The 57671-nt window shown below is 65.1% G+C and carries 49 protein-coding genes and 1 other RNA gene (1 of these 50 cut by a window edge); 39 read left to right on the forward strand and 11 right to left on the reverse strand.

All coding sequences use genetic code 11. The annotated features are described in order from the left end of the window. Positions 1-266 precede the first annotated feature (266 nt). Entirely contained in the window at positions 267-1931 is a 1665-nt protein-coding gene (locus AC0L3U_RS02795) for an aminotransferase class III-fold pyridoxal phosphate-dependent enzyme (protein WP_473360597.1), read from the reverse strand. 35 nt (positions 1932-1966) lie between these two features. On the opposite strand from AC0L3U_RS02795, the gene asd reads away from it, so the two are divergent. Beyond that, entirely contained in the window at positions 1967-2830 is an 864-nt protein-coding gene (asd, locus tag AC0L3U_RS02800; protein ID WP_473360598.1) for an archaetidylserine decarboxylase, read from the forward strand. Positions 2831-2897: 67 nt separating this feature from the next. Next, positions 2898-3461 carry an NUDIX hydrolase gene (locus AC0L3U_RS02805; protein ID WP_473360599.1) on the forward strand — a complete coding sequence of 188 codons (564 nt, stop codon included), beginning with the start codon at positions 2898-2900 and terminating at the stop codon, positions 3459-3461. A 192-nt stretch (positions 3462-3653) separates the two neighbouring features. On the opposite strand, the gene AC0L3U_RS02810 is transcribed toward AC0L3U_RS02805, so the two are convergent. Together AC0L3U_RS02810 and AC0L3U_RS02815 are read right to left on the reverse strand one after the other, a co-directional pair. After that, positions 3654-5171: a FecR family protein gene (locus tag AC0L3U_RS02810; protein ID WP_473360822.1), complete on the reverse strand. Its 1518-nt coding sequence runs from the start codon at positions 5169-5171 to the stop codon at positions 3654-3656. 203 nt (positions 5172-5374) lie between these two features. After that, positions 5375-6151 carry a DUF2147 domain-containing protein gene (locus AC0L3U_RS02815; RefSeq protein WP_473360600.1) on the reverse strand — a complete coding sequence of 259 codons (777 nt, stop codon included), beginning with the start codon at positions 6149-6151 and terminating at the stop codon, positions 5375-5377. A 195-nt stretch (positions 6152-6346) separates the two neighbouring features. Between AC0L3U_RS02815 and AC0L3U_RS02820 the strand changes: the two genes are divergently transcribed. Then, positions 6347-7192, forward strand: a complete 846-nt coding sequence (locus AC0L3U_RS02820) for a DUF2147 domain-containing protein (RefSeq protein ID WP_473360601.1) — start codon at positions 6347-6349, stop codon at positions 7190-7192. 31 nt (positions 7193-7223) lie between these two features. On the opposite strand, the gene AC0L3U_RS02825 is transcribed toward AC0L3U_RS02820, so the two are convergent. Further along, positions 7224-7460, reverse strand: a complete 237-nt coding sequence (locus tag AC0L3U_RS02825; protein WP_473360602.1) for a hypothetical protein — start codon at positions 7458-7460, stop codon at positions 7224-7226. Positions 7461-7499: 39 nt separating this feature from the next. Here AC0L3U_RS02825 and AC0L3U_RS02830 point away from each other — a divergent pair, with 39 nt between their 5' ends. The 7 genes from AC0L3U_RS02830 to AC0L3U_RS02860 all read left to right on the forward strand — a co-directional run bounded on the left by AC0L3U_RS02830 (position 7500) and on the right by AC0L3U_RS02860 (position 15198). Further along, the gene (locus AC0L3U_RS02830) at positions 7500-8690 is read left to right on the forward strand and encodes an extensin-like domain-containing protein (RefSeq protein ID WP_473288574.1); all 1191 of its coding nucleotides are present in this window, start codon (positions 7500-7502) and stop codon (positions 8688-8690) included. Positions 8691-9006: 316 nt separating this feature from the next. After that, the gene (locus tag AC0L3U_RS02835) at positions 9007-10305 is read left to right on the forward strand and encodes a M20 family metallopeptidase (RefSeq protein WP_473360603.1); all 1299 of its coding nucleotides are present in this window, start codon (positions 9007-9009) and stop codon (positions 10303-10305) included. Beyond that, entirely contained in the window at positions 10302-11141 is an 840-nt protein-coding gene (locus AC0L3U_RS02840; protein WP_473360604.1) for an ABC transporter permease, read from the forward strand. The genes AC0L3U_RS02835 and AC0L3U_RS02840 overlap by 4 nt, the downstream gene beginning before the upstream one ends. A 29-nt stretch (positions 11142-11170) precedes the next feature. Beyond that, a complete protein-coding gene (locus tag AC0L3U_RS02845) occupies positions 11171-12181 on the forward strand; it encodes a taurine ABC transporter substrate-binding protein (protein ID WP_473360605.1) in 1011 nt (336 codons plus the stop codon). A 62-nt stretch (positions 12182-12243) separates the two neighbouring features. Then, the gene (locus AC0L3U_RS02850) at positions 12244-13623 is read left to right on the forward strand and encodes an amidase family protein (protein WP_473360606.1); all 1380 of its coding nucleotides are present in this window, start codon (positions 12244-12246) and stop codon (positions 13621-13623) included. A gap of 47 nt (positions 13624-13670) precedes the next feature. Next, entirely contained in the window at positions 13671-14399 is a 729-nt protein-coding gene (locus AC0L3U_RS02855; protein WP_354170833.1) for a Crp/Fnr family transcriptional regulator, read from the forward strand. A gap of 250 nt (positions 14400-14649) precedes the next feature. Continuing rightward, positions 14650-15198 carry an NUDIX hydrolase gene (locus tag AC0L3U_RS02860; protein WP_473288579.1) on the forward strand — a complete coding sequence of 183 codons (549 nt, stop codon included), beginning with the start codon at positions 14650-14652 and terminating at the stop codon, positions 15196-15198. A 110-nt stretch (positions 15199-15308) separates the two neighbouring features. On the opposite strand, the gene AC0L3U_RS02865 is transcribed toward AC0L3U_RS02860, so the two are convergent. Both AC0L3U_RS02865 and AC0L3U_RS02870 read right to left on the reverse strand, forming a co-directional pair. After that, on the reverse strand, positions 15309-15644 hold the full coding sequence (locus AC0L3U_RS02865; RefSeq protein ID WP_473360607.1) for a DUF6665 family protein: 336 nt from the start codon (positions 15642-15644) through the stop codon (positions 15309-15311). Positions 15645-15697: 53 nt separating this feature from the next. Then, positions 15698-16333, reverse strand: a complete 636-nt coding sequence (locus tag AC0L3U_RS02870; protein ID WP_247401820.1) for a TetR/AcrR family transcriptional regulator — start codon at positions 16331-16333, stop codon at positions 15698-15700. 194 nt (positions 16334-16527) lie between these two features. Here AC0L3U_RS02870 and AC0L3U_RS02875 point away from each other — a divergent pair, with 194 nt between their 5' ends. From AC0L3U_RS02875 to AC0L3U_RS02890, 4 genes are all read left to right on the forward strand, one after another. After that, positions 16528-17847 (forward strand): HlyD family secretion protein, encoded by a 1320-nt coding sequence (locus AC0L3U_RS02875; RefSeq protein ID WP_473360608.1) that lies wholly within the window; start codon positions 16528-16530, stop codon positions 17845-17847. Between the two features lie 25 nt (positions 17848-17872). Beyond that, positions 17873-19459 carry a DHA2 family efflux MFS transporter permease subunit gene (locus AC0L3U_RS02880; RefSeq protein ID WP_473360609.1) on the forward strand — a complete coding sequence of 529 codons (1587 nt, stop codon included), beginning with the start codon at positions 17873-17875 and terminating at the stop codon, positions 19457-19459. A 467-nt stretch (positions 19460-19926) separates the two neighbouring features. Further along, positions 19927-21726, forward strand: coding sequence for an ABC transporter ATP-binding protein (locus AC0L3U_RS02885; RefSeq protein WP_473360610.1), 1800 nt, complete (start codon positions 19927-19929; stop codon positions 21724-21726). A gap of 50 nt (positions 21727-21776) precedes the next feature. Then, positions 21777-23183 carry an MATE family efflux transporter gene (locus AC0L3U_RS02890; protein WP_473360611.1) on the forward strand — a complete coding sequence of 469 codons (1407 nt, stop codon included), beginning with the start codon at positions 21777-21779 and terminating at the stop codon, positions 23181-23183. 72 nt (positions 23184-23255) lie between these two features. On the opposite strand, the gene AC0L3U_RS02895 is transcribed toward AC0L3U_RS02890, so the two are convergent. After that, positions 23256-23999, reverse strand: a complete 744-nt coding sequence (locus AC0L3U_RS02895; RefSeq protein WP_456768403.1) for a sulfite exporter TauE/SafE family protein — start codon at positions 23997-23999, stop codon at positions 23256-23258. Positions 24000-24229: 230 nt separating this feature from the next. Here AC0L3U_RS02895 and AC0L3U_RS02900 point away from each other — a divergent pair, with 230 nt between their 5' ends. Next, on the forward strand, positions 24230-24490 hold the full coding sequence (locus AC0L3U_RS02900) for a hypothetical protein (RefSeq protein ID WP_473360612.1): 261 nt from the start codon (positions 24230-24232) through the stop codon (positions 24488-24490). Positions 24491-24497: 7 nt separating this feature from the next. Here AC0L3U_RS02900 and AC0L3U_RS02905 read toward each other — a convergent pair whose 3' ends face one another. Continuing rightward, positions 24498-25868, reverse strand: a complete 1371-nt coding sequence (locus tag AC0L3U_RS02905; protein WP_473360613.1) for an aminotransferase-like domain-containing protein — start codon at positions 25866-25868, stop codon at positions 24498-24500. A 49-nt stretch (positions 25869-25917) separates the two neighbouring features. Between AC0L3U_RS02905 and AC0L3U_RS02910 the strand changes: the two genes are divergently transcribed. Together AC0L3U_RS02910 and AC0L3U_RS02915 are read left to right on the forward strand one after the other, a co-directional pair. Beyond that, positions 25918-26382 carry a DUF983 domain-containing protein gene (locus tag AC0L3U_RS02910; protein ID WP_473360614.1) on the forward strand — a complete coding sequence of 155 codons (465 nt, stop codon included), beginning with the start codon at positions 25918-25920 and terminating at the stop codon, positions 26380-26382. A 72-nt stretch (positions 26383-26454) separates the two neighbouring features. Further along, positions 26455-27168 carry an alpha/beta fold hydrolase gene (locus AC0L3U_RS02915; RefSeq protein ID WP_473360615.1) on the forward strand — a complete coding sequence of 238 codons (714 nt, stop codon included), beginning with the start codon at positions 26455-26457 and terminating at the stop codon, positions 27166-27168. 116 nt (positions 27169-27284) lie between these two features. Here AC0L3U_RS02915 and rnpB read toward each other — a convergent pair. Next, positions 27285-27765: RNase P RNA component class A (gene rnpB / locus AC0L3U_RS02920), an RNA gene on the reverse strand. A gap of 148 nt (positions 27766-27913) precedes the next feature. Here rnpB and AC0L3U_RS02925 point away from each other — a divergent pair. After that, on the forward strand, positions 27914-28267 hold the full coding sequence (locus tag AC0L3U_RS02925; RefSeq protein WP_007600836.1) for a YciI family protein: 354 nt from the start codon (positions 27914-27916) through the stop codon (positions 28265-28267). A 22-nt stretch (positions 28268-28289) separates the two neighbouring features. Next, positions 28290-29522 (forward strand): RNA polymerase sigma factor, encoded by a 1233-nt coding sequence (locus AC0L3U_RS02930; RefSeq protein WP_473360616.1) that lies wholly within the window; start codon positions 28290-28292, stop codon positions 29520-29522. A gap of 121 nt (positions 29523-29643) precedes the next feature. Here the strand turns inward: AC0L3U_RS02930 and AC0L3U_RS02935 are convergent, their stop codons facing one another. Further along, positions 29644-30426, reverse strand: a complete 783-nt coding sequence (locus AC0L3U_RS02935) for an N-acetylmuramoyl-L-alanine amidase (RefSeq protein WP_473360617.1) — start codon at positions 30424-30426, stop codon at positions 29644-29646. 523 nt (positions 30427-30949) lie between these two features. Here AC0L3U_RS02935 and rsmH point away from each other — a divergent pair. The 20 genes from rsmH (at position 30950) to ligA (ending at position 57324) form a co-directional block, all read left to right on the forward strand. After that, entirely contained in the window at positions 30950-31939 is a 990-nt protein-coding gene (rsmH, locus tag AC0L3U_RS02940; protein ID WP_473360618.1) for a 16S rRNA (cytosine(1402)-N(4))-methyltransferase RsmH, read from the forward strand. Positions 31940-31942: 3 nt separating this feature from the next. Next, positions 31943-32335 carry a cell division protein FtsL gene (gene ftsL, locus AC0L3U_RS02945; protein WP_007600843.1) on the forward strand — a complete coding sequence of 131 codons (393 nt, stop codon included), beginning with the start codon at positions 31943-31945 and terminating at the stop codon, positions 32333-32335. Next, a complete protein-coding gene (locus tag AC0L3U_RS02950; protein WP_473360619.1) occupies positions 32332-34086 on the forward strand; it encodes a peptidoglycan D,D-transpeptidase FtsI family protein in 1755 nt (584 codons plus the stop codon). The genes ftsL and AC0L3U_RS02950 overlap by 4 nt, the downstream gene beginning before the upstream one ends. 84 nt (positions 34087-34170) lie before the next feature. Then, positions 34171-35643 carry a UDP-N-acetylmuramoyl-L-alanyl-D-glutamate--2,6-diaminopimelate ligase gene (locus AC0L3U_RS02955; RefSeq protein WP_473360620.1) on the forward strand — a complete coding sequence of 491 codons (1473 nt, stop codon included), beginning with the start codon at positions 34171-34173 and terminating at the stop codon, positions 35641-35643. Beyond that, positions 35640-37019 (forward strand): UDP-N-acetylmuramoyl-tripeptide--D-alanyl-D-alanine ligase, encoded by a 1380-nt coding sequence (locus tag AC0L3U_RS02960; RefSeq protein WP_473360621.1) that lies wholly within the window; start codon positions 35640-35642, stop codon positions 37017-37019. Before AC0L3U_RS02955 ends, AC0L3U_RS02960 begins: the two co-directional genes overlap by 4 nt. Before the next feature lie 163 nt (positions 37020-37182). Then, on the forward strand, positions 37183-38286 hold the full coding sequence (gene mraY, locus AC0L3U_RS02965) for a phospho-N-acetylmuramoyl-pentapeptide-transferase (protein ID WP_007600847.1): 1104 nt from the start codon (positions 37183-37185) through the stop codon (positions 38284-38286). 7 nt (positions 38287-38293) lie between these two features. Continuing rightward, a complete protein-coding gene (murD, locus tag AC0L3U_RS02970; protein WP_473360622.1) occupies positions 38294-39694 on the forward strand; it encodes a UDP-N-acetylmuramoyl-L-alanine--D-glutamate ligase in 1401 nt (466 codons plus the stop codon). Between the two features lie 126 nt (positions 39695-39820). After that, the gene (locus AC0L3U_RS02975) at positions 39821-40372 is read left to right on the forward strand and encodes a hypothetical protein (RefSeq protein WP_473360623.1); all 552 of its coding nucleotides are present in this window, start codon (positions 39821-39823) and stop codon (positions 40370-40372) included. 58 nt (positions 40373-40430) lie between these two features. Continuing rightward, entirely contained in the window at positions 40431-41582 is a 1152-nt protein-coding gene (gene ftsW, locus AC0L3U_RS02980) for a putative lipid II flippase FtsW (protein ID WP_473360624.1), read from the forward strand. 111 nt (positions 41583-41693) lie between these two features. Next, a complete protein-coding gene (gene murG, locus AC0L3U_RS02985) occupies positions 41694-42794 on the forward strand; it encodes an undecaprenyldiphospho-muramoylpentapeptide beta-N-acetylglucosaminyltransferase (protein ID WP_473360625.1) in 1101 nt (366 codons plus the stop codon). 137 nt (positions 42795-42931) lie between these two features. Then, positions 42932-44335: a UDP-N-acetylmuramate--L-alanine ligase gene (murC, locus tag AC0L3U_RS02990; RefSeq protein ID WP_473360626.1), complete on the forward strand. Its 1404-nt coding sequence runs from the start codon at positions 42932-42934 to the stop codon at positions 44333-44335. A gap of 4 nt (positions 44336-44339) precedes the next feature. Then, positions 44340-45260, forward strand: coding sequence for a UDP-N-acetylmuramate dehydrogenase (gene murB, locus AC0L3U_RS02995; RefSeq protein ID WP_473360627.1), 921 nt, complete (start codon positions 44340-44342; stop codon positions 45258-45260). A 22-nt stretch (positions 45261-45282) separates the two neighbouring features. Then, positions 45283-46269 (forward strand): D-alanine--D-alanine ligase family protein, encoded by a 987-nt coding sequence (locus AC0L3U_RS03000; RefSeq protein WP_473360628.1) that lies wholly within the window; start codon positions 45283-45285, stop codon positions 46267-46269. A gap of 350 nt (positions 46270-46619) precedes the next feature. Further along, positions 46620-47648, forward strand: a complete 1029-nt coding sequence (locus AC0L3U_RS03005) for a cell division protein FtsQ/DivIB (RefSeq protein WP_473360629.1) — start codon at positions 46620-46622, stop codon at positions 47646-47648. Then, positions 47645-48967: a cell division protein FtsA gene (ftsA, locus tag AC0L3U_RS03010; protein ID WP_007613530.1), complete on the forward strand. Its 1323-nt coding sequence runs from the start codon at positions 47645-47647 to the stop codon at positions 48965-48967. The genes AC0L3U_RS03005 and ftsA overlap by 4 nt, the downstream gene beginning before the upstream one ends. An 87-nt stretch (positions 48968-49054) precedes the next feature. Then, on the forward strand, positions 49055-50851 hold the full coding sequence (gene ftsZ, locus AC0L3U_RS03015) for a cell division protein FtsZ (RefSeq protein ID WP_473360630.1): 1797 nt from the start codon (positions 49055-49057) through the stop codon (positions 50849-50851). A gap of 361 nt (positions 50852-51212) precedes the next feature. Continuing rightward, positions 51213-52175 (forward strand): UDP-3-O-acyl-N-acetylglucosamine deacetylase, encoded by a 963-nt coding sequence (gene lpxC / locus AC0L3U_RS03020; protein ID WP_026232696.1) that lies wholly within the window; start codon positions 51213-51215, stop codon positions 52173-52175. Positions 52176-52470: 295 nt separating this feature from the next. Further along, positions 52471-53376, forward strand: coding sequence for an outer membrane protein assembly factor BamD (locus AC0L3U_RS03025; RefSeq protein WP_473347908.1), 906 nt, complete (start codon positions 52471-52473; stop codon positions 53374-53376). 13 nt (positions 53377-53389) lie between these two features. After that, positions 53390-55063: a DNA repair protein RecN gene (gene recN / locus AC0L3U_RS03030; RefSeq protein ID WP_473360631.1), complete on the forward strand. Its 1674-nt coding sequence runs from the start codon at positions 53390-53392 to the stop codon at positions 55061-55063. Positions 55064-55170: 107 nt separating this feature from the next. After that, on the forward strand, positions 55171-57324 hold the full coding sequence (gene ligA / locus AC0L3U_RS03035; RefSeq protein ID WP_473360632.1) for an NAD-dependent DNA ligase LigA: 2154 nt from the start codon (positions 55171-55173) through the stop codon (positions 57322-57324). A gap of 175 nt (positions 57325-57499) precedes the next feature. Here the strand turns inward: ligA and AC0L3U_RS03040 are convergent, their stop codons facing one another. After that, positions 57500-57671: the end of a multidrug effflux MFS transporter gene (locus tag AC0L3U_RS03040; protein WP_473360633.1), read on the reverse strand. Its footprint extends 1106 nt past the window's final position; the window shows 172 of its 1278 coding nt (coding positions 1107-1278); its start codon lies beyond the right edge, outside the window; its stop codon occupies positions 57500-57502.

The following is a 57671-nucleotide window of genomic DNA, read 5'->3' on the forward strand; positions in this document are numbered from 1 at the left end:
TGTCGATTGGCTACGTCATGCCCGGGCTCGTCCCGGGCATCCACGTCTTGGGAGCCGCGAACGCGGTGCTTCCTTCACCTCTCCCCGCGTGCGGGGAGAGGTCGAATTTGCGCGTCGCGCAAATTCGGGTGAGGGGGGCCCTTCGCGAGTCGAGCTCGCACCGTGATTGCGGAAGCAGCCCCTCACCCCGACCCTCTCCCCGCGAAGAGCGGGGAGAGGGACAGGAGAGGCTGTGCCCCGGACTGACCGTGGTGGAAGGAAGAACCTCAGCGCCCGAGGCGCTTGGCGAGCATCTCTTTCAGGATCTGCCGCTTGATGGTCTTGTTGGTGAGCACGCCGTCGTGCCACCAGAAGCCGTCGGCCTTCATCTTCTCGGCGGCGCGGACGAAGCGCTCGGCGACTTCGGTGAAGTCGGCGTCGGTGTAGTTGAGGCTGAAGATCAGCCGTCCGGTGCCGACCCAGCTCAGCGCCAGGCCCTCGGCGCGCAGATAATATTGCAGCATCCAGTTGTAGCGGGACGGGGTGGTGTATTTCACCGTCCAGATCGAGGAGAAGTTGGCGAACCGCACCGGCAGGTCAGCGCCCTCCATCATCTGGTTGAGCTTCTGCGCGCGGCCGTTCCAGGTGGCGTCCAGTCCGTCATAGATGGCGCGGAAGTTCGGGCTGGCGAGCCGGCTCAAGAACTCGTCCATCGCCGTCATGACGTAGGGATGCGAGTTGAAGGTGCCGCGGGCAAAGCAGATGTCGGCGGGGCGATCGTCGTTGAAGCGGCGCATCAGCTCGCGTCTGCCGCAGACCACGCCAACCGGCAGGCCGCCGGCGAGGCTCTTGCCGTAGGTCACCATGTCGGCCTTGATGCCGAAATACTCCTGGGCGCCGCCGGCGGCGAGACGGAAGCCGACGAACACCTCGTCGAAGATCAGCACGATGCCGCGCTCAGTGCACACCTCGCGCAGCTGCTTGAGCCATTCGGTGTAGGCCGCGCGGTCGAAACTGCCGCCGCGGGAGCTGTCGACCAGCGAGGAATCGCCGGGCGCGTTGCCGTTCGGATGCAGGCCCTGCAGCGGGTTGACCAGCACGCAGGCGATGTCCTTGCGCGTCCGCAGCACGTGCAGCGTCTTCTCCGACATCTCGGCGAGGGTGTAGGTCTCGTGCGCGGGAATCGGATTGCCGACGCCGGGCTGCACGTCGCCCCACCAGCCGTGATAGGCGCCGGCGAAACGAACCAGATGGGTGCGCTTGGTGTGGTAGCGCGCAAGCCGCACCGCCTGCATCACGGCTTCGGTGCCGGACATGTGGAAGGACACTTCGTCGAGGCCCGAGATCTGGCACAGCCGCGCCACGTTCTCGAGGATGACGGGATGGTAGGGGCCGAGCACCGGTCCGAGCGCGTGCGCGCGCTTCTCGGAGCCTTCGATGCACTCCTTGTAGAAGTCGTTGCCGAAGATGTTGACGCCGTAGGACCCGGTGAGATCGTAGGAGGTGTTGCCGTCGACATCCGTGACGGTGACGCCGCGCGACGACTCCACGAAGGTCGAGGTGCCCAAATGCTCGCGAACGAGACGCGAGAACTGGAACGGCACGCGGTAGGTCTCGGTGAAATGCAGATCGGAAATCTTCTCCGCCGCCTCCTTCGTCATCGCGCGGCCCTTGGGGTAGCGCTCGGCATAGAGGCTTGCGAGACGGAAGAAGGCGTCCTTGCGCTGGGTTGCGACATTCGCCGGCGCGCCGTCGCAGGCGAAGTACGCATCGCCTTCGAATTCGTAGAACGGAAGCAGCTTGGCCACGCGGCGGGACATCTTGGAATGTCCGGCGAGCGAGCGGTGCTTGGCGCGGGACAATTCGATCCGCGCCTTGATTTTCGGGAAGGCGGCGGCAGCGGACGCTGCGGCGGCCACGGACAAAGAAAGAATCGGGAGTGTCGTTTCCATGACAACAAGCGCTAATACTGCGAGCTGACAGATTCATGACAGTCAAAGCCCTCATCGCCTCTTTCACCCAGCAGGAACACCTCAACTTCCTGTTGACCAACCGCATCCCCCGCGCCGCGCTGACCCGCTTCATGGGCTGGTTCTCCAAGATCGAGAACCCGCTGGTGCGGGACGGCTCCATCGCGCTGTGGAAGCTGTTCTCCGACCTCGATCTCACGGAGGCGCGCAAGACCCATTTCAGGAGTCTGCACGACTGCTTCACCCGGGAACTCAAGCCCGGCCTGCGACCCTTTGATCCGGACCCCTCCATCGTCGCCAGCCCGTCCGACGGCATCGTCGGCGCCCATGGCCGGATCGCCGACACCGAGCTGTTCCAGGTTAAGGGCGCGCCGTACTCGCTGCTCGATTTGCTCGGAGACTCCGTGCTGGTCGACCAGCACCGCAACGGCTCCTTCGTCACGCTGCGGCTGACCTCGAGCATGTATCACCGCTTCCACGCGCCGTTTGACGCGCATATCGAGCGCGTCACGCTGATCCATGGCGATGTCTGGAACGTCAACCCGATCGCGCTGAAGCGAGTCGAGCGTCTGTTCTGCAAGAACGAGCGCGCGGTGATCCGGACGCATCTGGCGACCGGCGAGGCGGTGACGCTGGTGCCGGTCGCCGCGATCCTGGTTGCGAGCATCCGTCTGCATTTCCTCGACATGGTGCTGAATGCGCAGACGAGGGGGCCGGTCAATTTTCCCTGCGACGTCAACGTGAGCAAGGGCGAGGAGCTCGGCTGGTTCGAGCATGGCTCGACCATCATCATCCTCGCGCCCGGCGATTTCACCTTCTGCGACGGCATCGCCGAAGGCACGCGCATTCGCGCGGGTCAAGCGCTGCTGAGAAAAAACTAGCCTTCAATCCGGCGCCTCGGCCGCCTATATCGTTCGTGGGGACGTTTCGACCACGACGGATTGGGTGATGGCACGGGCGCCGGTCATGGCGGCGGGTGGTATTGTGCTGCGGCGAGGTGCGCCGCCGCTGATTGCCGTCGTGCGCCAGCGCAAGCGCAACGAATGGGTCTTGCCCAAGGGCAAGCTCGACGACGGCGAAACGCCGAAGCAAGCCGCGCATCGCGAGGTGCTGGAAGAGACCGGCCACGACGTCGCCATCCACGAATTTCTGGGCACGCTCGTCTATCAGTCCGGTGGCCGCTCCAAGGTCGTGCATTTCTGGCGGATGGAGGCCGGGGGCGGTCCCGTCCGCAAGCTGATGAACGACATCAAGGCCGTCGACTGGCTGACGCTGGAAAAAGCGCTCGCGCGCCTGTCGCGCGAAGACGAGCGCGCGTTCCTGACCCAGGTAGGCCCGATCGCGCTTGCGGCGGCGGGGCTTGCATCCTCGCCTGCGCCCGAGCCGACGCTGGCAACCGACGATGTCGATGCAGCTTTGCAGACACTGAGACCAGCTGAAGCGGCCTCGGTGGGCGAGTTGCGGCACGGTCTGTTGCAGAAGATGAAAGCCTGGCTACGTGGCGAGGCGTGAGTTTAGCAACATCGCCGTCGAGCCGCGCTGACAGTTCCCCTCTCCCCTTGTGGGAGAGGGTGGCTCGCCGCGAAGCGGCGAGACGGGTGAGGGGTTCTCTCGGCGCGCGAATCTGTTGCAGTTGAGTTCGCTGAAGCGACCCCTCATCCGGCGCTTCGCGCCACCTTCTCCCACAAGGGGAGAAGGAAGAAGTCACCGCCGCTCCTTCTCCTTCGGAACTGGCGCTGGCCTTCGCGGCGCTGCGGGGCGTTGTGCTGCGGGGAGGCGCTGCTGGAAGCCGCCCGGGCGCTGCATGCCTGGCTGTTGAGCAGCGGGCGGCTGGCCGGGTTGCATGCCGGTGCGCGGCAGTTGCGGCTGCGGACCGGGCTGCGGTTGCGTTCCGCCCGGCTGCGGCGGCCCGACTCCGCCGGGCTGCGTCGGAATCTGTCCACCGCGCTGCGGCTGGTTGTGTGGCCTGCCGTCAGGCTGCGTGCCTTGACCGGCGCGCGGCGGGCCTGCCGGACGTCCCGCGCCTTGCTTCTGGCCTTGTTGCTGCTGACCCTGACCCGCGCGCGGCGTACCGGGCTGCACGGCGCCGCCTTGGCCCGGCGCTTGACCCTGCCGCTGCGGCGGCTGCGCGCCTTGACGGCCTGGCGTGCCCGGCTGTTGCGTCCCCGGACGGTTGTTCTGACCGGGCTGACCGTTCGGCCGCTGCGGCTGTTGTGGCTGTTGTCCTGGCGCCGTGTTCGGCCGCAATTGTTGCTGTTGCGGCGGCTGGAACGGTCGCGGAATACGCGGGCTCGCGGCCGGATTGGCGCGGCGGAAGTCGCGCTGCTCGGTGACGATCTGCCGGCCCGTGGTCTGCGCCAGATGCACCTGGCTGACGAAGCCGCGGTCGCGCGCGATCTGCTGTGGTGCGATCGTGATCGGCACCGCGGCAAAGCGCATGACGCCGGCCGCGGCTGCGCCCGGCCGGATCGCAAAACCGCTCGCGCCTTGCGTCAGCGCGCCGAGCCGCGTCCCGCTCGCGCGGTCGTCGACGTCGATGTGTCCGACCCGGCCGTCGGCGTCGGGATAGAGCTTGATGTTGACGTTGTTGGTCTTGTTCGCGGCCGTGCCTTCCGGCACGTCGACGACGCCCGTGGTGCCGCGGATGCCGAGCGTCGCCGTCGGCGTCGTGATCTTCATGTCGCCGGTCTTTGCCACCGCCGCCGCGACGAAGGCGACCGTGCCCTTGCCGATGTCGAAGATGCCTGCGTTCTGCTTGCCGCCGTCCTCGTAGACGTAAGTATCGATGGTGATCTTCGTGCCGGCGGAGAGATTGAACGTGGTCGCGTCGTCAAAGGTGATGCCGAGCGAGGAGTTCGACGAAGTCTGCACGACGTCGTTAAGATAGATGTCGTCGCGCACGCGCAGCGGATAGGAATTTTTGTCGCGGATCACGGTCGCGATGCCCGTCACCGTCGCGACGTTGCCGATCGGCTCGACGGCGGCGGGCTGCGCCTCGGTCGCGGGAGCGGGTGAAGCCGATGGCGTCGGCGAGGGGGCGGGCGACGGCTGCGCTTCTGGCTGCGCCTGCGCAAGCTCGATCGCATCGGATGCGAACGCAACGCTGGCGCCGGCCGGCGGCAACGCCAGCAGCACAAGCGCGAACATGAAGCGGCGCCAGGCCACGATAAATGTCACGAAGAGTCCCGGTGAGAAACGCGAGGCGAGATCGACCGATATCATCCTGATGCAGGTGAATGGCGGATGAATGTCTATCGCACGGCGGCGGTGAAGGTTCAAACGGTCCGCGATGCTGGTTTGTGGCCAAGCCTCTCCACCGTCATGTTCCGGCCATCCAGCCTTGAAGCGCGGGAGTAAGAACGTGGATGCCCGGGACAAGCCCGGGCATGACGAAGAGTGGTGTATACCGTGTGACCGCGTCAGCGTCAGCTCACGCGCTTCCAGGTCTGGCCGCCGCAGAACATGCCGCCGAAGGCGCAGCCCTGCACGCGCATTGCATTCGGGCCCTTCATCGCGATCGTCGAGTCGTAGTTGCGGCCGGAGTCGGGATCGTGGATGCGGCCGCTCCACTTCGCGCCGTCGGGCTTCATGTTGATCAGGATGCGCTCGTTGGTCTTCGCGGCGTAACCGCAGAGATTGACGCCGCACTGTTCGACGCGGACATTGCCCTTGTTCTCTTCGGTGGCCCAAACGCCGATCGGTGTGTTGGCGGCCAGTGCAGGCGCGGCGACGACCGGAGCCGGAGCGGGGGCCGGCGCAACCGCGACCGGCGCGGGCGCAGCAGCGGGAGCCGCAACGGGCGCGATCTGCGTCGTGGCGTCGTAGCCGACGGACGGAGCAGCGGCAACCGTCGTGCTCGGCGCCGCGATAGAGGGCGCTGCCGGCGCGGTCGCCTGCACCGGGGCCTGCTGCACGGGCTGCTGCTGCACCGGCGCCGGCTGCGCGGTCGTGGCCGGAGCCGGCGTGGTGTCGACGTCGTCGTCCTTGGAGCCAAGGCCCTTGAGGTTGATGCTGTTCAGCTTGATCGGCTTGTCCGACAAGCCCGGCGCCACGATGGTCACGCAATTGAGCGAGGCACAGTTGCGCGGCGTCTCGATGCGGATGTTCTGGCCTTCGATCTGGAACGAGATCGCATTGCCAGCATGCGCGGCGGCGGTGGACGCGAGGAAGAGGGCGGTGGCGGCGATGGTGAGCTTGTTCATGACAACCTCCGAAGAATGTGTGGGTCCCGATGGGACTGAAGTCGCGGGTGGATGAAACGTGGTTCGACCCTACGCCGGGCTGGCCGGACGTTCTGTGATGGACGTCACAACGGCTCACCGCCGCTGGGTGACGCAGCGCACATTCAGTCGCGATTCCATCCGCGTAACCTCGTCGCCACACAGAGGGAGGCGCCGATGATGCGGCTTGTGACTTCGCTTGGCACATTGATCGCGCTGCTGGCGATTGCGCCCGCAGCCGAGGCCGGGTCCTACGCATTCTCGATCGGCGGTCATCGATTCCAGGTCGAGTCGCCCAGGAATTGCCGATCGGCTTCCTGTGTCTCGGTTTCCTCCCAACGCAGCTTTCGGCCGGACGTCGATACGACACCGGCGCCGACGCCGGTGCTACCGCCGCCGCAGCCGCTCTATCCCGTGGCTCCGGTCAGGCCGGCGCCAGCCATCGTGGCCGCGCCTCCACCGGCGGCGGCTCCTGTCCTTGCCTCGACGACGTCGCAGCCAATTGTCCTGCCGCCGGCGCCAAGCTCCAATCCGCCACGGGTCGAGCTACCGCGGATGGATCCGCCGAATACCGTCGCGCTCGATCCGCCGCGCATGGAGGCGCCCGTCGTTGCGCCAAGGCCGGTGCTCGAGCAGGGGGTGACGAGCCCTGAGCGCAGCGACGACGAACTCGCTTATTTGCCGCTCGGCGAATGGGAAAGCGCAGGCGCCAAGGGCACGGTCCGCATCGAACGCTGCGGTCCTGCACTGTGCGGCTTCGCGCTGACGGAAGCATCGACCAGGGGCGAGAGCGTGCTCGTCAACATGAAACCGAAAACGCACGACGTCTGGACCGGCAACATCTACAGTCGCTCCAGCGGCAGCACCTATTATGCGACGATGACGCTGAAGAGCTCCGGCAAACTTCACGTCGAAGCCTGCGCAGTCGGCCGCTTCTGGTGTTCCGGAAACGACTGGACGCGAGCCGAAGAGCGGCCGGAGAAGCTGATCACGACGTCGCGGCAGTGGAGCGCGCGGTCGTAAGGGAAGCGTTCGATAGCTCCGGCTGAAGCCGCTAGATCATGCCGAGCACGATCGCACCGACAAAGGCCATGGCGAGGTACGCGGTGATAACGCTCAGTCTCCCGGCGAACGTCATGAGGTCGCTCCCGCTGCTCGCGCCGCCTTGCGCGAGAACGTCATGGTTAACAGAAAGTCGCTTTCCGAAAAAGTCAGCCTTGCTGTCACTCGTCACCGGTAGGGCATTATGCGCGCGTGGGCCGACATGGTTAAAGAACACTGAAATCAACACGTTGAAGAGTCTTTAAGTAAATTCACCGAACGTGCGTGCATGACGCGCGGAGTTCGTTTGTATCTCGTCGGCTCCATCGTCCTTGTTTCGTTAGCGGGTTGCGGACGCGGCGTCTTCCAGGCCGAACGTGAACCGTGGCGGGCCGAGGCCGAAGCCGCATGCCTGAAATCGGGCGCGGTGAAAGAAGGGCCGGATCTCGTTCGCATCGACCCGATCTCCGGGCCGGGCATGTGCGGCGCGGAGTTTCCGCTCAAGGTCGCCGCCCTCGGCGAAGGCTCGAGCAGCTACGGCTTTGCCGATGAGGATTTGCGACCGCCCGGGAGCATCGGCAACCAGCCGCGCTGGCCGGTGACCCAGCCACGATCGAATTACCCGCAGAGCCAGAACTATCCGCAACGCTCAAACTATCCCGAGAGCGCGGTGCGCCAGCCGTCCGGCTATGGCGCCTCGCCTGGTCCAATGCCTCTGAACGCGCCCGGCGTGGCGCAGCAGGAAGACGAGATCGATCTGCCGCCCGAGGGTACCGATGCCGCGGGCGCGTCGCGCTACATGAATGCGCCGAGCTATCCAGCGCGACCGGCGCCGTACTCGCAGGCGCCCGCGCAGCAGCCGCCGCCGCGTCTAGGTCCGGCACGGGGCGATCCCGTCACCGCCGTCGGCCCTGTCGCGATCAAGCCGGTTGCGACGCTGGCCTGTCCGATCGTCTCCGAGCTCGACCGTTGGCTTGCCGACACCGTGCAACCCTCGGCGATGCGCTGGTTCGGCAGCCGCGTCGCGGAGATCAAGCAGATCTCCGCCTATTCCTGCCGCGGCATGAACGGCAATTCGCATGCCCATATTTCCGAGCACGCCTTCGGCAATGCGCTCGACATCGCCGCCTTCGTGCTCGCCGACGGCCGCCGCGTCACCGTGAAGGACGGCTGGCGCGGCATGCCGGAGGAGCAGGGGTTCTTGCGCGACGTGCAGTCGGGCGCGTGCGTGCATTTCACCACGGTGCTGGCGCCGGGGTCGAACGTCTATCATTACGATCACATCCACGTCGATTTGATGCGCCGCGCCAGCCGCCGCCTGATCTGCCAGCCCGCCGCCGTCTCCGGCGAAGAGGTCGCCGCGCGAGCGGGCGGGCGCAATCCCTATGCGAATGCGCGAGATCCCTCCGTGACCGGCTCGCTGGGTACGCGCAAGAGCATGGCGCGAAAACACGAAGAGGACGAGTACGCCGACGATTGATTGCGCATGGCCCGTAGCCTGGATTACGGGCAGCGCAATCCGGGAAGGCGTTCCCTCATTCCGCTTCGCTCCATGCGGGCTACGATCCCACGCCCGCCGGGCTCGCGCTGAGCCTTGCCTGTTCAGCTGACACCGTGTCTTCGGCAGAGCACATCTCGGGCGCAAAAATTTGCGCACGCGCAAATTTCGCCTAAGCCATTGAAGTCAGAAAGACAATTGTGCTGCCGCGGGCTTTTTCGGCAGTTGGCACAGTCGCTGCAATGAGGAGGCTGCCACGAAGCGGCGCTGCCGGCGCCGTGAGCCAGCGGATCCCGTCATGCAGATGCCTGTCAGCCCTCCTTATTCGGATCTCGAACAGCGCGTGCTGTCGCGCATCACGGAGGAGCGCTGGCTTGAACTCGCGTCCGAGCTGATCCGCACCGGCCAGCCCCGTTCCGGCAATCCGCTGGATCCCGATTTGCCGCCCGCCGAGGAAGAGGCGATTTCGATGCTGGTCGCGGGCAAGCTCGAAGCGCTCGGCATGGCGGTCACCAAGCACAGCGCGCAGCCGCACCGGCCGAACGTGCTCGGCGTGCTCAAGGGACGGGACGGCGCCCCCTCGCTCATTCTCAACGATCACCTCGACACCTATCCGGCCGTCGAGCCCGAGAAATGGCACATGACGGATTTCGATCCGTTCAAGGCGACGCGCCATGGCGATCTGCTCTACGCGCGCGGCACGTCCGACACGCGCGGAAATCTCGCTGCATCGTTGCTCGCAGTGCAGGCCCTGACCGAAGCGGGTGTGAAGTTCGATGGCACCTTGATGTGCTGCTACACCGTCGATGAAGAGCGGAACGGCACCGAGGGCTCCATCTACATGCTCAACAAGGTTGGCCTGACCGCCGACTACGAGATCACCGCCGAGCCGACCGCCTGGGGCGACGTCAACAAGGACTGGGGCATGAACCTGTCGGTGGCCAATTCCGGCCACTGCCTGATCGAGCTCACCGTTCACGGCATCAAGTCGCACATCTGGCGACCGGACATCAGCGTCAACGCCATCATGGAAGCGGCAAAGCTGTTGCCGAAGCTGAAGGACATGGCGTTCACGCATGTCCCCAGCAAGTTCATGGGACACACGCCGCCCTGCTGCGCCGTGGTGCGCATTCGGTCCGGCCTGCCCGGCGAGATGCAGTTCTCGCCGGATGCCTGCACCATCACCCTCGCCGTGGTCGGCATCGTGCCCGGCATGACGCTATCGAGTGTGATTGCGGATATCGAGCGCCTCGGACGGGACACTTTTGCCGGCGCGAACGACGTCAAGGTGGAGGTGCGCCAGGTGCCGGGCTCGCTGTTCGTCAACGCGACCGAGCCGGTGCCGGTCGAGGAGGAGCCCTGCCGCTCCCTCCGCGCGGTTTATCGGCGTCTGATGGGCCGCGAGCCCGGGGTCAACCGCAAGAACGCCTTCAACGACACGATCCGCTTCCGCGAAGCCGGGATCAATGCGGTGACGTTCGGTCCCGGAGAAGACGGCTGGGCCGTCGACAACGAGAACATCTCGATCACCAAGTCGGTGATGGCGACGCGCATCTACGCGCTGACCATCATGCAGATCCTGGGAGTGCGGACATGAGCGTCGAGGCGACCCACATGACGATTCCAATCTCGCCGGATCGCACGCGACGCGGCAGCTTGCGGCTGCGGCTTCCGAAGGTCTCGCGATCGGTGCTGCTCTCGACGCTGACCGTCGCCGTGCTGCTGGCCGGCTGGGCCATCGTCACGGAGATGGGCTGGGCCAACGAGCTGTTCCTGCCGAAGCCGCAGGCGGTCTGGGCCGCGTTCGTCAAGACGATGACGAAGGGATATCAGGGCGCGACGCTGCTTCAGCATCTCGGCGCAAGCCTCTATCGTATCCTCACCGCCTTCACGCTGGCCTGCCTGATCGGCATCCCGCTCGGCGTCCTCATGGGCGTGTCGCGCAACGCACGCGCGCTGCTCAATCCGTTGATCGAGTTCTACCGGCCACTGCCGCCGCTCGGACTTTATACGCTGCTGGTGATGTGGCTCGGCATCGGTGAGAGCTCGAAGCTGTCGCTGCTGTTTCTTGCCGGTTTGCCGGGCATCGTCATCTCGACGATCCAGGCCGTCACCAGCGTGGACCCGGTCTATGTGCGCGCCGCCCAGTCGCTCGGCGCGACCCGGCGCCACCTGCTCTTCCATATCTATTTGCCGGCGGCGGGACCGCTGATTCTCGCCGGCATGCGCATCTCGCTTGGATTCACCTACACCGTTCTCGTCGCTGCCGAAATCGTCGCGGCCTCCGCCGGCATCGGCTGGATGATCTGGGACGCAGCAAAATTCCTGCTGTCCGACATCGTGATCATGGGGCTGATCGTGCTCGGCCTCACCGGCGTCGTGCTCGATCTCATGATGCGCGGCATCGCCAAATTGTTGATGCCGTGGGCCTGAATCCAATCCTGATCCTAGGGGAGACCTCCATGATGAAGAGACTGATTGCGACGCTCGCGGTTACCACGCTGGTGCTCACGGCCGCAGTCCGCGCCGAGGACAAGCCGGCGAAGGTGACCGTCGGCTATCTGAACCTCGTCAATGCGCAGCTGGTCACCAAGCATCTTGGCCTGCTCGCCAAGGAGATGCCGGGCGTCGACATCAAATACGTCAAGATCGGCGGCGGCGGCGACATGCTGCGCGCGATCGCCGGCAACGACGTCGATTTCGGCGGCCTCGGCAACCCGCCGACCGCGATCGGCGCGACGCGCGCCCTGCCGATCAAGGGCATCCTGGTGATCAACATGCTCGACTATGTCGAGTCGCTGGTGGTTCGCACCGACAAGAACATCACCTCGCTCAAGGACCTCAAGGGCAAGACGGTGGCGGCGCCGTTCGGCTCCACGACACACTACCTCCTGCTCCAGGCGCTCAAGGACGAGGGTGTCGATCCCGCCTCGATGAAGATCTTGGACCTCGCGCCGTCGGATATCGCGGCGGCCTGGCTTCGCGGCGACATCGACGCGGCCTGGTTCTGGGAACCAAATCTTGGCAAGGCCGTGAAGAACGGCGGCAAGATCCTCGTCACCTCGGGCGAGATGGCCAAGCGCGGCTACCCGACCTGGGACATCGGCGTCGTCATGAACGCGTTTGCGGAGAAGTATCCGTCCTACGTCGACAAGTTCATCAAGGCCGAATGCGAAGGCATCGATTTCTGGCTGAAGAACCCGGAGAAGACCGCCGAGATCATCGCGGAAGAGCTTTCGCTGCCCATCGAGGACGCGCTGCGAATGATGAAGGGCACCGGGATGATCCCTTGTAACAAGCAGCTCACGGAGGAATATCTCGGCACATCCGCGAAAAAGGGCAAGTTCGTCGACACCCTGATCTCGACCGCCGATTTCCTGGTGAAGCAGGAACGCCTGCCGAAGCTGCTGCCGCGCGCGGACTTCGAAGCCTTCATTCAGCCCGCCTATCTGGAGAAGGTGATCGGCCGCTAGCGTCGGTGCCGGCGGGCTTGCCTCGCCGGTACATTGCCAATTCCTGCAAGCACGTGACCGACATGAATCTCGCACCTCGCCGCCTCCGCGCCGCCTATCGCAGCGGTGAGCTCAAGCCGTCCGATGTCGCCGCGCATGTGTTGTCGCGCCTTGACGACGCCGACCAGAGCGGCGTCTGGATCTCGACGGCAAATCCCGAAGGCGTCATGGCGAAGGCCCGCGCGCTCGATGGTCGCATTGCCGAGATCGGCGAGCTGCCGCTCTACGGCCTCGTGTTCTCGGTCAAGGATTGTATCGACGTGGCCGGCGAGCAGACCACTTCGGCCTGCCCGGAATTCGCCTACACCGCGAAAGCAACGAGCCCGGTGGTCGCCGACGCCATCGCCGCCGGCGCGATCTATCTCGGCAAAACCAACATGGATCAGTTCGCGACCGGCCTCGTCGGCGTGCGTTCGCCCTATGGCATCGCCCGTAACCCGCATAACCCCGACTACATCCCCGGCGGCTCCAGCTCGGGTGCCGCGGTATCGGTCGCAACAGGCACCTCGTCCTTTGCGTTCGGCACCGATACCGGCGGATCGGGCAGGGTGCCGGCGTCCTATTGTGGCGTGACCGGCTTCAAGCCGGCGCCCGGCGCCTTCAGTCAGCGCGGCATGGTCTACGCGTGCCGTAGTTTTGATACCATCTCGCTCTACACGTGCGACCCCCGCGATGGCCACGAGATCTATCGCGTGTTGGCGCGGCGCGATGTCGAGGACTGTTTTTCACCGGAAGCTTTCGCCGGATGGACGGAGCAGGCATCTCCAGCGCGGCCGCTCAACATCGCAACGCCGCGTCCGGATCAGCTCAGGTTCTTTGGCAATGCGGAGACGGAGGCGCTGTTCGGCGTTGGGCTGCGCAAGCTGCGGCAGCTCGATCTGTCGGTCGCATCGGTCGATTTCGCGCCGTTCATTTCGGTCAACGATTTGATGTTTTTCGGACCGTTCCTCGCCGAACGGGACGTCTCGGTCGGCGCATTCCTCGACGCCAACCCGGACGCGGGCGTGAAGATCGTGCGCGACCTCGTCATCGGCAGCCGCAAGTTCACGGCGGCGGACGCCTATCGTGCGCTCTACAAAGTCAGGGAGGTCCAGCGTTCGCTGCGCGATTTCTGGCAAGATCACGATGCGCTGATCGTGCCGACGGTCGGCACCGTGCTGAGCATCGACGACGTCGCGCGCGATCCGCTGACGGCCAACTTCAACAACGGCTATTACACCAATTACGCCAACCCGCTGGGCCTGGCCGCCATCGCCGTTCCGAACGCCATCACCGCAGCCGGCGTGCCCTATGGCGTCACGTTCCTGGCGCCGGCCGGCCGGGAGCGCCTGCTCACCGATCTGGCTTGCGCTTTCGTGGAGGCTTCGGCCCAGCCCGAACTTCTGCGCCGCGTTGCAATCTGAGCGGAGACCTCCTAGCCTTCGAGCCGTCACTCGAAGGGAGACCGATCGTGGGGCGCAGCGATGCGCATGAGGTGGCCGATCCAGCTGAGCCGCGCGCCGAACTGCCTCGGCCCGGGACCGGACGTTATGTGCTGAAGGCGTTGGACAAGCCCGATCTGGAGCTGGTGATGCGAACCGGCAGGCTCGCGACCTACCAGAACCGCGAATATCTGCTGCGGGAGGGCGAGCCCGCAAACGGCGTCCACATCATCCTGAACGGGATCGTCGAAAGCACCCATGCAGGCACGCAGGGGCGCGAACTGATGCTGTCGACGTGGGAGGCGGGCGACTTCGTCGGCGCACCCTATATCCTCGGCGATCACCGCCACAGCTGGTCGGCCCGCGCGCTGGGACGAGTCGAAGCACTGCATCTCGACCAGGACGCGGTTCGCCGGTTGATCGCGCAGTCGCCGTCGTTCGCAGTCGCGCTGATCGAGTGTCTCGGCTTCAAGGGCGAGACCTATTCGATGCTGGCGCAGACGCTGGCGGGACAGAAGGCGGCGGAACGGCTGGTGCTGCTGCTGGTGAAGCTGTGCGAGAACGCGGCCCAGGACGAGAGCGGCCCGATCTCGCTCGGCCGCATCACGCAGGCCAATCTCGCGCGCATGATCGGCGCGACGCGCCAGTCGATCAGCCTGATCCTCAGCCGCCTCCAGGACGACGGCATCATCTGGACCGGCCCGACCAAGATGGTCGTCAACGATCTCGCTGCGTTACGGAAGCAGGTGACCGACTAGGTCGTGTACTCATTAAGGTCAGCTACCGGCGCAAGACGGAAGTCTCCCGCGTTGAGCATGATGGGCAGCCTTCCCACTTCGGACATGGCGCGGCTCGCGCAATGCGGGCGAACACTCGATTGCCAGATTCACGCACGGTCTGGCTCAGGCGATTGAATCTGCTATACGCGGTGCAGGACGAATTGGAGTTGCCAGCGCCGGAACGGGCCAGTTAACCTCAAACGGCCATCTCACCAGCGAGGAAGGTCTCTTGATTCAGCCTTGGACACTACTGTCGAGCGAAATGGCCTTCGACCACCGCTGGTATAAGCTCCGGCGAGACACCGTTAAATTGCCCAATGGGCGCGTTGTTGACGACTACTTTGTCTCGCAGCGGCCTAATGTGGCTATTGCGGTCCCGCTCACAAGAGAAAACGATCTTATCCTCGTTCGGCAGTATAAGCATGGCGTGCAGGCAATCACGTTGGAATTCCCGGCCGGCACCTTTCAGTCGGAATCACCGATGACGGCAGCAGCGCGGGAGCTTGAAGAAGAGACCGGCTATTCGCCGAGCGACATGATCGACCTCGGAACTTGCTTTGACGATTCAACCAAGAATTCGAATCTAGTGCATATTTTCCTTGCGAGCGGATGTGCGCTGACAGGCAGGCAACGCCTTGACGAATTGGAAGAGGCGTCAGGAGTCGAAGTTGTATTGATGTCGCTGCAGGAAGTGATTAAAGCGCTCGAAGACGGAAGAATCAAATCTATGGCGTCGGTTGCCGCGGGCTATAAGGCGCTCCGCGCAATCGGAGCATAAGCGCAAGACGGATCAGGCTTTCCAGCGGCAAAGCCGGTTATCGCTGCACCGCATATGTCCGGTTCTCGGTACCTGTTCTTCACGTATTCCGGCGCCGTCGAAAATCATTTTCAGCCCGACTTCGACGGTGCTGGGACCAGCCCCATGCACAGCTGCACCTCGGCCGGGACGTTGTAGGTCCGCATGATGTGGCGGCTGTCGCGCAGGCCGGTCGCCTCACGCTGCACCACGAACATCCAGAGCGCGTAGCCGGCTTCCATCACCAGCTTGCGCCTGGCTGGTTGCATCGCGGCCGGCACCTCCGGGAGGGCATGGGCGGCGTCGAACTCGCGCAAGCGCGTCAGCGCCTGTTCGAGCGTGCGGCCCATCCGTCCGAGGGCGGAGGCCTGTTCCTGGACAATCTCGTAATGGAGGATATCGACGGGCGGGCGGAGATCACGGGACATGAGCGCAAATATAATGCCGCCGGAGCGGCCTGCAACGCAGGCCCGGCTTGCGGCTACTTCGCCCGATAAGCCGCCAGGAACATCCGTGTCGCGCTGTCGACGACTTCGCTCATGCGCTCTTCCGACGGCGCGGGCGCAGCCTGGAAGACGAAGGGCAGGAAGAGCGAGGCCTTGCACAGTTCCATGAACTGCGACGCCGCAAGGTCGCAATCGTCGATCGCGAGATCGCCTGAGGCGACATGGGTGTTGAGATAGTCGGAGAGGCGGTTGATGGACTTGTCCAGCACCCGCGCATAATAGCGGCGGCCGAGATCGGGCATGCGCTCGGCGATCGCCATCACGGTGCGGATCGCCGATCCGCCGCCGGGCCGGCACAGCAAACGGTTGTAGGCCCGGCCGAAATCCTTCAGCGTGGTTTCAACATCGCGTGCCGGATCGAAATTGAACGCGACCTGTCCGTGCTGGAGCGCCTCCTGCTCGAGGATGGCTTCGAACAGCGCGCATTTGTCGGCGAAGTAGACGTAAAGCGTGCCCTTGGAGACCTGCGCCGCGCGGGCGATCTCGCCCATGCTGGCGCCGTCAAACCCGAGATCCATGAACACCTTGCGGGCCCCGTCCAGGATCTGGCGGCGTTTGGAGCTGTCCTCCTCCTGGATGACGTGCAGATGTTCGCGGCCGGCTACAACCATTGGTTCAGGGTCTCGGAAAGTTTTTGCATCGGTCGAGGGTCATGAAACCGAAATAAAGGATTCGGGCCAGTAGGCTCTGCCCGGGAATATTATCTATATTGACCGAACGGTTCGGTCAATGATATTTGGGATCGGCGAGAGGGACCCGGCCGCACGGCGGCCGTCCTCATCGCGCTTTTTTTGGGGAGGCCTTCATGGCCGTAGTGAGAGACCAGGCTGCGCGCGTCCTTCGCCCGGACGCCGTGGAGACGCCGACGCCCGCGGGTGGTGACGCTGCCACCGAGACGTCTGTAGCTCTCGCCGAGCAGTTGCGCTCCCATGTGGCCGAGGAAACCAAGCGCCGCCCCAGCGAGGCGCCGGAGACGCCCGTGACCGACAAGCCGGCCGCAGCCCCAGAGGCGCCCGCCGCCGCCGGCGCGCCGAAATCCGGCAAGCGCAAGTTCGTGATGATGGGAGTAGGGCTGGTGCTGGCGCTCGCGGCCGCGAGCTATGCCGGCTATTACACGCTGGTCGGCCGCTTCTACATCGCGACCGACGACGCCTATGTCCGCGCCAACAACACCATGCTGGGCGCGCGCGTTGCCGGCCACGTCTCCTCGATCCTCGCCGGCGACAACACGACGGTGCGCGCCGGCGACATCGTCTTCCGCATCGACGACGGCGACTACAAGATCGCGGTCGACGCCGCCGCGACCAGGATCGCGACCCAGCAGGCCACCATCGATCGCATCGGCCGCCAGGTCGCGGCACTCGACAGCCAGGTCGCACAGGCCAAAGCGCAGCTCGTCTCCGCCGAAGCCGGCCTCAAGCGCGCCGACCTCGATTATGAGCGCCAGCAAGCGCTGAGCAACAAGGGGTTTGCCTCGCGCGCCACCTTCGAGAGCTCCGAAGCAGGACGCGACCAGGGCGCCGCCGCGGTCAAGGCTGCGCAGGCCGCCTACGAGGTCGCGCTCAGCAATGTCGACGTCGCCAAGGCGCAGCAGGCCGAAGCGCAGGCGCAACTCGCCGAGCTCAAGACCACGCTGGCCAAGGCCGAACGCGATCTCGCCTTCACCGCGGTGCGCGCGCCGGTCGACGGCACGTTCTCGAACCGCCTCGTCAGTGCCGGCGACTTCGTCGCGGTAGGCCAGCGGCTCGGCAACGTCGTGCCGCTCGACAACGTCTATATCGACGCCAATTTCAAGGAGACCCAGCTCAAGCGCATCCGCCCCGGTCAGCCGGTGACGATCAAGGTCGACGCCTACGGCATGCGCAAATTCTCCGGTGTCGTCGACAGCATCGCGGCGGGCTCGGGCTCGGTGTTCACGCTGCTGCCGCCTGACAACGCCACCGGCAACTTCACCAAGATCGTGCAGCGCGTGCCGGTCCGCATCCGCGTGCCGAAGTCGGTCGCGAAGCAAAACCTGCTCCGTGCCGGCATGTCGGTCACTGCGACCGTCGACACCAACAAGGGCGCGGCCGACGCCGACAGCGAGGTCGATCTCGACGACGCCACCATGATCCATCCGCAGTAGCGCGCCTGCGCCGCGAGGTCAGACCATGGCGAATGCCACGACCGCTTCACCTGCCATGATGGCGGACCCCGCTTCGGAGCGCATCGCACCGAAGCGGCTGTTCGCTTTCATCATCATGGTGTTCGGGATGTTCATGTCGATCCTGGACATCCAGATCGTCTCGGCGTCCCTGAGTGAAATCCAGGCCGGCCTGTCGGCAAGCTCCAGCGAGGTCTCCTGGGTCCAGACCGCCTATCTGATTGCCGAAGTGATCGCGATTCCGCTGTCGGGATTCTTGTCGCGCGCCTTTGGCACGCGGCTGTTGTTCGCAATCTCGGCGGCCGGCTTTACCGTATCGAGCCTGCTCTGCGGCTTCGCCACCACCATCGAGGAGATGATCCTCTGGCGCGCGCTGCAAGGCTTTCTCGGCGCCGGCATGATCCCGACGGTGTTCGCTTCGGCCTACACCGTCTTCCCGCGCACCAAATTCCACATCGTCGGTCCCATCATCGGGCTCGTCGCGACGCTGGCTCCGACCATCGGACCGACCGTCGGCGGCTACATCACCGACCTGATGTCCTGGAACTGGCTGTTCTTCATCAACATCGTGCCCGGCATCGGTATCACCATCGGTGTGCTGGCGCTGGTCGATTTCGACGAGCCGCATTTCGAATTGCTCGATCGTTTCGACTGGTGGGGGCTGCTGTTCATGGCCGGCTTCCTGGGCACGCTGGAATACGTGCTGGAGGAAGGCCCGCAATATGAATGGATGCAGGACCCCTCTGTCGCGATCTGCGCCTGGATCTGCGGCATCTCGGCGATCGCCTTCTTCTGGCGCGTCTTCACTGCGGCCGAGCCGATCGTCAATCTACGCACCTTTTCCAACCGCAATTTCGCGATCGGCTGCGTCCTTCAGTTCTGCATCGGCATCGGCCTCTACGGCCTGACCTACATCTATCCGCGCTACCTCGCGGAAGTGCGCGGCTACAGCGCGCTGATGATCGGCGAGACCATGTTCGTCTCGGGCATCACCATGTTCCTGGTCGCGCCGGTGGTCGGCCGTCTCATGGCGAAGTACGACATGCGCTACATGATCGCGTTCGGGCTCGTCGTGTTCGCGCTCGGCTCCTACCAGATGACCTGGATCACGCGCGACTACGATTTCTACGAGCTGCTGATTCCGCAGATCCTGCGCGGCATCGGCATGATGTTCGCGATGGTGCCGACCAACAACATCGCGCTCGGCACGCTGGCGCCCGACCGGGTGAAGAACGCCTCGGGCCTCTTCAACCTGATGCGCAATCTCGGCGGCGCCGTCGGCCTTGCCGTCATCAACACCGTGCTCAACGACCGCACCGACCTGCACATCACGCGCCTGCAGGAGCGCGTGACCTGGGGCAACGCGACCGCGACCGAAACCCTGACCATGTTCATGCAGAAGTTCCAGGGGCTTGGCGATTCCACGCTGATGGCGATGAAGCAGCTCAGCCAACTCGTGCATCGCCAGGCCGTGGTGATGGGCTTCGGCGATGCTTTCTTCATCCTGACGCTGTTCTATCTCGGCCTCACCCTGCTCGTCACGCTGTTGAAGAAGCCGGCCTCGCCGTTCGGCGCCAGCGGCGACGCGCATTAAGCCAGCCACTTATTCGGTGTCATCGCCCGGCTTGACCGGGCGATCCAGTATTCCGAAAAGGCTGTGATAGAGCCGAGGTGCCGCGGCGTACTGGCCCGCCTACGCGGGCATGACGGAGGAGCGCGCGGCGACGCGCACCAATTTGCAACACTCGTGCGTGATCTCGCGCGAGCCCCGTTGCAAATCACCACTGACACATCTATAAAGCGCACCTCATTCCATCGAACCGGGAGGATTTGCATGATTTCGTCGCATTCGCAGATCGCACGCCCGCGCTCGATGATGTTCTGGCTCGGTATCTGCTCGGCCTCCTAGAGGCCTCTTCCGCCAGCTTCGATTGGGCTTCCAGTCCCGATCGCTCCGCTTCCCAAGTCAAACCCAACTTCAAGTGACGCCGTCTCGGCCCTCGCGGCCGGCCTGCGTCCATCAATGGAGCCGGCCCGCGGCATAAGCGGCCGGATGATGCCATGACCGCTCTGTCAAAAAGGCCCGCGGCGATACGCGTGGTGCTGCCCTTCGTGTTCCGGCACTGGCTGAAGCAGCCGGGGCGTACCCTCGTCGTGGCCGGCGGCTTGTTGGGTGCGACCATCGCCGACCTGTTCATGCCGGTCTTCTCCGGACATCTGGTCGACGCCCTGACGCGCGGTCCATCCGATCCCGCCGCGCGTCACGCGGCGCTGATGGCATTGGGCGGTATCGTGGCGCTGGGCGCAGCGTCCATGGTGCTGCGGCTGACCGGCCTCCAGGCCATCGTGCCGTTCTCGCTGAAGATCATGTCCGAGGTCGCGCAGGAAGCCTTCATGCGCGTGCAACGGTTCTCGACCGACTGGCACGCCAACTCCTTCGCGGGATCCACGGTGCGCAAGGTGACCCGCGGCATGTGGGCGCTCGACCTATTGAACGACACCATCTTGATGGCGCTGGCGCCGTCGCTGCTGGTGCTGATCGGGTCGATGATCCTGCTCGGCCTGCACTGGGCTTCGCTTGGCGCTGTGATCGCACTCGGCGCGCTAATCTATGTCACGATGACGGTGCTGTTCTCGACGCGCTACATCGCGCCGGCTGCGCGCATCTCCAATGCCTGGGACACCAAGGTCGGCGGCACGCTGGCGGATGCGCTGACCTGCAACGCGGTGGTGAAATCCTTCGGCGCGGAGACGCGCGAGGATGCGCGGCTTGCCCGCGTCGTCAACCGCTGGCGCGTGCGCGTGCGGCGGACCTGGCTGCGCTACAACTACACCAATCTGGCGCAGCTCTCGGTACTGCTGGCCCTGCGCGCCTCCGTGATCGGCGGCGCCGTGCTGCTGTGGGTGTCGGGGCGGGCCTCGCCCGGCGACGTCACCTATGTGCTGACGAGCTATTACGTCATCCATGCCTATTTGCGCGACGTCGGAATGCACATCAACAACCTGCAGCGCTCGGTCAACGACATGGAGGAGCTGGTGGCGATCCACGACGAGCCGATCGGGATTGCGGACGCGACGGACGCGCGGCCGATCGCGATCGGGCGCGGCGAGCTCGTGTTCGACGACGTCACGTTTCATTATGGCGGCCATCACGCGCCGCTCTATGACGGACTGTCGGTCACGATCCGCGCCGGCGAACGCGTCGGTCTCGTCGGCCGCTCCGGCTCCGGCAAGACCACCTTCGTCAAGCTGGTGCAGCGGCTCTACGACGTCACCGGCGGCCGCGTTCTGATCGATGGGCAAGACATCGCCAAGGCTACGCAGCATTCGCTGCGCAGCCAGATCGCGATCGTGCAGCAGGACCCGATCCTGTTCCACCGCTCGCTCGCCGAGAACATCGCCTATGGCCGGCCCGGCGCCAGCCTGGAGGCGATCGAGCAGGCGGCACGGCTGGCCAATGCGCACGACTTCATCGTGCGCCTGCCCAAGGGCTACGGCACGCTGGTCGGCGAACGCGGCGTCAAGCTCTCCGGCGGCGAGCGGCAGCGCGTGGCGCTGGCGCGCGCCTTCCTGGCCGATGCGCCGGTGCTGATCCTGGACGAAGCGACCTCGAGCCTCGATTCGGAATCCGAGGCGCTGATCCAGCAGGCGATGGAGCGGCTGATGAGAGGCCGGACCTCGATCGTGATCGCGCACCGGCTGTCGACGGTGAAGAGCCTCGATCGCATCCTGGTGTTCGACCGCGGCGAGATCGTCGAGCAAGGCACCCATGCCAGGCTCGCGGCCAAGCCCGGCGGCATCTATCGCGGCCTGTTCGAGCGCCAGGTGGTGGAGCTCGGACAGATCGCAGCAGCGGAATGAGCGGCGTGGCCGGTGGGACGAAAGCCCGCCGTCGCCAGAGGATGGATGACATGAAGGACCTGACACGCGGCTCCATCGTGAGCCACATCCTGAGCATGGCGCCACCGATCGTGGTCGGCATGATCACGATCATGATCTGCCAGCTCGTCGACCTGTATTTCGTGTCGGGACTGGGCGATGCGGCAATCGCGGGCGTCGCCGCGGCCGGCAATGCCGGCTTTCTCGTCAATGCGCTGATGCAGGTGCTCGGCGTCGGCACGGTGGCACTGATGGCGCACGCGGTGGGGCGCAAGGATCGCGGCGATGCCAACCTCGTCTTCAGCCAGTCGGTCCTCCTATCCGTGCTGTTCGGGCTCCTGACCCTGGGCGCGGGCTTCGTATTGTCGCGTCCATATATGCGCGCGGTCGCGGCCGATGAGGCCACGGTCGAAGCCGGCGCGATTTATCTGCTCTGGTTCATGCCGGCTTTGGCGCTGCAGTTTGCGTCGCAAGTCATGGCGTCTGCGTTGCGGGCGACGGGCATCGTGCGACCGAGCATGGTGGTTCAAGCGCTTGCAGTGGCCATCAACATCGCGCTGGCGCCGGTCCTTATCTCGGGTTGGGGCACCGGGCACGCGCTCGGTGTTGCCGGAGCGGGCCTCGCAAGCTCGATTGCCGTCTTCATCGGTGTGCTCATGCTGCTGGTGTATTTCCTGAAACTGGAACGCTATGTCGCCTTTAATCCCGCGCAATGGCGACCGCAGCTTCGAGAGTGGAAGAGGATCCTCAATGTCGGCCTGCCTGCAGGCGGCGAGTTCGCGATGGTCTTCATCATCATGGCCGTGGGCTATTACGTGCTGAGCGTTTTCGGCTCGGCGGCACAGGCCGGATTTGGCATCGGGACGCGTCTCCTCGGCCTGATGCAGATGCCGGCGCTCGCCATCGCCCTTGCCGCAGGACCGATCGCCGGCCAGAACTTCGGCGCCGGCAATGGAGCGCGCGTGAAGGAGACGTTTGTCAAGGCGGCGCTTGTCGCGACCGCCGTGATGATTGTTTTCTTGATCCCGGCGCAGCTCGTGCCTGGTCTGTTGCTTACCGGCTTCTCGAAGGATCAGGAGACGATGGCGGTCGCGTCTCTTTTCCTGCGGATCGTCTCGCTCAACATGGTGGCGCAGGGCCTGATCTTCACCTGCTCCAGCCTGTTTCAGGGGCTCGGCAACACCAAGCCGGTGTTGTTGACCTCGGCAACGCGGGTCCTCACCTATTCCCTGCCGTCGATCTGGCTCTCGACGTGGCCGGGCTTTCGGATGGAGCATGTCTGGTACCTGTCGATCGCGACGACCACGCTGCAGGCGGCCCTGAGCTTGTGGCTGCTACGGCGTGAATTCAGGAAGCGCCTTGTGGTGCTGCGGCACGAGGAGTCCCCCGAGCAGGCTGCCCCCGAGCTCGTGGCATCTCCTGTACGCGCGCCCGCGTAGCGAGGGCTGGATCTACGTGCTTGGCGTCGGAATTGCCGGCGGCATGGCGCTCGCCGCGAAGACAATACGGAGTTAGTGCGTGCCAAGACTGTTCCAGACGAGGCCGAGGCCCGACAGGAACAACAGACCGAGCACGACATCGCCGAAATGCTTGTCGCTCAGCGCGTGATAGACGCGCGCGCCGGCCCATGCGCCGATCAGCGTGCCCGGAAATGCGACCACCGCGAGCCAGACCACCTTGAACGCGACGAGGCCCGAGGCCGTCTGCAACACCAAAGCGGTGGCGAGCACGGTGAAATTGAAGAGCTGGAAGATGCCGCGCCGCTCGTGCTTGTTCCAGCCGCGGATGTTGGCCCACAGGATCGGCAGTGGCCCCGACAGTCCGGCGAGACCGCCAAGAATGCCGCCGGCGAAGCCGATCGCGCCGTCGGCAATGCGGCCGCCGAAGGTGACGGCGAGCGGCTTCTTGTTGAGGTACAGCGCGGTCGAGAAGATCAGCAGCAGCACGCCGACGCTCAGCTTGAAGACTTTTGGATCGGCGGAGGCGACCAGCATGGTGCCCAGCGGCACGCCGATCAGTCCTCCAATCAGGAACGGCCAGACCAGCGAAAGATCAAAACTTTTCCACATCGACGGAAGCGTCGAGCTCTGCGCGATCACCGAGCAGATCAGCACCAGCGGCACCGCGAGCGAGGGCGGCAGCACGTAGAGCCAGATGCCGAGTGCCATCAGCGCCGTGCCGAAACCGGCAAGGCCCGAGACGAAGCCCCCGGCCAGTGCGCCGAGCAGCAGCAGCGCGTAGGTGAGTATTTCCAACAGATTGTCCCTGTCGCCTGGGCGATCCCGAACTGTTGATCGCCATCGCTCGCATAGCACAGCTGCGGCGGTGCAGGTCAATTTCAAAACCGCACGCAAGCGTGATCCTCAGTGGCGGGCGTTCGCGAAAGACAGACCTACATGATGCTCGTACTTCAACCTGGGGCCCGCTCGACGCTATCATGCGGTTCGATCGGCCAGACTCCCGAATGAGCATATGGAGAAGGACGATGACCCGCACGAAGATAGCCGTCGCGGCCGCGCTGGTGTCGGCGGCCGCCTTGATGCCGACAATAGCGCAAGCCCAGTTTTCCGAGCCCGCGGCCTATCAGGCTGCCCATCCCGACCGCGATGTTCTGAATGGCGGCCAGCTCACGCCAGCCGGGCGCGGGGCCCGCGGCGAGTCCGTCGCGCCGAGCGAAGCCTATGCGGCCTATCCGTCCCCCGTCGCGCCGGTCGTGCGCTCACGGCATCGCCGCCAGCAGCGATAGGTATTTGCTAGACGATCTGTCTGGTGTCGGCCGGCCTGTGCAGCGCGCCGACCAGGATGCGCAGCGCCTCCGTCAATTCCGCCCTGTTGCGCGCGGCGCCAAGCGAGACGCGTGCCGCGTGTGGCGGGGTCCCGTCGACGGTGAAGGCCTCGCCGGCGACCACTGCAAGTCCATTCCGTAGCAGATGCGCCGCGACGTCGGGACGGTCCTCCGGCAGCCGGAGCCACAGATGATGAGCGGCAGGCTTGGCCTGGAACTCGAAGCCTTTGAGCGCCCGTTGCGCGAGCTGCTGCCGGCCGACGGCCTCGCTCCTGATGGCGGTGATGATGCGGTCGGCGATGCCGGTCTCGATCCAATGCGTCACCAGCGCGACCATCAGCGGCGCCGGCATCTGCACCGTCGCCTGCAAATAGTTGCGCATCTCCCGCTGCGAGCTGCTGTCGGGCGTCGTCAGATAGGCAACCCGTAGCGCGGGCGCGATGCATTTCGACAGAGTGGTCGCGAGATATGTTCGTTCCGGAATGAGATTGGCGATCGGCGATGCCGAGCGATCGAGCAGCCCGTAGGCGTCGTCCTCGATCAGAATCGTATCGGCATCGTTGATGATCTTGGCGATGGCGCTGCGGCGCTCGGGAAGAAGCGTCGCGGTGGTCGGATTGTGCAGCGTCGGAATGAGATAGACCGCTTTCGGTCTATGCGTGCGGCAAGCTTTCGCCAGCGCGTCGGGCAGCATGCCGCCGTCATCCATGGCGACGCCGACGAGCTTGACTCCGAGCCGCGCCGCGGCGGCCTTGATGCCGGGAAAGGTGAGGGCCTCCGTGAGGATCACGTCGCCGGGGCGTGCGAGATGGGCGAGCAGGTTGAACAGGATCGTCTGCGCGCCGGGAAAGATCACGAGCCTGTCGGCGTGCGCATGCGGTACGCGTGCGCGCATCCATCGCGCGGCGACCTCGCGCTCGTGTGCGCTGCCGCCGGGCGGCTGGTAGTTGAGATGCGCCGTCAGGCCCGATTGCGCGCGGATGGCTTCCATCCCGGCGATGATGCGCTCGTCGAGCTGCGCTTCGAGAGGTTGCGGCGGCACGTTCATCGAGAGGTCGATCGCGACGGGATGCGGCAGATCGACTGCGCGGCGCGCGCTGGTCTCCGACACGAACGAGCCCTGGCCGACCCGGGCCTCCATGATGCCGCGGCGCCGCGCCTCGGTGTAGGCGCGCGTCACCGTGGTGAGGTCGATGCCGAGCGCCTTTGCCAGCGCCCGCTGCGTCGGCAGTTGCTGCCCACGCACCAGCCGGCCAGCCGCGATATCGGCCTCCATGGCCTCGACGATGCGCTGATAGCGCGGCCCACTCAGCTCCGAGATTGTAGGGGTCCAATCCATGCAATTAAGGCCTATATCCTTTGAATGTATGGATGCAAGATATTATTGTATGGATCGTAGAAAAGGAAGAGGTGGGGTCATGGCGACCGGTTCAGTCTCTCTCACGAAAGCGATGTGGCGCGGTTTCTTGGGCAAATGCCCCAATTGCGGCGAGGGGCACGCGTTTGGCCGTTTCCTGAAGGTGGCGGATACCTGCGACCATTGCGGCGAGGAGCTGTTTCACCAGCGCGCCGACGATTTCCCGGCCTATCTCGTGATGGTCGTCGTCGGCCATCTCGTGGTGCCGGCAATCCTCGCGGTCGAGACCGCCTATGCGCCGGCCGTCTGGCTGCAACTGGCGGTGTGGCTGCCGGTGACCTTGTTCGCCTCGCTTGCGCTGTTGCAGCCGACCAAGGGTGCCATCGTCGGGCTGCAATGGCAGATCGGCATGCATGGTTTTGAGCCGGCCAAGCTGCGGCGCGAAGCTGGTCAGGCTGCACCCGTTTTCGTCAAGGTGAACACGCGCGCGGCTTAACGGGCCGCAGCGTTTACATCGCGGGACCGGCCGCTACACTCCATCGTACAAACAAGAACGATGGAAACGCCGATGGCCGCACGCTCAAAAACCTTCCTGCTTTGTCACGGCGCGTGGTCCGGCGGGTGGGCCTGGAAGAAGATGCACCCGCTGATGGCGCAGGCCGGCCATCGCCTGATTGCGCCGACCTATACCGGGCTCGGCGAGCGCGCGCATCTGGCCAGTCCCGCGATCGATCTCGATACGCACATCCAGGACATTCTCAACGTCATCAGATTCGAGGACCTCGAGGACATCGTGCTGCTCGGCCACAGCTATGGCGGCATGGTCGCCACCGGCGTCGCCGATCGCGCGCGCGAGCGGGTGACGCAATTGATCTATCTCGACGCCTTCGTGCCGCGTGACGGCCAATCGCTGTTCGATCTCCATGAGGGCGGGCGCGAGCCGATGCGCAAGGCAGCAAGCTCAGGCGACGGCTACCGCATCCCGCCGAACCCGCCGCCGCCGGACACGCCGCAGGCCGATCTCGATTGGCTCAACGCGCGCCGGATCAACATGCCGATCAAATGTTTCGAGACGAAGCTGAAGCTCGAACATGGCGAGCCGGTGATGCCGCGGAGCTACATCTATTGCACGCGCATTCCGCCGGGCGACGTGTTCGGGCAGTTTGCGAAGCGCACCAAGAGCGAGGATGGCTGGCGCACTTTCGAGCTCGACGCGAGTCATGCACCGAATGTCACGGCGCCGGAGGCGTTGATGGGTGTGTTGGAGGAGATCGTCGGATAGTGAGCGCCCAAATGGTGAGGGGCCCGATGCGTTAACACCGAGCCCCTCGTCACTTCTTGGTAAGACACGTTTTCTTCACGCGAACCGGAAAACCACTTCGCTCGAAAACGCTTTAGAATATCAGCCGGCCTGTAAGCCGGGTTCTGTAAGGCACCGTCCGCTTGCGCGAACGATACGTGACGGCCATTCCTCTGGGACCATGTTTGCACATGGCCTCGAGCAACCTACCCGGACGGCGGGCCTGACATCGCCCCGCGGCGTTATCGCTTTCGCGAACAGCCCGCTACGCCGTCCCTATTCGGTTTTGCTCCCGGTGGGGTTTACCATGCCGGCTCCGTTGCCGCAGCCGCGGTGCGCTCTTACCGCACCTTTTCACCCTTACCCGTCTACGCAGCTGACGCTGCTACGACGTGGCAAGCCTTGCGGGCCTGCCTCGCCGAAGCCCCGAAGGGGCGAAGGCGGGCGGTTCGTTCTCTGTGGCACTTTCCCTGGGGTCGCCCCCGCCGGACGTTATCCGGCACCGTATGTCAAGGGAGCCCGGACTTTCCTCCCCGGCGGCCTTTCGGCACTTGCCGGAGCGGCCGTCCGGCCGACTGACGGCTTACGCATGAAGCATTTGTGTCGGTTCCGCAAGCCGATAACGCCATGCACGGTTCGCCCGAAATAATTTATCCTGAAGATGTCGTTGGGCGCGTGTCCCGTTCGACTGGATGTCGCCGATCCCAAGTGCAACAGGAGTTAAGCGATGCAGTATTTGCTGATGATCTACCAGAACGAAGCCGAGTACGCGAATATGCGTCCGGCGGCCGGCCAGCAGATGACGGCGGAATATCAGACCTTCACGCAAGGCATCATCCAGAGCGGCAATTTCAAGGCCGGCGACCGGCTGCAGCCGACCACGACCGCGACGACCGTGCGCGTGCGCGATGGCAAGACCCTGACGACCGACGGCCCGTTTGCCGAAACGCGCGAGCAGCTCGGCGGCTATTACCTCGTGGAGGCCAAGGATCTCGATACCGCGATCGAGATCGCGTCGCGGATTCCGTCGGCGCGCATCGGCTCGATCGAGGTGCGGCCGATCTGGGTCTACGACAAGTGATAGCGCGGCCGCGCATCGACATATGACATTGTCTGAGATCGACAAGATCTTCCGCGACGAGGCGGGGCGGGCGCTGGCCACGCTGATCCGCCTCGTCGGTGATTTCGATCTTGCCGAGGACGCGCTCCAGGACGCCTTTGCGGTGGCACTGGAGCGCTGGCCGGCGTGCGAGGTCCCCGACAATGCGCGTGCCTGGCTGGTCAATGTCGCCAGGCACAAGGCGATCGACCGTATCAGGCGCCAGGCCATCTTCCGCGGCAAGGAGCAGGCGCTCGTGCACGAGCTCGAGCTGAACGCGCAAGCGCCCGCCGAGCCGTCGGCCATGCTCGACGACGACATGCTGCGGCTGATCTTCACCTGCTGCCATCCTGCATTTGCGCCCGAAGTCCAGGTCGCGCTGACGCTGCGTACCGTCTGCGGGCTCTCCACGGCGCAGGTCGCGCGCGCCTTCCTCGTCACTGAGGAGGCGATGGGGCAGCGTCTCGTCCGCGCCAAGCAGAAGATCAGGCTCGCCGGCATTCCCTATGAGGTCCCCGAGCGCGACACGCTGGTGCCGCGGCTCGAGGGTGTGCTTGCCGTAATCTATCTGGTCTTCACCGAAGGCTATGTGGCGACGTCAGGTGCGGATTTGATGCGACCCGATCTTGCGGCCGAGGCGATCCGGCTTGGCCGCTTGCTCGACCGGCTGCTACCCGATCGCGCCGGGATCAAGGGCCTGCTGGCGCTGATGCTGCTGCACGATGCGCGCCGCGCAGGGCGCCAGACCGCCGCCGGCGACATCGTGCTGCTGGAAGAGCAGGATCGTTCGCGGTGGGACCGTGCACAGATCGAGGAGGGTCTGCGCCTGGTGGACGACGCACTGCGCGTGCCCGGCCGGCCGCAGCCCTATGCAGTACAAGCCGCGATCGCTGCGCTGCATGCGCGCGCGCCGAGCTATGAGCAGACAGACTGGCCGCAGATTGCGGGGCTCTACGAGGTGCTGCTGCGCATCAGCCCGTCGCCGGTGATCGAACTCAATCATGCAGCGGCAGTGTCGATGGTCGATGGCCCCGCGCGCGCACTCGATCTCGTGGATGCGACCGCCGCACGCGGCGGGCTTCATGGCTACGAGCTGTTGCCGGCGGTGCGGGCGGATCTGCTGCGGCGGCTTGGCCGGAAGGAGGAGGCGCGCGACGCCTATCGCGCTGCGACGCAGGCGACGCAGTTGGAGCCGCTGCGACGGCTGTACGCGCGAAGGATGAGGGAGATGGAGTAGCTAGTTCCTCATACTCCGTCATTGCGAGGAGCCCTTGCGACGAAGCAATCCAGACTGCTTCCGCGGAGGCAGTCTGGATTGCTTCGCTTCGCTCGCAATGACGAGTATGTGGCTATCGCCGTCACTTCGACGCGACCGCCGTTCCCTCCGCCGGCAAGCTTCCCAACAGCGCCTGCAAGGTCGACAGCGTCGAGTGATCCGCGACCCCATCCAGTCGCGCCGGGCGGAAATGGCGCTGGAACGCGGTGACGACTTCCATGGTCGCGGCGTCGTATTTGCCGGTGAGGGGAACGCCGTAGCCGTATCGGGCGAGCGCCTGTTGCAGGCTCAGCACCTCGTCGCTGATGGTGCCGAGCATCAGGCTCTCGCCGCGCACCACCGGCGCGGGCGTGACCCAGTGGCCGACGCCGGAATTGGCCAGCGAATGCCACGGAAATTTTTCGCCGGGATCTTTCTTGCGCGCTGGCGCCACGTCGGAGTGGCCGAGCACCCGGTGCGCGGGCACCTTGCGGCGAAGCATGATGCCGCGGCACAGCGCGATCACGGCGGCGATCTGGCGCAGCGGAAACTCCGGATAGCCCCAATCGTGGCCGCGATTGACGATCTCGATCCCGATCGAGCAGGAATTGATGTCGTCCTCGCCGGCCCAGGCGGACACGCCGGCATGCCAGGCGCGCCTGGCCTCCGGCACGCATTGCACGATGCGGCCGTCTTCCAGCACGACATAATGTGCCGACACCTCGGTGCCCGCGGAGCAGAGCCGCGCCAGCGCACCCTCGACGTCGGGCATGCCGGTGTAATGCAGCACGATCATATCGGGCTGCCGGCCCTTGTTGCGGTCGCCGTGGTTCGGTGAGGGGATGATGTCGGAGACGATCGAGGAATCCGGCTCGAACGTCCGCATGCTCGCGGCGGCCTTGGGAACCGGAAGAACGCGTTGACGCTTCGAATCAGATCCAGACGGCGTGGACGAACCGGACGACATAAACAGCTCGAGACAGACAGAGAGTGGGCCAAGCCCTTCTCTTTACTATTCCTTTACCCTCCACCGTGCGCAACCGCGCGACGAGGTTAACGGATGCATTTTGGCGCATGTGTGTGGATGAAGCATCACCGCCGCGTCAGCTTTTCGACTTGTCGCGAGTCGATCAACGCTTTCTTAACGCTAAGGGCCGTTACTGAGAGATGAAGAGCCGACCCGCGTCCGGAGGCGGCCAAAGCGTATTTTGGCTCGAAATCCCATGGCTGCCCGACAAATTCCAAGGGGAATACTGGGTTGGTGGCCCGGGACGACCGGGCTCGGTAACCATGTTGGATGGGGGTTGGGTCGTGGAACCGCCGCGACGCGGAATCATTCGAGGCGTTATGAGCTTGTTCGTCCCCGATCTCACTTGGGAGTCCGGCGGGGCGATCGGCAGGCCTGGCGCATGAACTCGACTCCGCACATCCCCGTTCTTGGCCGCGAGGCCATCGACCACCTCGCCCCACGCGAAGGCGGCACTTACATCGATGCGACCTTTGGCGCGGGCGGCTACAGCCGTGCGATTCTCGACGTGCCGGGAACCCGGGTGATCGCGATCGACCGCGACCGCACTGCGATCGCAGGCGGCGCCGAGCTGGTCGAACGCTCGGCAGGCCGGTTGACGCTTGTTGAAGATCGCTTCTCCAACCTCGCCGAAATCTGCGCGGCGCAAGGCGTCGATGGCGTCAACGGCGTCGTGATGGACGTCGGGGTGTCCTCGATGCAGCTGGACCAGGCCGGCCGCGGCTTCTCGTTCCGCCTCGATGGTCCGCTCGACATGCGGATGGGGCAGGCAGGCCCGACCGCGGCCGATGTCGTGGCGCGCGCCTCGGAAGGCGATCTCGCCGACATCATTTATCTCCTCGGCGAAGAGCGGCAGTCGCGCCGGATTGCCCGCGCCGTCGTCGCGGACCGTCAGGAGACGCCGTTCACGACCACGCGCGCGCTCGCCGAGCTCATCGGCAGGGTGGTTCGTTCCAAGCCCGGCGATATTCATCCGGCGACGCGGACGTTCCAGGCCCTGCGCATCTTCGTCAACGAAGAGCTCGAGGAACTCCAGAGCGCGCTCATCGCTGCCGAGCGTGTGCTCAAGCCCGGTGGTCGCCTCGTAATCGTCTCGTTCCATTCGCTGGAAGACCGCATCGTCAAGAATTTCTTCGCCGAGCGCAGCAAGACAGGTGGCGGCTCACGCCATTTGCCGGAAGTGTCTCAGGCGGTGCCGAGCTTTCAGCTGCTGACGCGGCGGCCGGTGATCGCGGGCGAAAACGAAGTCGCGCATAACCCGCGCGCGCGGTCGGCAAAACTGCGCGCCGGCGAGCGCACCTCGGCGCCCGCGCAGGACGATCGCGAGCAATCGTCCTGGCCAAAACTCTCCGACGTCATGAGAGGTGGCTAGCGCATGCGCTTCATCCACCTCCTCGTTATCGGCGCGCTGATCTTCGCGGCGGCCTATGTCTATAGGATCAAAATGGACTCCACGGCGCGCACCGAAAAGGTGCTGCGGCTGCATGCGGAGATCCGCGAGCAGCGCGATGCGATCGCGGCGCTGCGCTCCGAATGGGCCAAGCTCGATGCGCCCCTGCGCCTGCAAGGCCTGTCCGATCGGCATCTGCAGCTCAAGCCGGTCAACGGCACGCAATATGATTCACTGAAGAATTTGCCCGAGCGTCCGCCGCGGATGTTCAGGCCGGGCGAGCCGGATCCGATCGGCGCCATGCTCAACACCATCGAAGCCGCAAGCGACCCCGATAATGTGACGGGCTCCGTGCCTCAGCCCGAGGACAAGCCATGAGTGCTGTGACCCCGGCCAAACCTCTAGGAAAGCCGACTGAGCCTTGGCGTCAACGGCTGATCCGCAGCCTGCTGTACGGGCGCAACGTCGATCGCGCGGCCAAGGCGCGGGCGCGCGTCGGCCTGGCGATGCTCGCCTTTGGCGCGGTCTACGCCCTGATCGGCGGCCGGCTCGTGATGTTCGCAATCGGCGCCGACGCCCACGGCGCGCGTCGCGCCGCGGCGCAGGAGGTGGTCGCGACCGCGCGGCCCGACATCGTTGACCGCAACGGCGCGATCCTCGCAACCGACGTCAAGGCGTCGAGCCTGTTCGGCGAGCCGCGCCGCATCATCGACAAGGACGAGGCAATCGAACTTCTGACCGCCACCGTGCCCGACCTCGACGAGGCCGAGGTGCGCGAGCGCCTGAAGACGCGCAAGGGCTTCGTCTGGCTCAAGCGCGAGATCACGGCGAAGCAACAGCAGGACATCCACAAGCTCGGCATCCCCGGCATCGGCTTCCTGCGCGAGAACAAGCGCGTCTATCCGACCGGCAACGAGGTCGCCCACCTCATCGGTCTCGTCAACATCGACAACCAGGGCATCGCCGGCATGGAGAAGTGGCTCGACAATCAGGGGCTCGCCGATCTCCACCGCGCGGGCTTTGCCACCGACCGGCTGCAAAAGCCGATCGAGCTCTCGGTCGATCTGCGCGTCGAGCACGCGCTGCGCGACGAGCTCCTGAAGGCCAAGGAGAAATACCACACCAAGGCCGCCTCCGGCATCGTCTCCAACGTCAAGACCGGCGAGATCGTGGCGATGGTCTCGCTTCCGGACTTCGATCCCAACAATCCGAAGGAAGCGCACGACCCCGACCGCATCAATCGCCTGACCACCGGCGTCTACGAGATGGGCTCGACCTTCAAGGCGTTCACGCTGGCGATGGCGCTCGATTCCGGCAAGATCAATTTGAACTCGATGTGGGATGCACGGGGAAACCTGCACTACGGCAAGTTCACCATCCATGACAGCCACGCGCTCGGACGCTTCATCAACACCAAGGAAGTGTTCACCTTCTCGTCCAATATCGGCGCCGCGCGGATTGCGCTCGGCCAGGGCGTCGAGGCCCACAAGGCGTTCCTCGCCAAGATGGGCCAACTGACGCGGCTGCGCACCGAGTTGCCGGAGAGCGCGGCGCCGCTGATCCCTCGCCGCTGGGGCGAGCTGAACACGGTGACCATCGCGTTCGGCCAGGGCATGTCGGTGGCGCCGCTGCAGGCGGTGATGGGCATCAACGCGCTGGTGAACGGCGGCTATTTGATTCCGCCGACCTTCATGAAGCGCACCGAATCCGAAGCGGCGGCGATGGCCAAGCGCGTTATCAGGACGGAGACCAGCGACAAGATGCGGTTCCTGATGCGGCTCAATGCCGAAATCGGCACCGCCAAGACCGCCGACGTCAAGGGTTACTACGTTGGCGGGAAGACCGGCACGTCCGAGAAGGTCATCAACGGCCGCTATGCCAAGAAGCGGGTGCTCAACTCCTTCACGGCGATCATGCCCTGCGACGATCCCAAATATCAGATCTTGATCATGCTGGACGAGCCCCAGGCGATTCCCGAAACCAAGGGTTTCATCACCTCGGGCTGGAACGCGGTGCCAACCGGCGGCAAGGTGATCGAGCGGATCGCGCCGCTTTTGGGCGTCGAACCGCGGTTCGACCTGCCGCCGTCCGACCGCCTTATTCTTGCAGCATCCAGGACAACCCAGTAATCAACCGGGTGGGCCGTTGCCGCTGCTGAGTCGGGATTTCCCTGCAGATTCGGTGTTCCGGTCCGGCATGTCGACTGGAAGACCATGAAGCTGCGCGACCTTCTCGATCGGGACGTTCAGGGCAATGATGCCGCACTCGAGCCCGCCGTCGCGGCGCTCGACGTGACCGGCGTTGCCCTGGACAGCCGCGCGGTCAAGCCGGGCGATCTCTTCTTTGCGCTCGCGGGCAGCAAGACCGACGGTGCGCGCTTCATCGATGCCGCGATTGCCGCAGGCGCGGTGGCGGTTGTCGGCGACAACGCGCCTGATGGCTGCAAGGTGCCGTTCATTGCGGTTGCCAATCCGCGCCGCGCGCTGGCGCTGGCCGCGGCCAAATTCTACCCCGCGCAGCCTGCGACCATCGCGGCGGTGACCGGCACCAGCGGCAAGACCTCGGTCGCCGCATTCACCCGGCAGATATGGGAGCGGCTCGGGCACGCCTCCGCCAGCATCGGAACCATCGGCCTCGTTTCGCCGAAGCGTACCGTCTATGGCTCGCTGACGACGCCCGATCCGATCGCGCTGCACCGGCAACTCGACGAGATCGCGCGCGAGGGCGTCACGCATCTCGCCTTCGAGGCCTCCTCGCACGGGCTCGACCAATATCGCCTCGACGGCGTGCGCGTGTCCGCCGGCGGCTTCACCAATCTTTCCCGCGACCACATGGATTACCATCCGACCGTCGCGCATTACCTCGCGGCCAAGCTCAGGCTGTTCCGCGAGCTTGTTCCGCCGGGAGGCGCGGCCGTGATCTCGGCCGATCATGATTGCTCGGCGGAGGCGATCAGTGCTGCGAATTCGCGCGGCTTGCGCGTCATGGCGGTCGGTCGCAACGGCGACGGGGCCGGCGAGGGCATTCGTCTCGCCGGTGCGGAGGTCGAAGGGTTTTCGCAAGTGCTCGCGCTCGAACATCGCGGCAAGCGGCATACGATCCGGCTGCCGCTGGTCGGCGAATTCCAGATCGAGAATGCGCTGGTGTCGGCCGGTCTCGCCATCGGCACCGGCAGCGACGCCGCAAACGTGTTCGCGAGCCTCGAAGGTCTCGAAGGCGCCAAGGGCCGGTTGGAGCGCGTCGGCGAGCGCAACGGTGCGCCGATCTTCGTCGACTACGCGCACAAGCCCGATGCGCTGGCCAAGGCGCTGCAGGCGCTGCGTCCCTACGCCAGGCGCCGGCTGGTCGTCGTGTTCGGGGCCGGCGGCGACCGCGATGTCGGCAAGCGTCCGATCATGGGCGAGATCGCGGCCGGCAACGCCGATGGAATCATCATCACCGACGACAATCCGCGCAGCGAGAAGCCGGAGGCCATTCGCGCCGAAATCCTCGCCGCCGCCAAGGGCGCCCGCGAAATCGGCGACCGGGCCGCGGCGATCCGCACCGCGATCGAGGAATTGCAAGATGGCGATGCGCTGCTCATCGCCGGCAAGGGCCACGAGACCGGGCAGATCGTCGGCGGAGAGGTTTTGCCCTTCAGTGATCACGAGGCGGTCGCCGCCGCATTAGCGTCGAGGATTGCATGAGCGCGCCCATATGGACGGTGGCCGAAGTGGCGCGCGCGCTGGGCGCTGCCGGATCGTTCCCGGACACGCCGATCGACTTCGTCACCCAGGACAGCCGGCTGGTGAAACCGGGCAGCCTGTTCGTGGCGCTGAGCGGCACCCCGAGCGGCGGCTTCATCTCGGCCTTCGCCAGCGCGCGTGACGGCTGGGAGTTCGCGGACAAGGCGGAAGCCTCGGGCGCGGTCGCGATGATCGTGCCGCACGAGATCGCGGGCATCCGCATTCCCCAGATCGTCGTCAAGGACACGCTGATCGACGGACTCTGGGGCCTAGCGCGCGCGGCACGTGCGCGCTTCAACGGACCGGTGATCGGGCTCACCGGCAGCGCCGGCAAGACCAGCACCAAGGAATTCCTCGCGGCCTACCCCAATGCCTATGCCAGCCCGTCGAGCTTCAACAATTTCTGGGGCGTGCCGCTGACGCTGTGCAATGCGCGGCCCGATGCCAGCCTCTGGGTCGTCGAGATGGGCATGAACCAGGCCGGCGAAATCGCGCGGCTCAGCGAACTGACGCGGCCGACAGTCGCGCTCGTCGTCAACGTTCAGCCGGTGCATCTGGAGAAGCTCGGCTCGCTCGAAGCCATCCGTCGCGAGAAGGTATCGATTGCACTCGGCCTGCCTTCGGAAGGCGTGCTGGTGCTGCCCGCCGGCATCAAGGCGCCGGACTGGAAGGGCAAGGTCATACGCTTCGGCGACAAAGCCGAGGTGCACGAGGTCGCGCACGCACCGCATGGCGACAGCTGGCAGGTCGTGGCCGCGCTTGGCAAGAAGGAGATCGCGTTCAGCCTGACGCCGGGCGCGCCGCACCGCGTCCAGAACGCGCTCGCCGCGCTCGCATCGATCCGTGCGGCCAACCTCGATGCGGCGACGCTTGCGATCAAGCTCGATCGGGTCGGCATCATGACCGGCCGTGGCGTCGAGCAGGCGGTCGGCGGCGTCACCGTGATCGACGACAGCTTCAACGGCAATCCCGCCAGCGTGGCTGCCGCGCTGCAAAGCCTGCAGGCGCGCAACACGACCGGCGGCCGCCGCATTGCGGTACTCGGCGACATGCTGGAGCTGGGCGACGGCGCGCCGGCCTATCACACCGATCTTGCCAGGCATCTCGACGGCATCGACGGCGTCTATTGCGTGGGGCCCCTGATGCGTCACCTGTTTGAGGTGCTTCCTGCCGGCAAGGGTCTCGGCTGGCACGACGACCCCGTTACGTTGAAGCCGGGCGAGGTCGCAAATCTGCTGAGGTCAGGCGATGTCGTGGTTGTCAAGGGCAGCAAGAAGATGTTCTGGGTCAACAAGTTTGTGCCGGGCCTAGTGGCCGCCTTGCAGGCAAGGGCGTAAACTGCTTGGAAGGCGCTGTTCCCGAATCCCACCTTTCCGGCGCGAAGCCGTTCGTTTTCTTTAGAGGTCGCCCGACCCCAGCATGAAGACCAGCGAATGCGCGTGAGACAGGTTGATAAGGCCAAGATCAAGGCGCGTGCAAAGGCGCCATAGGACCGTCTGAATGTTTTACTGGCTGATCGAGCTCTCCAACACATTTCCGGGCTTCGGTGCCGTTCGCACCTTCCTGAACGTCTTCCGCTACATCACCTTCCGCACCGGCGGCGCTGTCGTCACCGGCGCGCTGTTCGTGTTCCTGTTCGGGCCCTGGATCATCGACCATCTGCGCATCCGGCAAGGCAAGGGGCAGCCGATCCGGGCCGATGGTCCGCAATCGCATCTCGCCAAGAAAGGCACGCCCACCATGGGCGGGCTGATGATCCTGTCCGGCCTCACGGTCGGCACGGTGCTGTGGGCCAATCCGCTCAACCCTTACGTCTGGATCGTGCTGGCGGTGACGCTCGGCTTCGGCTTCGTCGGCTTCTATGACGATTATCTCAAGGTGACCAAGCAGACCACGACCGGGTTCGGCAGCAAGCTTCGCCTGCTGATCGAGGCAGCGATCGCGCTGGTTGCCTGCTACGCGCTGGTGCGGCTGAACCGCGATCCCGCGTCGACGGCGCTGACGATTCCTTTCCTGAAGGACACCGTGCTGCATTTCGGCTGGTTCTTCGTCGTGTTCGGCGCCTTCGTCATCGTCGGCGCCGGCAACGCGGTGAACCTCACCGATGGTCTCGACGGCCTCGCCATCGTGCCCGTGATGATCGCGACCGCGAGCTTTGCGATGATCGCCTATCTCGCCGGCAACGCGGTGTTCGCCGATTATCTCCAGATCAAATATGTTGCCGGCACCGGCGAACTCGCGGTGCTCTGCGGCGCGCTGCTGGGCGCCGGTCTCGGCTTCCTCTGGTTCAACGCGCCGCCGGCCTCGATCTTCATGGGCGACACCGGCTCGCTCGCGCTCGGCGGCATGCTGGGTGCGATCGCGGTCGCGGTGAAGCACGAGATCGTGCTCGCGGTGATCGGCGGCCTGTTCGTGCTGGAGGCGGTCTCCGTCATCGTGCAGGTGGTGTCGTTCAAGATGACGGGAAAGCGCATCTTCCGGATGGCGCCGATCCATCACCATTTCGAGCAGCTCGGCTGGACCGAGCCGCAGATCGTGATCCGGTTCTGGATCATTTCGGTGATGTTGGCGCTCGCCGGCCTGTCGACGCTGAAGCTGCGGTGAGCGGTCGATGATCCCCGTCACGTCCTTTGCCGGCAAGACAGTCGCGGTGTTCGGCCTCGGCGGCTCGGGGCTCGCGTCCTGTCACGCGTTGAAAGCGGGCGGCGCCGAGGTGATCGCCGCCGACGACAATGCCGACAACGTCGCCAAGGCCGCGCAAGCCGGCTTCATCACGGCTGATTTGCGCAACGTCTCCTGGGCGAATTTCGCCGCGCTGGTGCTCGCGCCCGGCGTTCCGCTGACCCACCCGGTGCCACATTGGAGCGTGCTGAAGGCGCGCGAGGCCGCTATCGAGGTGATCGGCGATATCGAGCTGTTCTGCCGCGAACGGCGCCGGCACGCGCCGGATGCGCCGTTCGTCGCCATCACCGGCACCAATGGCAAGTCCACTACGACGGCGCTGATCGCGCATCTGACCAAGGTCGCCGGCTACGACACCCAGATGGGGGGCAATATCGGCACCGCGATCCTGTCGCTGGAGCCGCCGCGCATGGGCCGTGTCCACGTCATCGAGATGTCGTCCTACCAGATCGACCTCACGCCCTCGCTCGATCCCTCCGTCGGCATTCTGCTCAATGTCAGCGAAGACCACATCGATCGCCATGGCACCATCGCGCATTACGCCGCGGTGAAGGAGCGCCTCGTTGCCGGTGTGCAGGCCGGCGGTACCGCGATCGTCGGCGTCGACGACGGTTTTTGCCGGGATATCGCCGACCGGCTCGATCGCGCCGGCAAGAATGTGGTGCGCATCTCCGTCAAAAATCCGCTGGCCAGCGGCATCCATGTCGAGCACGGCACCATCGTGCGCACCGCAGGCGGCGCGCGCAGCGAAATCGCAAAGCTCGGCGGCATCGGCTCGTTGCGCGGCCAGCACAATGCGCAGAACGCGGCCTGTGCCGCCGCCGCCGCGCTCGCCATGGGCATCAGCCTGGACGTGCTTCAGGACGGCCTGCGCAGCTTTCCGGGCCTCGCGCACCGCATGGAGCAGGTCGGTCGTCGCGGCAACGTGCTGTTCGTCAACGACTCCAAGGGCACCAATGCCGACGCCACCGCGCACGCACTGTCGTCCTTTTCGGACATCTTCTGGATCGCGGGCGGCAAGCCGAAGGCCGGCGGAATCACTGGCCTCACCGGCTACTTCCCGCGCATCCGAAAAGCCTATCTGATCGGAGAGGCCGCGCCGGAATTTTCCGGCACGCTCGGCACGCAAGTGCCGCACGAGATCAGCCAGACCCTCGACGTCGCCGTCGAGCAAGCCGCACGCGATGCGGAGGCGTCGGGCATCACCGACGCGGTGGTCTTGCTGTCACCCGCCTGCGCCTCCTTCGACCAGTATCGCAATTTCGAAATTCGCGGCACCAGGTTCCGCGAGCTGGTGCAGGCGCTGCCGGGCGTGAAGCCGGTGGTGTAGGGATGTCAGTCATGAAACGAGTGCTCAATGACAAAGAGGCGCCGACCAGTCACGGCTGCTGAACTAGCCGCTATATTGGAATCTGATCCCGAATTCATGGCCAGGAAGAGAGAGCGGGAGCTTGCGTTGGCTGAGCGGATTGCGCGGTTCCAGGAAGAGCAGGCACCAATTGTTGTCGAACTTCAGGCGGCGGGCATTAGCGTTAAATTTCTCTCAGACCTCGTTATGAGGTCTGCCCCATATCCCGCCGCCATTCCGGTACTTCTGAAACATCTTGTGTTGCCTTACTCAGATCCAACGCGGGAGACATTGGCCAGAATCCTTGCCGTTCCTGATGCGCGCGGCGCTTGGCTAATTCTTGTTGCGGAATACCGCAAAGCTGCTTCCAGTTATGAGAACGGCACTCGCCCTTGCGGCGCAAAGGCCGGCTTGGCAGTCGCGTTGGCGGCAACAGCAACCGACGGCACAATTGATGAACTGATCGCCCTTGCCAAAGACAGGTCACACGGTCCGAGCCGCCTGTTGTTATTGACAGCTCTGAGGAAATCCGAGAGCGCAGCGGCGAAACAAGCGATCGAGGAATTGTCCACGGATCACGACTTGGAAAAGGAAATTGCTTCCTGGCGAAAGCCTAGAGGGCGTCGCTCCACAACTCCGAAAAGTTATCTCTCGCCTTAACCTCCCGGTAACCAACCTCGGCGACCAATGGACCGACCTCTGTCCGAAAGCGGCCGCCATGCTCTCCCGTGAAGAACGCACCCCCTTTTCCGAGTGGTGGTGGACCGTCGACAAGCCGCTGATGGGAGCCATCCTGGCGCTGATGCTGACCGGCGTGATCCTGTCGCTGGCGGCGAGCCCGCCGGTTGCGACCCGCATCGGGCTCGATCCCTTCCATTTCTTCAGCCGCCACGTGATGTTCCTGGCGCCGTCCGGCCTGGTGCTGCTCGGGGTGTCCTTTTTGTCGCCGCGGGCGATCCGTCGCTCGGCGCTGATCATCTTCGCGGCCAGCATTGTCCTGATCGTGCTGACGCTCGCGATTGGCCCGGAGGTGAAGGGCTCGCGGCGCTGGATCACGCTGCTCGGCGTCAACATCCAGGCCTCAGAAATCGCAAAGCCGTCGTTCGTCGTCATCGCCGCCTGGCTGTTCGCGGAATCGACCAAGCGGCCGGAGATGCCGGCGACCTCGATGGCGCTCGCGCTGCTGTTGATGCTGGTCTCGCTTCTCGTCATGGAGCCCGATTTCGGCCAGACCATGCTGATCCTGATGGTGTGGGGCTCGCTGTTCTTCATTGCGGGCATGCGGATGATCTGGGTGTTCGGGCTCGCCGGCCTCGGCGCCGCCGGACTGTTCAGCGCTTATCTTTTTGTTCCCCACGTCGCCGGTCGCATCAAGCGCTTCATGAATCCGGCTTCGGGCGACACCTTCCAGGTCGATACCGCGATGGAGGCCTTCTACAACGGCGGCTGGTTCGGGCTCGGACCGGGCGAGGGTATCGCCAAGCGCAGCCTGCCGGACAGCCACACCGACTTCGTGTTCGCGGTTGCCGCCGAAGAGTTCGGCATCATCCTGTGCCTCGCGATGCTGGCCCTGTTTGCGTTCGTCGTCATCCGCACGCTGTCGCGCGCCTATGCCAACGAGGACATGTTCTCGCGCTTTGCGGCCTCGGGTCTTGCGATCCTGTTCGGCGTGCAGGCCGCGATCAACATGTCGGTCAATCTCCAGCTCATCCCCGCCAAGGGCATGACGCTGCCCTTCATCTCCTATGGCGGCTCCTCGATCGTGTCGCTGGCCTATGGTGTCGGCATGATGCTGGCGCTGACGCGGCTGCGCCCGCGCACCGAAATCGAGGCGAGCGGCCACGCCGAGGCGATGCGGAGTTACGCGTAGTTTTTCGTCATTGCGAGCGAAGCGAAGCAATCCAGAATCCCTCCGCGGTGGCAGTCTGGATTGCTTCGCTTCGCTCGCAATGACGGGGGAGACACTGTAAAACTCCCCACCATGGACACCTCCCCCCTGATTCTTCTCGCCGCGGGCGGCACCGGCGGCCATCTGTTTCCAGCCGAGGCGCTCGGCGTCGAGCTGATCCGGCGCGGATTCCGCGTTCGCCTCGTCACGGACGAGCGCGCGCTGCGCTACAGCGGGCTGTTCACCAAGGACATGATCGACGTCGTCTCGAGCGAGACTGCGCGTGGACGCAATCCGCTGCAGCTGGCCTATGCCGGCCTGACGCTCGCGGCCGGCACGCTGTCGGCCTACAGCCTGATCAAGCGATTGAAGCCGGTCGCCGTCGTCGGCTTCGGTGGCTATCCAACGCTGCCGCCGCTGGTCGCGGCGAAATTCGCGGGCGTGCCTGGCATCATCCATGACGCCAATGCCGTGCTCGGCCGCGCCAACAGGTTCCTGTCGAGCCGCGTCCGCGCCATTGCGACGTCGTTGCCCGGCGTGCTCGACCGCGATCCGGCGCTATCAGGCAAGACCACCACGGTCGGCACGCCGATGCGGCCGGCGATCCTCGCCGCAGCTGGCGTGCCGTATGCTGCGCCTGAAGTGAACGGCCCGCTGCGCCTGCTCGTCGTCGGGGGCAGCCAGGGCGCGCGCATCATGGCCGACATCGTGCCGGGCGCGATCGAGCGCCTCGAGCCTGCGCTGTGGAGCCGGCTCGTCCTCACCCAGCAGGTGCGCGACGAGGACATGGCGCGCGTGCGTGCGGTCTACGACAGGCTGAAGATCAAGGCCGACCTTGCGCCGTTTTTCACCGATCTGCCGGCGCGGCTGGCCTCCAACCATCTGGTGGTGTCGCGCTCAGGCGCCGGCACTGTGGCCGAACTCGCCGCGATCGGGCGGCCCTCGATCCTGGTGCCGCTGCCGGGCGCGATCGACCAGGACCAGTTCGCCAATGCCGGCGTGCTGGCCAAGGTCGACGGTGCGATCCGCATTCCGCAGACCGAGTTTTCCTCCGATCGCCTCGCCGCCGAGATCTCCGCCTTCGCCGCCGAGCCCGCGCGTCTTGCCGCCATGGCGCAGGCCGCCCGTGGCGCCGGCCGGCTCGACGCAGCGGAGCGGTTGGCCGATCTGGTGGCCAAAATCGCGGGAATCTGACGCGAAATCAGCCAGAATTCCTACTTTTGCCGTCATGGCCGGGCTTGTCCCGGCCATCCACGTCTTGCAAGAAGTGGTAAGGATTCGTGGATGCCCGGGACAAGCCCGGGCATGACGAGGGAACTGCGGGATACGCCATGAGACTGCCGCGCGAGATCGGACCCATCCACTTCGTCGGGATCGGCGGGATCGGCATGAGCGGCATCGCCGAGGTGCTGCTTAATCTCGGCTATTCCGTGCAGGGCTCGGACGCCTCCGACAATTACAATCTCGACCGTCTGCGCAAGAACGGCGCGAAGGTCTCGGTCGGCCACAAGGCGGAGAACGTTGACGGCGCCGACGTCGTCGTGGTCTCCACCGCGATCAAGCGCGACAATCCGGAACTGACGGCGGCGCGCGAACGGCGCATCCCCGTGGTGCGCCGCGCCGAGATGCTGGCCGAGCTGATGCGGCTGAAGAGCTGCGTCGCCATCGCCGGCACCCACGGCAAGACCACCACGACCACGATGGTCGCGACGCTGCTCGACGCCGGCGGCCTCGATCCCACCGTCATCAACGGGGGCATCATCAACGCCTATGGCTCGAATGCGCGTCTCGGTGCAGGCGACTGGATGGTGGTCGAAGCCGACGAGAGTGACGGCACGTTCCTGAAGCTGCCGACCGAGGTCGCGATCGTCACCAATGTCGATCCCGAGCATCTCGATCACTTCAAGACCTTCGAGGCGGTGCAGGACGCCTTCCGCCATTTCGTCGAGAACCTGCCGTTCTACGGCTTCGCCGTGATGTGCATCGATCATCCCGTGGTGCAGACTCTCGTCGGCAAGATCGAGGATCGGCGCATCATCACCTATGGCGAGAATCCGCAGGCCGATGTGCGCTTCGTCGACCTCACGCCGATGGGCGGCGGATCGAAGTTCAAGGTTGCGTTCCGCGATCGCAAGACGGGCGCCGTGCACGAGATCTCCGATCTCATGCTGCCGATGCCGGGACGCCACAATGCCTCCAACGCGACCGCCGCGATTGCGGTCGCGCGCGAGCTCGGCGTCTCGGACGAGGCGATCCGCAAGGCGATCGCGGGCTTCGGCGGCGTCAAGCGCCGCTTCACCAAGACCGGCGAGTGGAACGGCATCACCGTGATCGACGATTACGGCCATCATCCGGTCGAGATCGCGGCGGTGCTGAAGGCGGCGCGGGAATCCACCAACGGCAAGATTGTCGCCGTCGTGCAGCCGCATCGCTATACTCGCCTGCAGTCGCTGTTCGAGGAATTCTGCACCTGTTTCAACGACGCGGATGCGGTGATCGTCGCCGAGGTCTATGCCGCGGGCGAGACGCCGATCGAGGGCGTCGATCGCGACCATTTCGCCGCGGGCCTGCGCGCCCACGGCCACCGCGAGGTGATCCCGCTGCAGGCGGCGTCCGATCTCGCCGGCATCGTCAAGGGCGTGGCGAAGTCGGGCGATCTCGTCGTGTGCCTTGGCGCCGGCAACATCACGCAATGGGCCTATGCCTTGCCCGGCGAATTGAAGGCGCTGGGGTAGGGCAGTGGGCTTCCCCGATATCACACCCGACCTCAAAGCCGCGATGCCCGATCTTCGCGGCCGGCTGCTGGCGAACCAGTCGCTCGCCGAGCTCACCTGGTTTCGTGTCGGTGGTCCCGCGCAGGTGTTGTTCACGCCGGCGGACGAGGACGATCTCGCTTATTTCCTCGCGCATCTCGCAAGCGACATTCCCGTCTATGTCGTCGGTGTCGGCTCCAACCTGATCGTGCGCGACGGCGGCATGGCGGGCGTGGTGGTGCGGCTGGCGCCGCGTGCCTTCGGCGAGGCGAGCGCGAGCGGCGATGTCGTCACCGCGGGCGCGGCCGCGCTCGACAAGCGCGTGGCGGAAGTCGCCGCGTCAGCCAACATCGGCGGGCTCGAATTCTACTTCGGCATTCCCGGCACGATCGGCGGTGCGCTGCGCATGAACGCGGGCGCCAATGGAGGCGAGACCAGGGACGTGTTGATCGAGGCGCGTGGCGTCGGGCGCGACGGCACGAAGCACGTCTTCTCCAATGCCGACATGAAGTTCGTCTACCGCAACAGCGGCGTCGATCCCTCCATCATCTTCACCTCCGCGCGTTTCCGCGGCGAGATCGGGGATGCCGAGGCGATCCGCGCGCGCATGGCGGAAGTGCAAACCCATCGCGAGACCGCGCAGCCGATCCGCGAAAAGACCGGCGGCTCGACCTTCAAGAATCCGCCCGGCCATTCCGCCTGGAAGCTGGTCGACGCCGCCGGCTGCCGCGGCCTGCGCGTCGGGGGCGCCGAGGTGTCCGAAATGCACTGCAATTTCCTCATCAACACGGGCAATGCCACCGCGCACGACATCGAGACGCTGGGCGAGACCGTGCGTGAACGGGTGAAGGCAAATTCCGGAATTGAGCTACACTGGGAAATCAAGCGGATCGGAATTCCCGGCTAATTTGGACAGGCGACAAGAGAACATGCGCATCACCATCCTCTTCGGCGGCTCCAACCGCGAACGTCTGGTTTCGGTCGCCTCAGCCCAGGCGCTGCATCAGGCGCTGCCCGAGGCCGATCTCTGGTGGTGGGACGTCGAGGACAAGGTGCATGTCGTGCAGTCGAAGCAACTGCTCGAACATGCCCGTCCGTTCGAGGACGAGTTCAAGCCGGGCACGTCAGGCATTCCGCTGGAGCAGGCGCTCGACCAGGCCAAAGCGGAGGATCGCGTGCTGGTGCTCGGCCTGCACGGCGGCCGCGCCGAGAACGGCGAATTGCAGGTGATGTGCGAGGCGCGCGGCGTGCCGTTCACCGGATCGGGCTCGGCCTCCTCGCATCTCGCGTTCGACAAGTTCGCGGCCAAGCATTTCGCCGCGCTCGGCGGCGTGTCGCCGCCGGCCAACATTGCGCTGGACCAGATCGACGAGGCCTTCGCCGAATACGGCCGGCTGATCGCAAAGCCCGCCAGGGATGGCTCGAGCTACGGCCTGATCTTCGTCAACGCCAAGCAGGATCTCGTCGCCGTCCGCAATGCTGCGAAGCACGAAGAGTACGTGATCGAGCCCTACATCGCCGGCGTCGAGGCGACCTGCGGCGTGCTGGAGCGGCCGGACGGCTCGATCATGTCGCTGCCGCCGATCGAGATCATTCCGGGCGAGGGCAGTTTCGACTACGCGGCGAAATATCTTTTGAAGTCGACCCAGGAGATATGTCCCGGCCGTTTCGCACCCGAAATCACCACCGCACTGAAGCAGCAGGCGATGCTGGCGCACCGGGCGATGTCCTGTACCGGCTATTCCCGTTCGGACTTCATCGTCTCGGACAAGGGGCTGATCTATCTCGAAACCAACACGCTGCCCGGGCTGACCAAGTCCTCGCTCTACCCCAAGGCGCTGAAGGCCGAGGGCATCGCGTTCGTCGACTTCCTGCGCGGCCTGGTCGAGCTCGCTGTGGCCGGTGTGCGAAAATAATTAGGACTGGTTAACGGCCGAACCGGCGAAACGGCCGGTTTTGGAACCCAAAACCGGTAAAATGCCGGATATTGCGGCATAAATGCCTCACAGGCCTGGGCAAAACGCTCACGTCGTTAACGAACTTTACCTTTTGTTTACCAGGACGTCCGAAGGTTAACGCTGGCGGCGCATATGACGCTTTGGCTGCCGGCGCGTGGACCGTTGCGGGTGTTGTCACTCCCAGCGAACGCTCTGAAGGGGAGAGGTTTTCTTCTGCTGAAGACCAGCACCCGGCCCGGCAAGTCCGAGACGTCATGTTCGCCAGGACCCGCGCGATGTCGCGGGCAAACTGTTGACGAGCTCGTGCAATGGATGGAGCAGGAAGCCTCACTCGGTCGCTTTTCAGATCGCTGAGGCCCCAAGCTGACCTGAAGGCGGCCGCTATCGGAGCGGTCGTGCTTCTGCGCGAGTGGGTGCAGGACAAGCGTCAGGAAAGAGTTCTCGGCGCCCGTGCTGCCGCCAAGGAAAAGACCCGAGCCAAAGCCGTTATCGAGCGCGAGCCGCCGCCGCGGCTGGTCGCGCTGGTCGAGCGCTATCTGCCGCGCCGGGTCGGGATCAGCATGACGGTGCTGCTCCTGATCGGAAGCTGCGGCTTCGGTATCGTCAAGGGCGGCCATCTCCAGGATTTCATCACGGCGGTCAACGACACCCGTAACGCGCTGGCCAATTCCGCCGGCTTCCGCATCACCTCGGTCGTGATCAACGGCCGCAAGCAGCTCAGCCAGGACGAGATCCTCGCGATCGGCGGCGTCAGCGGCCGATCCTCGCTGCTGTTCCTCGACGCCGACGCGGTGCGCGACAAGCTCAAGGCCAATCCCTGGATCGCGGATGCGACCGTGCTGAAGCTCTATCCGGGCCAGCTCATGATCGAGCTCACCGAGCGCAAGGCGTTCGCGCTGTGGCAGGAGGCCGGCCGGCTCTCCGTCATCGCCGATGACGGCGCCGTGCTCGAACCCTATGTCTCGCGCCGCTTCCTGTCGCTGCCGCTCGTGGTCGGCAAGGGCGCCGATACGCAGGCCCGCGATTTCCTCGCTTTGCTGGCGCGCTATCCGCAGGTCAATTCCATCACCAAGGCCGCAATCTTCGTCGGGGAGCGGCGCTGGAATCTGAGGCTCAAGGACGGCCTCGACATCCGCCTGCCCGAGCAGGACGCTGGCAACGCGCTTGCGATGCTGTCCAGGCTCGACAAGGAGGACAGGCTGTTCTCCCGCGACATCGTCGCGGTCGACCTGCGCCTGCCCGATCGGCTGGTGGTGCAGCTGTCCGAGGACGCTGCCAAGGCGCGCGACGATTTGTTCAAGGACAAGAAGAAGAAAAAGGCCGGGGACGCTGCATGACCGGTCTTGATCGCACCCAGACACCGAAGACGCGCCCGATGCCGCACAAGCGCGGCGGCCTCGTCGCCTGCCTCGACATCGGCACCAGCAAGATCGCCTGCATGATCGCGCGGCTGAAGCCATCGGCGCCGAGCGAAGCCCTGCGCGACCGGACCCATGCGGTGGAGCTGATCGGCTACAGCCAGATCCAGTCGCGCGGCATGAAGGCCGGCGCCGTGATCGATCTCGGCGAATGCGAGCAGGCGGTACGACAGGCCGTCGGGCTTGCGGAGAAAATGGCCAAGGTGCGGGTCGAGTCCGTGCTGCTATCGGTCTCCGGCGGCCGGCTCTCCGGTCAGCTGGTCGAAGCTGCCGCCGACATCCGCGGCGGCGCCGTGACGCCGGCCGATGTCAGCCGCGTCACCTCCACCGGCATGCGCCACGCCACCGGCGAAGGCCGCACCGTGCTGCACGCGCTGCCGGTCGGCTACACGCTCGACGGCGTCAAAGGCATCCGCGACCCGCGCGGCATGGTTGCGCATCAGTTCGGCATCGACATGAACGTCGTCACCTGCGACGCCACGGTGGCGCGGAACTTGATGCTGGCGGTCGAACGCTGCCACATCAACGTCGAAGCCATGGCGGCAAGCCCCTATGTGGCAGGCCTGTCGGTGCTGACCGACGACGAGGCCGATCTCGGCGCCGCCGTGGTCGAAATGGGGGCGGGCACCACCACGATCGCGGTCTTTTCCGGCGGTCGCTTCGTACATGCCGCCGGTTTTGCGGTCGGCGGGCAACACATCACGATGGATCTGGCGCGCGGACTCTCCGCGACCATTGCCGATGCCGAGCGAATCAAGACGTTATATGGGACCGTCATCACCGGCGGATCGGACTCGCGTGAGCTGATGTCTGTACCGACAGCCGGTGACGAGCAGGATCTGCCGCAGATCGTCTCCCGCGCTACCATCGCCAACATCGTCAAGCATCGTGCCGAGGAAGTCTTCGAAATGGTTCGGGACAAGCTGAAGGATTCGCCCTTCGCCTCGGAGCCCAACGGCCGTGTCGTGCTCTCGGGCGGGGCCTCGCAGCTCACCGGTCTCGTTGAGCTCGGAACGCAGATTCTCGGCCGGCCCGTGCGGGTCGGACGTCCGCTCGGTTTCGGCCGGCTGCCCAACGAGGCGAAGAACGCCGCCTTCGCGGTGCCGGCCGGACTGCTCGTCTACCCGCAATATGTTCACCACGAACATGTCGAACCGCGGCATACGCGGCAGCAGGTCAGGACGGGGACCGGCGGGTATTTCGGAAAGGTCGGACGATGGCTACGCGAGGGCTTCTGATGACTCCTTCCCGCAATATTCGATTTTCACCAACTCCCGCGGCCGCCGGCCGGGGCGAACCCACGCGCGCGTGATCGAGAGGCAAACATGACCATCAGCATCAATGTTCCTGATATTCACGAACTGAAGCCCCGCATCACCGTGTTCGGCGTCGGCGGCGCCGGTGGTAACGCCGTCAACAACATGATCACGGCGGGCCTCCAAGGCGTCGACTTCGTGGTCGCCAACACCGACGCGCAGGCGCTGACGATGTCGAAGGCGCAGCGCATCGTGCAGATGGGCACGGCCGCCACGCAAGGGTTGGGCGCAGGTTCGCAGCCGGTGGTCGGCGCGGCGGCTGCCGAAGAGGTCATGGACGAGCTCCGCGACCATCTCTCGGGCGCCAACATGGTGTTCGTCACCGCCGGCATGGGCGGCGGCACCGGCACCGGTGCAGCTCCCGTGATCGCCAAGATCGCGCGCGAGATGGGCATCCTCACCGTCGGCGTCGTGACCAAGCCGTTCCACTTCGAGGGCGGCCGCCGCATGCGCACCGCGGAAGCGGGCATCAACGAGCTGCACAAGGTCGTCGATACGCTGCTCATCATCCCGAACCAGAACCTGTTCCGGGTCGCCAACGAGAAGACCACCTTCGCCGACGCCTTCGCGATGGCTGACCAGGTGCTCTATTCGGGCGTTGCCTGCATCACCGACCTGATGGTCAAGGAAGGCCTGATCAATCTCGACTTCGCCGACGTGAGAGCGGTGATGAAGGAAATGGGCAAGGCGATGATGGGCACGGGCGAAGCCTCCGGCGACAAGCGCGCGCTGACCGCCGCCGAAGCCGCGATCGCCAACCCGCTGATCGACGACAGTTCGATGAAGGGCGCCAAGGGCCTCCTGATCTCCATCACCGGCGGCAAGGATCTCACTTTGTTCGAGGTCGACGAAGCTGCGACCCGCATCCGCGAGGAAGTCGACCAGGACGCCAACATCATCGTTGGCGCCACCTTCGACGAAGCCCTCGACGGCCTGATCCGCGTCTCGGTCGTCGCCACCGGCATCGAGCAGGCCGCGATCGCTCGTAACACCCAGGCCACCAGTGCGCCGGTTGCGAACCCGGCACCGCAGGCCCAGCAGGCTCCGGCCGCGGCTGCCGAGAGCCGTCTTGCCGATTTGACCGCGCGGCTGCGCGCCGACAATCAGCGCATGGCCGAGCGCGCCCAGAAGTTCGAAGCGCAGACCCCGGCCGCAGGAACGGGTCAGTTTGCCGCCGCTCCCACGGCTCCGCGTCCGAACGTGGAGCGCGCTGCGCTTGCCGCCATCGCCGCCGCCGTTGCGGACGTTCCGCAGGCTCCCGCGCCGATGCAGACCTATGGCGACGTCACCGTGCGGCCGATCGCGCAGAAGCCCACGCTGTTCCCGGAGCCCGAGCAGGCGCCGATGGCCATGCATGAGCCGATGACGCCGGAAACCTTCATCCCGCCGCAGGCCGAGCGTGCGCCGGTTCGCACACCGCGGATGCCGCGTATCGAGGAACTTCCGATGCCCGCCCAGGCCGAGCTTCGCCAGGCCCGCGGCGAGGTCGAGGAGGAGACCCCGCAGAAGACGCGGCTGTCGCTGCTGCAGCGGCTCGCCAATGTGGGCCTCGGCCGTCGTGACGAGGAGACCGAGGCGCCGATCGCGGCCCGCACCGCCGGTCCCGCGATGCCGCCGCTGCCCGATCGCCGCCCCCAGAAGACCGTGGCGCAGCAAATCGCGTCCACCGAGCCGGTGTCCGAGTATGCCCGTCGTCCCGCGCCGCAGGGCCTGGACATGCACGGCCGTCCTGCGCCTGTTGCCCCGGCGCCACAGGGAGACGACCATCTTGATATCCCGGCCTTCCTGCGGCGGCAGGCGACCTGAGGATTGTTACAATAAGGCAGACGAAAAAAGGTCCCGGCGGGAAGCTTGCCGGGACCTTTTCTTTTGCCCCGTGCATATCCGGGTTGCGTCGCCAAGCAACTGATTTTAAATAATTAATTACATATTCGATGGTTCAGTAAAACTACCGAAAAAGGTCCCTAACTCCGGTCCAATTTGGTTAAGCCTTGGCGCGAATACGGCGGGTTTGGGGTAACAATCGGTAAAAAAGCGTGAGTTGGCGCTGTTTGAGGCAGTGACTATGGTTTGCCGTGACTTGGGGATACGGATTCGGAAGCGAGCGGTCTCAGCAGCTCAGTCGGGTTCAGTATAAGTCGCGGTGGTCGTAGTGGGGCGGTTCCTGATGAAATTTAGCCGGCAAACAACGCTTCGTGCGCAAGCCAGTGTGGCAGGCGTCGGCGTTCATTCCGGTCTTCCCGTCACGCTCACGCTTGGACCCGCGCCTGTCGACGCGGGCTTTGTTTTTATCCGTACCGGGCTCGAGGGAAGTGACCGCGAAGTTCAGGCCACCGCCGAGCAGGTGATCGCGACCGATTTCGCTACCGTCCTCGGAGATCGCAACGGCCCGCTGGTTTCCACCGCCGAGCATGTGCTTGCTGCGCTGCGGGGCATGGGCGTCGACAACGCCATCATCGAGATCGACGGGCCGGAAGTGCCGATCATGGACGGTAGCGCGGCAGCCTTCGTTGCGGCGATCGACCAAGCCGGCATCGTGACCCAGCCGGCACAGCGCCGCTTCATCCAGGTTTTGAAGCCGATCTCGGTCAAGATCGGCGACTCCTTCGGCGAGATCAGGCCCTATGCCGACGGGTTCCGCGCCGAGGTCGAGATCGATTTCACCAATCCTGTCATCGGCCAGCAGAGCTACGCCTTCGACCTCAACCCGGAGCGTTTCCGCCGCGAAGTCGGCCGGGCCCGGACTTTCGGTCTGATGTGCGACGTCGCGCGGCTCTGGAGCGCCGGCTATGCGCTCGGCGCCTCGTTCGACAACACCGTCGTGTTCGACGAGGAGCGGCTGCTCAACACCGAGGGACTGCGCTACGCCGACGAATGCGCCCGCCACAAGGTGCTGGACGTGATCGGCGACCTCGCGCTGGCCGGTCTGCCGCTGCTCGGCGCCTACCGCTCGGTGCGTGGCGGCCACAAGCTCAACCACGCCGTCCTGACCGCGCTGCTCGCCGACCGCACCGCCTGGCGGGTGGTCGAGGGCGAGGCAGCCCGCCGCACCACGCGTCCGGTGGCCGAAACCGGTCGCGGCATCGTCGGCGGCCGGATCGCCGCGGTCTACGGGCCAGACGTTTCCTAAAAGAGGGACGTTTCCTGAAGCGAGACATTCCCGAAGAGAGACGCGTCTGAAGAGACCCGTCGCCGCAGGCGTTTGGCGGCGGCTTTCCCCGGGAAACTCCTGGTAACGATGATCGGCTAGGATTGCGGCGCGTTCGCCTTAATCCGGGCGGAATGCCTGCCTATCCGGTTGGTTGAAGATCGTTTTTCGGTTACACCGGCGTGGTCGCACGGCAGGCGCCACGGCTATATTTCGCGCCCAGGACGGGGTTCATGGGCTGGCGGACACCGCACCACAGGGCGTCAGGGCAATATTCATGTCGGCACAGCGTATGACGCGCGGATATCTTCAAGTCCCGTCTCGAGAGGTCTCGTCTCGAGCCCGTGGGCTGATTCAGGCTGTCGTCCTCTTCGTGCTCGCGCTGCCGCTGGCCGGCTGCGGCACCGGCGCGCTTTGGGACAAGTTCACCGCCAAGGACGATACCTTCGTCGAGGAGCCTGCCGACAAGATCTACAATGAGGGCCTGTACCTCATGAACGAGAAGAAGGACATGAAGGCGGCGAACAAGAAGTTCGAAGAGGTCGACCGCCAGCATCCTTATTCCGACTGGGCCCGCAAATCGTTGCTGATGTCGGCCTACGCGTCCTACCAGGGCGGCGACTACGACAGCTGCATCGGCGCGGCCACCCGCTACGTCACGCTGCATCCCGGCAGCCCGGATGCGGCCTACGCGCAATATCTGATCGCCGCCTCGCATTACGACCAGATTCCGGACATCAGCCGCGACCAGACCCGCACTGAGAAGGCGATCGCCTCGCTGGAAGAGGTGGTTCGCAAATATCCGACCTCCGAATACGCGACCTCGGCCAAGGCCAAGATCGAAGGTGCGCGCGACCAGCTCGCCGGCAAGGAAATGAACGTCGGCCGTTACTACGCGCAGAAGCGGGACTACACGGCGGCGATCAACCGCTACAAGGCCGTGGTGACGCAGTACCAGACCACCCGCCATGTCGAGGAGGCGCTGTATCGCCTGACCGAGGCCTATATGGCGATCGGGATCGTCGGCGAGGCTCAGACGGCCGCCGCCGTGCTCGGGCATAATTTTCCTGACAGTCGCTGGTACAAGGACGCCTATAATCTTGTAAAATCAGGCGGTCTCGAACCGAGCGAGAATCAGGGGTCCTGGATTAGCAAGACCTTCAAGAAAATGGGTCTCGGCTAGGAAATAGAGTTCCATGCTGGCGCGTCTGTCGATCCGTGACATCGTCCTGATCGAACGGCTCGATATCGAATTCGCACCGGGCCTCGCGGTTTTGACCGGCGAGACCGGTGCGGGCAAATCCATCCTGCTCGATGCCTTTGCGTTGGCGCTCGGCGGCCGCGGCGATGCCGGCCTCGTGCGCCACGGCGCGGAGCAGGGGCAGGTCACTGCCGTGTTCGATATCCCAAAAAACCATCCCGCAGCCAAAATCCTCGCGGAGAACGGGCTGGAGGATACTGGCGAGATGATTCTCCGCCGGGTCCAGCTCGCCGACGGCCGCACCCGCGCCTTCATCAACGACCAGGCGATCAGCGTGCAGACGCTGAAGGCGGTCGGTACTGCCCTGGTCGAGATCCACGGCCAGCACGACGAGCGCGCGCTGGTCGATGCCGCCACCCACCGCCGCCTGCTCGACGCCTTCGCCGGTCTCGAAAAGGACGTCTCGGCGGTCGAGGCGCTCTGGGACGCCCGCCGCACCGCCAACACTTCGCTGGAGGAGCATCGCGCCGGCATGGAGCGCGCTGCGCGCGAAGCCGATTACCTCCGCCACGCCTCGGACGAATTGAAGCAGCTCGCGCCCAAGGACGGCGAGGAGACCTCGCTGGCTTCGAGGCGCACGACCATGATGCAGGGCGAGAAGATCGCCTCCGACCTGCGCGAGGCGCAGGAGGCGGTCGGCGGCCACCATTCGCCGGTCGCCTCGCTGTCGGCGGCCGTGCGGCGGCTGGAGCGCCGGGGCGTCAACTCGCCGGCGCTGGTCGAGCCCGCGGTGAGGGCAATCGACATCGCGATCAACGCGCTGGAGGAAGCCGACCAGCATCTCCAGGCGGCGCTTGCCGCGACCGATTTCGATCCCTCGGAGCTCGAACGCATCGAAGAGCGGCTGTTCGCGTTGCGCGCCGCCTCGCGCAAATATTCGACGCCGGTCGACGGGCTCGCCGCACTTGCTGCCAGATATGCTGCCGACGTCGTCCTGATCGATGCCGGCGCCTCCCGGCTGAAGAAGCTGGAGCAGGCCGCGATCGAGGCCGATGCGCGCTATGCGGCGGCCGCAAAGAAGCTGTCGATGGCGCGGCAGAAATCGGCGGAGAAGCTCAACAAGGCGGTCAATGCCGAGCTCGCGCCGCTCAAGCTCGAACGCGCCAAGTTCATGACCCAGGTCCAGACCGACGAGGCAGCTCCAGGCCCGCAAGGCTTCGACCGCGTCGAGTTCTGGGTGCAGACCAACCCGGGCACCAAGCCGGGGCCGATGATGAAGGTCGCCTCCGGTGGCGAGCTGTCGCGTTTCCTGCTGGCGCTGAAGGTCGTGCTGTCCGACCGCGGCTCGGCGCCGACCCTGGTGTTCGACGAGATCGACACCGGCGTCGGCGGCGCGGTCGCGGACGCCATCGGCGGACGGCTGGCGCGGCTCGCCGGCAAGGTCCAGGTGATGGCCGTCACCCACGCCCCGCAGGTCGCCGCCCGTGCCGACCAGCATCTGCTGATCTCCAAGGACGCGCTGGACAAGGGCAAGCGCGTCGCCACCCGAGTCAATGCGCTCGCCGCCGACCACCGCCGCGAGGAGATCGCGCGGATGCTCGCCGGCGCCGAGATCACCGCCGAGGCGAGGGCTGCCGCGGACCGGCTGCTCAAGGCAGCGACGGCTTGATTTCTTGTCCCGGACGCGCGCAAGCGCCGGGGCCCTAAACGTTATGTCCGGGGTACGAAACTGTAACCGCCTTTACCCTCCCGCCCGCTCCATCGTATCCAAGCACCATGGCCAGAGCAGCAAAATCCAAATCAACACCGCTTCGCGACGTCGCTGACCTCACCAAGGCGCAGGCCAAGGTCGAGCACATGCGGCTCGCGCTCGAGATCGAGGGGCATAACGAACGCTACTACCAGGACGACGCGCCCACCGTCACCGATGCCGAGTATGACGCGCTACGCCAGCGCTTCAACGCGATCGAGAAGCGCTTCCCGGAATTCGTCAGCGCGGACTCGCCGTCGCAGAAAGTCGGCGCTGCACCGTCGGGCCGCTTCAAGAAGGTGCGGCATGCCGTCCCCATGCTGTCGCTCGACAACGCCTTTGCGGAAGAGGATCTGCGCGACTTCGTCGGCCGCATCGTGCGCTTCCTGAAGCTCGACGACGACAGAATCGATTTTTCCGCCGAGCCGAAGATCGACGGCCTCTCGATGTCGCTGCGCTATGAGGGCGGTGAACTCGTCACGGCGGCGACTCGCGGCGACGGCGCGGTCGGCGAGGACGTCACCGCCAATATCCGCACCCTCGAAGACGTGCCGCAAAAGCTGAAGGGACGCAACGTGCCCGATATCTGCGAGGTGCGCGGCGAGGTTTACATGACCAAGAAGGCGTTCCTGGCGCTCAACGAGCGGCAGAAGGCGGAAGGCGGCACCATCTTCGCCAATCCACGAAACTCGGCCGCGGGCTCGCTCCGGCAGAAGGATCCGACCATCACCGCCTCGCGCCCCCTCGGCTTCTTCGCCTATGCCTGGGGTGAGATGAGCGCGATGCCGGAGAGCACGCAGAGCGGCATGATCGGCTGGTTCGAGCGCTGCGGCTTCAAGACCAACCCGCTGACCAAGCTCTGTCACTCCGTCGAGGAACTGCTGGCGTTTCATCACGCGATCGAGGAGCAGCGCGCAAAGCTCGACTACGACATCGACGGCGTCGTCTACAAGGTCGATCGCATCGACTGGCAGGAACGGCTCGGCTTCGTCTCGCGTACGCCGCGCTGGGGCATCGCCCATAAATTCCCGGCCGAGCGCGCTACGACGGTGTTGCGCGACATCGAGATCCAGGTCGGCCGTACCGGCTCGTTCACGCCGGTGGGCAAGCTCGAACCGGTCGGCGTCGGCGGCGTGATCGTGCAGAACGTCACGCTGCACAACGAAGACTACATCAAGGGTATCGGCAACAAGGGCGAGGTGCTGCGCGAGGGGCGCGACATCAGGATCGGCGACACCGTCGTGATCCAGCGCGCCGGCGACGTCATCCCGCAGGTGGTCGACGTCGTCCTCGACATGCGGCCGAAGAGCGCTAAGGAATACCACTTCCCCAAGAAATGTCCGTGTCCGCTGCATACCGACGTCGTGCGAGGAGAGACGGCCGCTGGCGAAGAGGAAGCACGCGCCCGTTGTACCGGCGAGTTCGCCTGTCCCTATCAGAAGATCGAGCATTTGAAGCTGTTCGTGTCGCGGCGCGCCTTCGACATTGACGGTCTTGGCGAGAAGCAGCTCCAGTACTTCTTCGACGAGGGTTTTGTGAAGGAGCCAGCCGACATCTTCACGCTGGAAAAGCGCAACGCAAAACTCAAATTGGAGGACATCGAGGGTTATGGCGCAACCTCGGTGCGCAATTTGTTCGGCGCGATCGAGAGCCGTCGCAAGATCGCGCTGGAGCGCTTTATCTACGCGCTCGGGATGCGCCATATCGGCGAGACCACGGCGCTGGCACTGGCACGCGGCTACGGCTCCTGGGACGCCTTCCACGACGCCAGCCTCAAGGTTGCCAAGGGCGACGAGGAGGCGATGGCCGAGATGGATGCGCTCGACCAGATCGGCGAGACCGTGATCAAGAGCATCGCCGATTATTTCGGCGAGAGCCACAATCGCGGCATCGTCGAGCGGCTGACCGGGGAGGTCGAGATCATCGACGCCGAGAAGCCGAAGAGCAATTCCGCCGTCGCCGGCAAGACCGTGGTGTTCACGGGCTCGCTGGAGAAGATGACGCGCGACGAGGCCAAGGCCACCGCTGAGCGGCTAGGCGCAAAAGTGTCCGGCTCGGTGTCCAAGAAAACCGATCTCGTCGTCGCCGGCCCAGGCGCGGGTTCGAAGCTCGCGGAAGCCAACAAGCACGGCGTCAAGGTACTGACCGAGGACGAGTGGCTGCAGCTGATCGGGGAGTGACTCTTCCCTTCTCCCCTTGTGGGAGAAGGTGGCGCGTAGCGCCGGATGGGGGGTTCTATCCTCGAGTTCAAGCTTTGAGAGGGGACCCGTGCGGAGAGAGACCCCTCATCCGGCGCGCTACGCGCGCCACCTTCTCCCACAAGGGGAGAAGGAAGAAGGCCTCACCGGGCAAGCCTCACATCATCCCGCTCTCTTCCTCTTCCGCCTGCTCGATCAGCGTCTCGCTCACCACGACCTCGCGGCGGGGGACGACGAAGATCATCGTGCAGGCGCACAGCAGGGAGATCGCCAACACTGCGGCGGTGAGCGGCAGCGTGGTCGCGGAATGGCCGCCGAGATAGGCGCCG

The organism is Bradyrhizobium sp. Kon69, from assembly GCF_055807515.1.

What these genes read in the sequence shown, in the direction of transcription:
- murG (WP_473360625.1), top strand. Translation starts at nt 41,694, where the DNA reads ATGGACACCTCCCCCCTGATTCTTCTCGCCGCGGGCGGCACCGGCGGC.
- rsmH (WP_473360618.1), top strand. Translation starts at nt 30,950, where the DNA reads ATGAACTCGACTCCGCACATCCCCGTTCTTGGCCGCGAGGCCATCGAC.
- AC0L3U_RS02875 (WP_473360608.1), top strand. Translation starts at nt 16,528, where the DNA reads ATGGCCGTAGTGAGAGACCAGGCTGCGCGCGTCCTTCGCCCGGACGCC.
- ftsW (WP_473360624.1), top strand. Translation starts at nt 40,431, where the DNA reads ATGCTCTCCCGTGAAGAACGCACCCCCTTTTCCGAGTGGTGGTGGACC.
- AC0L3U_RS02910 (WP_473360614.1), top strand. Translation starts at nt 25,918, where the DNA reads ATGGATCGTAGAAAAGGAAGAGGTGGGGTCATGGCGACCGGTTCAGTC.
- AC0L3U_RS03000 (WP_473360628.1), top strand. Translation starts at nt 45,283, where the DNA reads ATGCGCATCACCATCCTCTTCGGCGGCTCCAACCGCGAACGTCTGGTT.
- AC0L3U_RS02950 (WP_473360619.1), top strand. Translation starts at nt 32,332, where the DNA reads ATGAGTGCTGTGACCCCGGCCAAACCTCTAGGAAAGCCGACTGAGCCT.
- AC0L3U_RS02870 (WP_247401820.1), bottom strand. Translation starts at nt 16,333, where the DNA reads ATGGTTGTAGCCGGCCGCGAACATCTGCACGTCATCCAGGAGGAGGAC.
- ftsL (WP_007600843.1), top strand. Translation starts at nt 31,943, where the DNA reads ATGCGCTTCATCCACCTCCTCGTTATCGGCGCGCTGATCTTCGCGGCG.
- AC0L3U_RS02935 (WP_473360617.1), bottom strand. Translation starts at nt 30,426, where the DNA reads ATGCGGACGTTCGAGCCGGATTCCTCGATCGTCTCCGACATCATCCCC.
- AC0L3U_RS03005 (WP_473360629.1), top strand. Translation starts at nt 46,620, where the DNA reads ATGGATGGAGCAGGAAGCCTCACTCGGTCGCTTTTCAGATCGCTGAGG.
- murC (WP_473360626.1), top strand. Translation starts at nt 42,932, where the DNA reads ATGAGACTGCCGCGCGAGATCGGACCCATCCACTTCGTCGGGATCGGC.
- mraY (WP_007600847.1), top strand. Translation starts at nt 37,183, where the DNA reads ATGTTTTACTGGCTGATCGAGCTCTCCAACACATTTCCGGGCTTCGGT.
- AC0L3U_RS03025 (WP_473347908.1), top strand. Translation starts at nt 52,471, where the DNA reads ATGTCGGCACAGCGTATGACGCGCGGATATCTTCAAGTCCCGTCTCGA.
- AC0L3U_RS02815 (WP_473360600.1), bottom strand. Translation starts at nt 6,151, where the DNA reads ATGAACAAGCTCACCATCGCCGCCACCGCCCTCTTCCTCGCGTCCACC.
- AC0L3U_RS02900 (WP_473360612.1), top strand. Translation starts at nt 24,230, where the DNA reads ATGACCCGCACGAAGATAGCCGTCGCGGCCGCGCTGGTGTCGGCGGCC.
- asd (WP_473360598.1), top strand. Translation starts at nt 1,967, where the DNA reads ATGACAGTCAAAGCCCTCATCGCCTCTTTCACCCAGCAGGAACACCTC.
- AC0L3U_RS02795 (WP_473360597.1), bottom strand. Translation starts at nt 1,931, where the DNA reads ATGGAAACGACACTCCCGATTCTTTCTTTGTCCGTGGCCGCCGCAGCG.
- AC0L3U_RS02960 (WP_473360621.1), top strand. Translation starts at nt 35,640, where the DNA reads ATGAGCGCGCCCATATGGACGGTGGCCGAAGTGGCGCGCGCGCTGGGC.
- AC0L3U_RS02880 (WP_473360609.1), top strand. Translation starts at nt 17,873, where the DNA reads ATGGCGAATGCCACGACCGCTTCACCTGCCATGATGGCGGACCCCGCT.
- ftsZ (WP_473360630.1), top strand. Translation starts at nt 49,055, where the DNA reads ATGACCATCAGCATCAATGTTCCTGATATTCACGAACTGAAGCCCCGC.
- AC0L3U_RS02955 (WP_473360620.1), top strand. Translation starts at nt 34,171, where the DNA reads ATGAAGCTGCGCGACCTTCTCGATCGGGACGTTCAGGGCAATGATGCC.
- AC0L3U_RS02820 (WP_473360601.1), top strand. Translation starts at nt 6,347, where the DNA reads ATGATGCGGCTTGTGACTTCGCTTGGCACATTGATCGCGCTGCTGGCG.
- AC0L3U_RS02865 (WP_473360607.1), bottom strand. Translation starts at nt 15,644, where the DNA reads ATGTCCCGTGATCTCCGCCCGCCCGTCGATATCCTCCATTACGAGATT.
- AC0L3U_RS02810 (WP_473360822.1), bottom strand. Translation starts at nt 5,171, where the DNA reads ATGATATCGGTCGATCTCGCCTCGCGTTTCTCACCGGGACTCTTCGTG.
- AC0L3U_RS02850 (WP_473360606.1), top strand. Translation starts at nt 12,244, where the DNA reads ATGAATCTCGCACCTCGCCGCCTCCGCGCCGCCTATCGCAGCGGTGAG.
- AC0L3U_RS02845 (WP_473360605.1), top strand. Translation starts at nt 11,171, where the DNA reads ATGATGAAGAGACTGATTGCGACGCTCGCGGTTACCACGCTGGTGCTC.
- AC0L3U_RS02830 (WP_473288574.1), top strand. Translation starts at nt 7,500, where the DNA reads ATGACGCGCGGAGTTCGTTTGTATCTCGTCGGCTCCATCGTCCTTGTT.
- lpxC (WP_026232696.1), top strand. Translation starts at nt 51,213, where the DNA reads ATGAAATTTAGCCGGCAAACAACGCTTCGTGCGCAAGCCAGTGTGGCA.
- AC0L3U_RS02835 (WP_473360603.1), top strand. Translation starts at nt 9,007, where the DNA reads ATGCAGATGCCTGTCAGCCCTCCTTATTCGGATCTCGAACAGCGCGTG.
- AC0L3U_RS02885 (WP_473360610.1), top strand. Translation starts at nt 19,927, where the DNA reads ATGACCGCTCTGTCAAAAAGGCCCGCGGCGATACGCGTGGTGCTGCCC.
- AC0L3U_RS02905 (WP_473360613.1), bottom strand. Translation starts at nt 25,868, where the DNA reads ATGGATTGGACCCCTACAATCTCGGAGCTGAGTGGGCCGCGCTATCAG.
- ftsA (WP_007613530.1), top strand. Translation starts at nt 47,645, where the DNA reads ATGACCGGTCTTGATCGCACCCAGACACCGAAGACGCGCCCGATGCCG.
- AC0L3U_RS02840 (WP_473360604.1), top strand. Translation starts at nt 10,302, where the DNA reads ATGAGCGTCGAGGCGACCCACATGACGATTCCAATCTCGCCGGATCGC.
- AC0L3U_RS02805 (WP_473360599.1), top strand. Translation starts at nt 2,898, where the DNA reads ATGGCACGGGCGCCGGTCATGGCGGCGGGTGGTATTGTGCTGCGGCGA.
- murD (WP_473360622.1), top strand. Translation starts at nt 38,294, where the DNA reads ATGATCCCCGTCACGTCCTTTGCCGGCAAGACAGTCGCGGTGTTCGGC.
- AC0L3U_RS02930 (WP_473360616.1), top strand. Translation starts at nt 28,290, where the DNA reads ATGACATTGTCTGAGATCGACAAGATCTTCCGCGACGAGGCGGGGCGG.
- ligA (WP_473360632.1), top strand. Translation starts at nt 55,171, where the DNA reads ATGGCCAGAGCAGCAAAATCCAAATCAACACCGCTTCGCGACGTCGCT.
- AC0L3U_RS02925 (WP_007600836.1), top strand. Translation starts at nt 27,914, where the DNA reads ATGCAGTATTTGCTGATGATCTACCAGAACGAAGCCGAGTACGCGAAT.
- AC0L3U_RS02890 (WP_473360611.1), top strand. Translation starts at nt 21,777, where the DNA reads ATGAAGGACCTGACACGCGGCTCCATCGTGAGCCACATCCTGAGCATG.
- recN (WP_473360631.1), top strand. Translation starts at nt 53,390, where the DNA reads ATGCTGGCGCGTCTGTCGATCCGTGACATCGTCCTGATCGAACGGCTC.
- AC0L3U_RS02915 (WP_473360615.1), top strand. Translation starts at nt 26,455, where the DNA reads ATGGCCGCACGCTCAAAAACCTTCCTGCTTTGTCACGGCGCGTGGTCC.